The following is a 57,241-nucleotide window of genomic DNA, read 5'->3' on the forward strand; positions in this document are numbered from 1 at the left end:
GCTCGCGAACGGCGCGACGGGCGTTGTTGAGATCGGCGATGGTGTAAGGAGTGGCCATATCAGCGCCTCCCCGCCAGCAGCCGACGTGCATCGGCCAGGACGCTCTCAGCATGATCATCCTGGAGAGAGTCGCAGGCGATCTCGATCTTGACGAGCAGCGCCGCCGTGTGCGGCGCCGGAACCTGCATCAGCTCAGATCGTGCCGCCAGGAAGCTCGGCGCGGCCTCGTAGATCGCCGCCGATATCTCCGCTGCCCGGTACTTCTTTTGGATCCGCGCGACCTCGTCGCGATCGATGATGAACTGATCAGCCTCGACCTCGATGTTGATCGCGTCACCCGTGCGATCGACATAGGCGCGCAGCTTTTCGATCGCCTTCGCTCGATCGTCATCGGTTCGCAGCCGATAGACATCGTAATGAGTGGCGTTTCGATCCGGCGTTTCAGCCGTGATCCGTGCGTCCGAAATGGTCTGCTGATCGTAAAGCGCGCTGAACGCGTCGTTGATCGGCTTGAACTTCGCGCAGGCGGTATCCCATTGGCTGGTGTCCGCCGCCGCAATCGCGGGCGCGGCAATTGCGATCGGCGCCAGCGCGATTGCGCCAAGAACGGTGCGTCGGTTGGAATTAATGGTTAGCGCGCTTTGATCGGACGCGCGCAAGGGTGTAGTGCCAGCCATAGCTGTGCCCTCCTCAACAGGGTTGCAGTCAGACCGGCTGTGGGAAGGTAGTAGCTCCCCGGCCGGTCGCCCGATCATCGATCGAACTGGCGCAACTTGTGCCACATTAACCACGGTGTCAACTCAAGTTGTGCCAGTGGCGCAATTGGGTTAACGTGCCCATATGGCAGACAGCAAGAGCCCTAAGGACCAGCGTATTCCCGTCATGATGACCGCGGATGAGGTAAAGGCGATCGACGACTGGCGATTTGCGAACAGGGTTAGTTCGCGAGGTGAGGCAATCAGGCAGTTGATCCGGGCGGGGCTTTCTAAGGCATAACGAAAGGCCGTCTAATGAGCGTTTCCGACGAGAGGGGTGAAGTTTCCGACGAAGGCGATATGCTGATCGCCTTGCAGGGGCGCATCGTCGCACTGGAGCGGATCATAGTCGGGCTGATGGCCCAAGCAGGCGCGCAAATGGCCGAAGATCCAGAAGAAGGTGTGGAGATGATGCGGCGGGCGCTCTTCGCCAGCCAGCAGAACGCAACGCGCGACATTGGCGACTATGTCGACGCTGTGTGGTCGGAGGCCGTCAAGGCCATGGAGAACAATTTCGCCAATGCTGCGAAACGCGCGCGTCGGGGGGCGTAGCGTCGAGAAATGCCCCCGGGGCAGCATGTCTTTCGACCCGCGACCGCTCCACGTCCAAGACACCGGGGCGCTGTCGGGCGATATAGCGGCTTTCCGACAAAGCACCAATAGCCCACCCTTCCCCGTCAGCCACCGACCGTGCTAGCCTCCCTATAAATGGGGGGTAGCCATGAAAACAATCGGTTGGCTTATGTGGAGCGCAGGGTTCTTGTTGGCCCTGTGGGCGATGTTCGCCTTCGACCCGTCTGTGCCGAGCTATTCGACCGCCAGCGGACTTCCCGAGCGGATCGTCAATCTTCAACTCCAACAACTCCAGTTGCTGATCGCTCAGGCCGGAATGGCGATGTTCATCGCCGGCGTGATTGCGCACTGTGCAGGAAACCTTGCGGAGACGCTTGGCGCCCCCTCACCCGCCGAAATCGCCAGCGCGATCTATTCCAGCCAGGTTACGGAGGATGCGCCGCCAGCGGAAGCGAGCGTTGCCGAACCGGCTGGGTCCGGCGAGGACGATGATACCCTTATGGTGCGCCACGGCATTTCGCGGGATGGCGAAGAATACGTCTATGCCGGTCATCGCTACAGCAGGCTTTCCGATGCCGTCGCCCATGCGCAGAAGCAGCGAGATGGGTGGTCACAATAGTGGGAAAAGATATGTGTGAAACGCGTATGCCCTCTGAAATCCGCCACTGATCGCCCATCATCGGCGGATGTTATGTCCGTCATCGCGGTCATGATGCATCGGTATCGGGCCGGATCAGTTCGCCAACGCGATCCTCCGGCCATGTGTGCAAGGTCTTGATCGAATATCCGCGCTTGCCCACGCGCAGTAGCTGGACGCCCCCGCCGGAGCGGTGCGCAACTGCCGCGCCTTCCACCGGAGACCATCTGAGCCGCGCGCGCTGCAAGGCAACCATATCGACGCCATCGCGTTCGACGTCGAATTGCGCCGGGTCGTTGAGGTTGGGCCACCGCTCGCGAACCTCCTCCGGCGATATGCCCCCCGGGCCCCCGCCTGAGACGTGCGAATTGATGGTGGCCACGGACATCGGGGGAATGAACGCCCCGAATATCGAGCCATCCGAATCTATGATCGCAAGCACGGGCTCGGCATCCTGCTTGGACCACATCGCCATGAAAATAGCGCAGACGAAGCTGTTGAAGCCGGTTGCGGCCGCCTCGGCGACGAGTGCGGCCATTACCCGGGGCAGGCATGCAAGCATCGCGCGCGCATTGCGCGGCGCGTGCAACGATATCTGATAGAGGATCGCGTGCGGATCGGCATTCCCCATCGCCGCCATGCCCCACGGGAAATCATGACCGACGACAAACTTGCTATCGACGGCGAGCAATTCGCCGGTCGCCTGATCGGTCGCCGCCATATCGGTTATCAGGTACGCGCATCGGCCCTGCCGAACGGCGTTTATGACTGTCATGGCGAACTCCCCGTCGGATGAGTTTTCGTCAGATCAAGTGTGGCGGCGGGGGTCGGAGCCCACGCCATGATCTTCATACCGAGCGCCGTGATGGTGGGCTGCATTGTGACAGCGCCGAAAACTGCGACCGCGATTCCCACGACCGTCCCGACGGTGCGAATTGCTTTTGCCATCAGGTACCCTTTCGCGCGCGAAAATAGCTTGTCGTATTTTGCATTCTCAGTCTCCTACCGGGGGATGCGGCACCCCGCCCTCCTAATCTGCCTCCACGATCCTGAGGTGGCTGCGTCCGACACTCTTCCCGGATGCGAGCGCTTCGGAGCCGCCCCGCAGGCACGAGGCCATGTCCCGGAGCTTGCTGCGGACTTGCGGATCGGAGGGGATGTTCTCCAGACCGGCTGCCATCTCCTCGAAGCTCATGATATCCGAGCCGTGGATTATCCCCGCCAGGTACATGGCCAGCATGCGCTGAGCCACCAACTCCGAGTGGATGTTCAGCAACACCTCTTCCATCGATAATTGACCGCTCACCCTGGAAGTCTCCTACTTGCCCTCTTGAATATCTGGCGCTGCGCTTCTCCGACACTGGCGACGCCGGACGCCGTGGTTGCCTGCATGATGGTATTGTTCACTTGAGCGAGAAGCTGCGGCGTGGTGATTCCTCCGCGGGCGTCGAGGGTGAAGTTCTGGATGATCGTCGTGGAGCGCCCCTGCGCAGCAATCTGATGGTTCGGGATTACGACGCCCGCCTGGTTCCCCATGCGCAGGATCTCAGGCCCGTTCTCGCCGACGAGATACGATCCACCGGCAGAGACAGGGCCGCCGAAGGCGCGCGCGCCGTCCGAGCCCGAACCCCCGGACGATGCGGCCTTCGTGCCGAGCCCCAGCAGTCCAAAGAGCGCATCGATCACATGCTTCTTCAGTGCCAGTTTGATCAATTCCTGAACGATTGATCCGATGGCGCCCTTGAGGCCAAGGGCCTTCGTGGCGGCGCGGGCAAAGCCGTCTTCAACGCTGCGGAGGCCGCCAACGGCGATTTCTTCCAACTCGCGGTTGATGTCGGCGGCCGTCTTCGGAATGGAACGAAGATAGCTTTGGAGCGGGCCCTCGTATTCGCGGTCCAGCCGTTCGTTATCGCGCGCCTTCAACTCGTCGAGCCGCTTTAGCCGAATGGTCGCCTCGTCGCGCTTTGCCTTGTCGATCGTGCGATCAGCTTCCTGAGCCTGGAGTGCGCGGCGCTCGGCCTCGTAGGCATTGTCCAGCAATTTACGCTCGATCTCATGCCTTTCCTCCCGGCTGTCGGCTAGATCCAGCGACGACCGCAGAATGTCACGTTCGATGCTGGCCGTTGCGTCCGCGCGGACACGATCCTCTTCGGCCGATTGCTTGTCGAATTCGCGAGTGGCGGCCTTCTGGATCGGGCTATCGGTTCGGATGTCACCGTTATCGTCGCGTCCGTAGAGCCGATTAAGCTCGGCCTGGCGGGCCTTTCTTTGCTCGGCGGAATAGTGTTTCTCGGCCTGGATTTCGGCTGAGCGCTGGCGATACTCCTCGTCAAGAAGCTCACCGGTGATCTTCAATCGATCGGCTGCGTTGTCCGCAAGCCCAAGCTCGGCCTGTAGCCGTTCGGTGTGGAGGCGCGACAATTCGCTTTTGAAGCGCTCCTCGATCTCCGCCGCGCTCGGCCCGCTGGCGGGCTTGCTCTTGCTGGGTGGCCTGTCGGTCTTTGGACCGTCCTCGTCTTCTTTGGGCCCATTAAGCCCTTCGGTGACGGCGCCGGCTGCTGCGAGCGTCGCCGCAGTGGCATCGCGCAAATGGTCTTCGGCGGCGGCCCGCTCATTGCGCGCATACTTTCGCGCCGCAAAGCCAAATGGAAGGCTGAAGGGCATAGTCTCAGCCCAACGCTCATTTTCGCGGGCCGTGATGAACCGATCGCGCGCCTGGTTGAGATTGGCGCGCGCCGCCTGAAGCGTGGCCCACTGAGCGGTAAGGCCCATGGTCTTGAGCGCGGCGGCCAAGCGGTTCGTTCGTTCCTCAAGGTTCTTCGAACGCTCCGCGCCCTTGTCCTGAGACTTGGCCAGCGCCTCATGGGCGATGCGGGCCTTTTTCGCCTCGTCATAGAGGCGTTCGAATCCCCCGGCCATATCACCGGCTGCCTCGCTCAACTCCCTCATCTTATCGCGGGTGTTCTCGGCCTCGGATCCGGCCAGCGCGATTGCAGCGATAATCGCGGTGATCGCGAGGCCCACCGGGCCACCGAAGGCTGCCAGCATTGCCCGACCCGCACCTGCGCTCGCGAAAGAAAGCGCTTCCATCGACGTAGCTGCGCCACCCGCGCGCGCCTGGAGTGCGAAAAGCGCATTGCGCGCTATCGTGCTCGACCCTGCCGCCGCCAGCATGCTCGCGGTGAAACGACCCGCCAGCAATGTCGCGACAACCGCCAGCGCCGTGGCCACGGTATCGATGTTGTCCGCGAGCACCATGATGCCCTGCGAAATTCGCTCGGTCGCACTGAGCGACTGATCGGTCTCGCCGATGTACCGGCCAAGCGCATTGTTCAGGATCGTGAACGAACCGGAAAGCGTGAGCGTCGCTTTGTCGGCCTTTACGATCGCGCTGTCCGCGCCCTTAAGCAATGCCTGCACAAACTCTGTGACCTGGACCTTGCCGGCCTTCACGTCCCGAGTCAGCTTCGCGACCGAGCCGCCCCATTTATCGCTGCCGGCCGCGACAGCCTGCAATAGCGGCCGCGCACCGTCGATCAGGCTGTTATATTCTTCGGCCTGAACGGTCGTGCCGCCGAGCACCTGGGAAAGCTGCAGAAGTGCTCCAGCGGCCTCCGTGGCGGTCTGACCGGAAATCTTCAGGGAAGCTGATACCGCCTCCACGATCTTATACTGCTGTGCCTGGCTCAGGTTCAGTTCTTTGGCGGAGGAGGCGGTGCGTCCGTACAATGTGCCGATCGATTCGAGCTGCACGCCATACTTCTGGGCGATCGCGAATAGATCATTTTGAACGCCGGCGAGGTTGGCGCCCTCAACGCCGGCCACCTTCAGTTGGTTGGTGAAGCGAGTATAGCCATCGGCAAGTTCCATGATCCGGGTGGCGCCGAGATAGGTGCCGAACGCTCCGGCCATCTGCTTGAGCGAACTCGTAATCTGGGAGCTGTTAGCTGCGATAGAGCGCTCTAGGCGATCAGTCTGCCGCTCGATCGCAGTAAGGTTCCTGCCGGCCTCGCGCTGAAGCCTGCTTAGATTGCGCTCGACCTCATCGAACTTGCCCCGAATGACGATATCCAGCTCATCCACGGTCAACGCCATGTCAGCTTCCTCTTGCTTTGAGTGCGCGGCGGATGCCGGCGCTAAGACTGCGGCGGAAGGTCACGACCGCCTTCTTTCGATTGCGCTGGAGCGCTGGGCGCATGAACGGGCGTGCGGCCATTTTCGATGTCCCCAGCTCCAGTTCCAACGAATAAGGCGCAGCCGAAACCACGCGCACTTCACTCCGTGAGGCTTGGATCGTGTTGATGTTGCGCGAGAGAAGGCTTGTGTCTTCGTTTGGCGCTTCACCCGGCCGCGAGGGGACGTGCTGCTTGCCGCTGACGGCGCCCTCTGTGATCGAAAGCGCGGCATCCACTTCGACAAGATGCCCGGCCGCGAACAGGCCCTGGGAAACGGCGCGATCCGCCTCAAGCCTGCTGAGACTGCGAAGGCGCTTGAGTAGCCGCTGAGTGCCCTTAACGGTCATGACGCGCGGATTGCCGCCCGCTGTGGGCGGGATGGTGGGGATGGCGCGAGCGGCTTTGATCGCCACGGCGGAAATGCTTGGGAATGGCTCCACAATCGGAGGACAGGATCTCCGCCATCCTCTTAACCGGACGCCGTGACATCTGGGTTCGCGAGATGGAAGGCGACGACATTCATGCACGCCCGCTGGAGCACAGTGCATCGCTCCTCGTTCACGGTGCCATCACCATTCAAGGGCAGAGCGGCCAGCGCATCGATTTCCACTCGGTTAAACCCGGCCTTGAGCATGGCATAGTGCGTCGCAGACCGAAGCTCGCCTTCCGATTTCAGAAGTTCAGTCACGACGGCACCAAGGGGACCGCAAACTTTGGTGCCGTCGCGACTGCTGCAGGCATCGCCCGCAGGCCCCCCCGGCCCATGACTGCCGGGGCAACGCTCGGATTCTTGATCTTCGGCCATTAGAAATTGACTTGGAAGGCAACCGGCAACCCCGGCTCGTCAGAAGATGGCTCAACCGTAAGGCCGCGCGCGCGAAGAGCCTCCACCTGGTCATCGAACAAGTGGAAAGTGTCGATTTCCTTCGCAAGCCATGAGCTGCCAGTGGCGTGTTCGATCAGGATGCCATTCGGGATGAAGGCGGCGCCGGTTTCGGCGGCTCGCACCTGATAGCGTTTCCGCGAGGCAAGCCTGTCCTGCATCGCCTTTAGCTTCCGCTGCTTTTCGTCGTCGTAAGCTACGGCGCGCTGGCGCTCCGCATCGTCCAAGGCCTTGAGCTGTGCTGAGCGGAGATCGACCGGCCAAGCCATGTTCGGGCCATCCATACTCGGCAGCTTCAGCTTCGTGATGCGGAGAACCGGAGTGCAATTATTCCAAAGTCCATTGCCGCCGTATCCGCGGGCGATCATCTCCGGACTTTGGAGCGCGGCGCCGCCGCCTGGTCGATTGGCGTTGATATGTGGAAGGCGAGCTTCGTGGGCTTCGATCCTGCCAAGAAGGCAGACCAGTTCGGCCAACACGCGAGGGTAAACCTCTGCGATCTCAGCGGCAAGTTCGCTATTCTCCTGCGCGAACGACCGATATTCCGCCGCGCGAGATTGTGCCTGCGCGGTTTCCGTCAGCTCCTTGAATCGATCGCGCAATCGAGCGATCTGACCGTCTAGGCGCTCGATCGTGAAAGATAGGCTGTCAGCAGTAGACCTTGCCTCGCGCGCCTCTGCGGCCAGCGTCATGGGATCGGTGGCTTGTTCGAGTGCCGCCACGCGGAAAGCCTCTGCCTGGCTCCGCTGCTGAACCGCTTCTTCGATAAGCGCTTCGACATCAGCGGCCCTAGGCGTTGACCCCATCATCGCGCGAAAACGTTCATCGAAAGGCTTTGCCATGATCATTCCTTTGTCGGCTCCGAGTGCGGGAGCGTTGAAAACGGTCAGTATCGGTGGTCGCGGGCGTAGTTCCGCATCTCTTCGTTTGAAGTTGTGCCGGATCTCTCCGGCTGCCGCACGGTTGCGGACGTTGATCGCTGCGGCACATGCTGATCCGCGCGCGCGGCGTCGCGGGCGCCAGCGTTGACGGATGCTGCGTGCTCACGCGCCGCCGCTCGGAACGCGTCAGATCGCATCCGTAGCGCTGATATGTGCGCGTCCGCGCGAAACTGGAATGTGGCGTCCTGCCCACTAAGAGCTGCGCTCACGCCCTGTCCGGCAACCGTTTGTATGAACTCGGCTGCGACTTCGGCGGCGGCTTTCTCGATATCGGCTTGAGACATGCTTTTCAGCAGCTCATCAACCCCGATACCTTGCGTCTTCGCTAGTGACGCAAAGCGCGCGCGCAAGGCTTCGTCGATCGTTTTCGGTTCGGGGCCATGCCGCCCCCTATTATCTCCAATGCGGCATTCAGTTCCCGCACGGCCGGCGGCGACAAGGGCGATGTGATTTCCGCGGATTTGGCGCTGTACTGCCTGATAGCGGGTGCCGTCGGGCGCCACGCCATCTTGCCAGAGAAGATCACAGGTATAGCCGGCGCTCAGTTCACGTGCCTGTCCGCTCTCGTATGCAGACACGGCGGACCCATCGGCTAGCATCAGAGGAATTTCGATGTACTCACCATCACGGGCAACGCGCCCTTCGGTGTAGCCTACCGACAACTTGGACCAGTTCTGCGCCGAAACAGGCTGGCTCGGATGATCGAGCGTGATAGCCTTGTGGGCGAAGCTGGCCATGGCAGCCTCGTCAAACACCTGGCCTGGATCTCGATAGACATTGACGGTTTTGAGGTCAGGCCGCCCGACCTCATATCCCGCGTAGGTGTAGATGCCAGATCGGGCAAAGCGGGCGGTGGCGGCAAGTCGACCATCAGCGAGGCGGCGGACCTTTGTAAGCGGGGCTCGGTCCTGAAGCGTGATTTTCATTGCCTGCCTCTTGGTCGGCTCCGAGTGCGGGAGCGGATTGGGCAATGATTATTCGCCATCGGCCGGTTCAGTTACCGCCATCAGTTCCAGGTCAACGGCCTAAGTTTAACTTAGCCAGTGCCGGCGATCTGCGCGCCTGCGCGCAGCAACCTACGCCGCTCGCTCTCCTGAACCGATACAACGCCCTGATAGGGTCGGACGGGGCGAGCCCTTTCAAGCATTTCCCCCCGCTCTTGGAGCGCGGGCAGAACGTCAACCCAGCCTTGGAGGATCGCCAAAGCCACAAGTCGCGCCTGGGATGGGTTGCCCGCGATGTGCCTGGCAATGAACGCCTCTCGATCATCGGTGAGAAGCCTCCGGGCGCCGTCCCAAGAATCAACGATGCCGGCTAGAAATGCTCTGCGGACGATATCAACCGGATCTATGCCCGGCATTTCCGAATGATCGTCATTGAATTGGGCCAAGCCGATCGCCCTGAAGATCTCACTCAGCGTCCGGCCGGTTCCGAACTCCAGCGCCGCAATCCACTCCGGTCTGAGATAAAACTGATATTGCCCCTCGGGAAACTCGATTGCCGGATGTAGGCTGGGAGCCTCGCGGCGGAGGGTACGTCCGCCAGTAGGCTTTGATTTCTGCTGATTATTAGCCATTGCTTCGCCTTCCTTTGATCGCATCCCCACTGTTAGGCCCACCAGGCGATGCCATGCGTTCCCTGGGTGGTGTCACGATCTGCCTGTTGGTGTACCGACGCGAACGCCGTTGCGGGCGGGGTTGGAATCCCGAAATTTCGGAACGGGCATGACGCAACTCATCACCGCCTGCCTCTTCGATCCAGCGCGCGATCGTCCGTGCATGGGCATGATAGTGCCACTCTATCCCCTCCCATCCGAGTTCAATGAACCTTTCCCGAAAATCCAACGGTAGGGGCCGAATGGGCTTGAGCATGCCGTAACTGGGGTTCCGCTTAGGCATAAGCGCCCCACGTGCTGAATGTTGAGAACAATGCACCGCGACTGACGATGTGCGTGCGTAGCGATATCGCTACGCCTCGCGCACGCGCGCGATGTGTTGCGCAAACACGCCGCCCCGGAACTCCATGATGGGCGCGCGGGCGCGCGCGTACTGCTCCCGAAATAGGATCATTCACCGTACAGCTCCGCGAATAGGAGACTGGCGCGCGCCAAAAGGGGCTGGTCAGTGCGGCTGCCGGAATTGCTGCTGCAACTGTCGGCGCCACGATCAGCGTTGTCCTCGATCGGAACCCCATGACTTACGGGTGCGTGCACGTGCGCGGGCGATGCGTCCGGTGTTAGGATTTGTTGGGGCCGCATGGGGTTCCAACGACGCGCAAGGTTCGCGCGCGATTTCGCTCGGCCCTCTTCGCTCTTGGGCCCTGTGCTCAGGCCGCCATGCATCTTGCAACGACCGTTCGCGTAGATGCTGAGCATGGCACACGGCGTCCCGGCTCGTGTCCTGGCGCCGCATTGGAGTGACGCTAGATGCTTCGGGAGCGTCGGAAGCGGGATGAGGCGCGCCCGAGCTGGCGGCAAGCCTTGGCTAACCCGGCCGGCGGCGAAAGCCTCAATCGCCGCGTTCGCCGTCCTGACATCGCTGCACCGTTGATAGAATTCCCTCAACTCTTTTCGAAGCGCGGGCGTTGACGCCGTTGACGGCCTGCGTCGGGAGCCCATGACAGGCGCGCGCGCGTCACTGGCCAACTCACCTTCGCTATCAGGCGCCAACATTTACCAGTCTCCCATGGGGTTCCGATTGGTCCGCATCCTGGCGTTCATCGCGTGAAGGCCCGTCAATCAGGCTCGCCAGGAATTGGCGTTCGTGATCGATCACGGGCAAAAGATCCGCCGCATCAATGTGGCGTTGCAATGTCAGCAAGACAGCGCGCAGCACTTCCTGCGCCATGTGCGAGGACATCAGCTCCCCCTCCCCGACATGCTGGATGTGGACAGGGACGCGTAGGGACGCATTGGACACGTTTTCCCGTTACCGCTCACGCGCGCGGGCGAGTGTTCAGCAGAATAATGCGCCCTACGTGACCCTACGTGACCCTGCTTAGGCATCTCGCCCTCCCGTCGAGCGCAGGCTGATCCCGCGATAGGTTCTGAGGCCGTTCGACTTTTTGCGCTGAAACCCGCGCTTTTCGAGACTTGAGCCGAAGGCCTTGGCCGTGCTCGGATCCTCGCCATTCGCTCGGGCATATTCCGACCAATCGCGGAACAGAGCTGCCGGCAGCTCGAACTTGTCGCGCGCCAGTTCACAGCGCTCGGCGATCCATTGGCCAAGCACATCTTGATCGTTGAAGTACGCATCGGTCGCTGCCGTGACGGCACTGGGGCGAACTAGGCCATTGCGCTGCCAGTCCATGCAGCCCTCAATCATCCACGTAAGGATCTGCGGCCATTCTGCGCGCAGCTTGTCCTCCAAGAGCATGTCAGGCTTCGGTGGGACGTGCTCAAACGGAATGATGTTGATCCGGCGCCTGGTCGCAACGTCCACATTGTTGAGGGCTGGATGGTGATTGCCGACGATCAGCAGTTTGAACTTCGGAACAAATTCAAAGAAATCCTGCCGCATATACCGTGCGGCAATCGGATCGCCGCCGGTCAGTTGCTTGATCCTCGCTTCCGCCCATTTACGTCCATCTTCGGTCTCTGACGCGGACACGAGGCGTGCACCTTGGAGCCGCGCAAGTTCAGTAGGATGGCGATCCCCCTTCGATGCGGTGAAGGTTTCCATCGCCGCGGTCGTGGCATAGTCACCAAGGATATGGCTCGCGGTATTCAAGAAGACGGATTTGCCGTTCTTGCCGACGCCATAGATAAAAAACAGCGCGTGTTCGCGGGTGTCGCCCGTCAGCGCGTACCCAAGAATCTGCTGGAGAAACCGGATCAATTCGGCATCGCCACCCGTGGCCTCGTCCATGAATTGGAGCCAGCGAGCGGGCTTGCCTGGCGCCGGCGCTATTGCGGCCTGCCGGGTGATAAAATCGTTCGGCAAAGGTTCACGCATTCCACCGGTTCGGAGATCGACCGTTCCGCCCGGCGTGCCCAACAGGAAGTTGTCAGCATCCCATATCTCGGATGTGACGGCATGTGTCGGATCGGCCCGCGCGAACCTCTCCGCCCCGGCGGCGAACGCGGAGCGGACGCTAGCCTTGGGAGTCAGCTCGGCGGCGATTTCCCGTGCATAATGGAATGCGCGCGCGGTCTCGTCGCGGCGCCAATGGGTGCCGACGAATTCGAACCACTTACCGACATGGTGATCGTACCGGAGACGGTCGCAGAACTTCCGCGAAAATGCGAGCGCTGCCGTGTTCTCCGATAAGTCGAACTCCGGCGATCGGAACGGCAGTATATTGGGATCGCGGGGCGCGTGAGCGCCGCCCAGCGGGACAGTCGGCCACGGATCGCGGGCGCTATCCATGTTCCCACCCAAGACGATTGAGGGTGCCCGCGACGATGCCGAGACGCCGGCAGGTTATTGCAGCTTCAGCGATACAGCCTCGCTCATCGGGTCCGTTCGGCCATGCGAAGCACCAGCGCGCGGCATGGCTGTGCAACACCCTGTAGACGTCGAGGGCATCCGGGTGGACGGCGCGCGGATTCGATATCTTGCGCGCGGCCCAATCCCGAGCCCTCAAGATCGATATGCGGTGATTGCGCGTCTCGATCGGCTCGGCCACCCCAACGAACGTGTCGAGGGCATTTTCATAACGAGCATGATCGACTGGTTGAGTGGTCACGGCGCAACCCTCCGAACCACGATCGGAAGTCCCTGCCGGATTGCCGGATCCTGCACCGCGCGCATGACCTGCTTGAAGGGTCCAGCTTCAGTCCTAGCGGATGGCAGGGGCACGCGGCCGCTAGTCCGTCCAAACCACGAGCCGTCGGCGAGTCGCTCCACAAGCCAGCAGCGAATGGGAATTTTTTGCACGGGAGCGGTCATTCGGCACCCCCTGTAAGATCGAGAATGCGCCAGCCATGACAGAGGCGGAGTCCGCCGGCCCAGCCGCGAGCTTCATTGTGATTTGGGAAATGCGCGTCGAGACTTTCGCCTTCCGGCTCCGGCCGTACCGTCACGTCGAAGCCATCCCCGAACGGGCCGGAATCAATTTTGATCACCGTCTCGCCATTTGCAGGCAGCGGGTCTTTGGGGTATGAAATCCGGGTCAGGGCTTTGGTCGGCGCTGATTTCGGGGCGGTCTGCCAGGGCCGCCCCTTTCGCTTTCCGGGCAACCTCATGCCGCTTCGCCAACGAGGCGGCGGATGCTGTCGATCTTGACGAGGCGGCGACCGCCGACGCGGACGGTCTCAATTCGCTCGTCTCTCATCCAGTTATAAATGGTAGCAGGGCAGACGCCGAGCGCTGCCGCAGCATTTTTAACCGTGGTTGTTACGGGCTCCATCGATCACTCCATCGTTGCGGCCAGAGCCGCGTTGATGGAATGTTGATGGCCTTCACCGGGGTTAGAAGTCGTCCGGGATTGCCGTTAATGCCGCGAAGTCAATTAGCGGATTTTGTGGACTGGTATTCCGCCTCCGCTTCCGCCAATCGCTCTTGAACCCAAGTCCGTTCCGGTATCTTCGGCCAGCGCTGATCCGAGCACCACTGCAACAACTCATTCTCAAGATCCGTACGGCTGAAATCCGCTGGCATGATGCCGCCGTGGTAATCCAGACGGTCGATAGCATGGGCGACGAAGCTGTCACGATCATAGACCCGCCGGCGACCGCGAGGTCTCGAAGGTTGAGGCGCTGGTACTGCTCCCCCGGATCGCGGCACCCAGGCTTCACGCAGGATTTCAAAGTCGCCAAATTGGAATTCAATGCCTATCAGATAGATGCCGAATTTCCCATCTGATTGCTTTTTGACCCACGAGGCATCGTCCCAGATCGTCGGATCTTGTTCGATGAGAAACCAAGTCGAAGGCTCAATGGGATGATTGGCATATTCGAAACGGGTGGTCGGAGCGGCCGCAATAAATGCCTCAAGATCCTTCGCCTGGTCAGGGCTGGGCAGGATGCTCCCTTGCGCGTGATATGCACGGATATGCTCGGCGGTGATCTGGGCAATCACCTCCGCGCTGTAGCGATCCTCCAAGTATTTTCGCGCCCGAGCGAAGAGAAGGCCGTCACGGAGCATCCTAATGAGCTTTGGGCGCGCGAACGGCTCCACGCTGGCAATCGAAAACCACGGATCGTTCATGCCGCCGCCCCCCTCAATTGGAGGACGTCGGCACCTTTCCCCGCGCAGTAATTCGACCACGCCTCCATCATCTCCCGGCGTTTCGCAAGCAGCTTGCCGCGCCGATACGCCGCTTCCACTTTGTTCTTTACGACATGGGCAAGGGCGGCCTCGGCAACATCGCTGGGGAAATGGGTTTCCTCGCTGACCCAATCGCGGAAAGCGCTGCGCATGCCATGAACGGTGCCATCCTCGGCCTTTACACCAGAGACCGCCAGCGCCTTAGCCATCGTGGCATCGGACATCGGCTTGTCTTTTAGACCGGGGAATACCAGCGTCTCATGGGCGGCGATTTCCTTTGCTCGCTCGATCACAGCGACAGCGGCATCGCTGAGCGGCACGACGTGCTCTTTCCCTGCTTTCATTCGATCTCCTGGGATGGTCCAGAGCTTTGCCTTGAGGTCGAATTCCGTCCATGCAGCACCTCTAACCTCTCCCGATCGCGAGGCAGTCAGGATGAGGAAGTGAAGCGCCATCCGGCCAATTGAGTCCGCCGCCGCCAATTGCTGGGTCAGGGCGGGCACCTTGACGTAAGGCAGGGCAGCGAAATTCCCCTTGCTCTTTGGCTGGGCACCTAGCGTATCGGTGATGCTCTTGGCGTTGAGCTGAGTTCCGCGGTACTTCATGCCGTGCGCCCAATCGACTACCTTGAGAATGCGCTGACGTACGCGGCGTGCCGTTTCGGGCTTTGCCTTCCAGATCGGCTCTAATGCCTCGATCACGTGCGTCTCATTGATCATATCCACTGGCATGCTACCGAGCTTGGGGAAGGCATAGGTCCGCAAGGTGTTGATCCATTGGTCCGCGTGCTTCGGGTTCCGCCAGTCGCCCTCATCCCGCTTATGAATGCGATCGGCTGCATCCTTGAAGGATGGTATCGTGCGCATCGCCTGTCGCCGCTCAGATCGGGTAAGGATGGCCTCTCCATCCCTGCCGGCGTTGCGTAGCTTTCGAGCTTTCTCGCGCGCTTCCGCGAGCGGCACATCCGCATACGGGCCAAGTCCGATGTCCCGACGCCTTCCAGACGCATCACGGATCCGGGCCAACCAAGAGCGCGCGCCGCTTGGCGACACGTTCAGGATAAGGCTCTCACCGACCGAATGGCGGCCAGGCGAGCGCATTGCATTGACTTCCGCCACCGTCGCAGGCTTCGCGCGCCGCCGTCCCATCGCGATATTACTCCAACCGTTTTCCCCACATAGATTGTTAGATACGGTTAGACAGCACTAGTCAACATTAGAGAACAAAAAGGGATAATCGGCAGATTATCGTGAGTGAATTTTATGCCCTTAGACAAATTTGGATGGCGGAGCAGCGGACACCCCGTCCGCCAGTTCCCGTCTTTGGGGGAAGGCCGCTCAAGCTCTCAGGTTGTCGCGAACGTCCATCAGGGCAAAACCGAGCAGATTTTCCCCGCGCCATTCCAGCGGATTACGCGCTTTCTCATCATCGGCTGCCAGTCCGATGCCCCAGATCTTGTCCACCGGGCTTGCTTCCACCAATATCCTGTCTCCGGTGGAAAACAGGAAATTCCGCAATCTGCCATTCTGCGCGAATTTCGCCAGATTGCCTTCGGTGACGATCCGGCGCTTTGCTCGGTCCCAGTCCGCTTCAACAAAGCCCTTCACCTGCCTGCCGAGATCTTTCACCTACTTCGGGCTGGGCGTGGCAATGACCTGGCGTGCGGTTTGATCATCGCCAAACAGCCGGGCTTTCCCGGCCATCATCCAGTATTCGGCAGTCGGATAGGTTAGGCCGTCGATCGTGAAATCGGCAGGCCACCATTGGCTGAAGCAGGATGCGGCTATATCCCCGTCCTTGGCAGGCCGATGCCCCCAGAAGAAGAGATAGTCGACGTCTGGATTCGCCAGGTACTTGGCCTCAAGCCATGTTCGATCGTAGGTCATCAAGCAGCCATACGGAAAACAGCCCTGCTACCGTCAAGAACCGGTCCAGCAGAATCGATGAGAGATCGCCAGGGTGGGCGGCCCCACCCTGGCTCTGGCATCTGGCGCCCCGGACCTAGACGCGATCGAGCGCCGCCGCCACGTCGTTGCGCAGATCCTCGAATGCCTCGATACCACAGGAATAGCGGACCAGGGTTTCGGGTATCCCAAGCTGGGCACGTTCCTCCGCGCTGCATTCGACATGGCTCGTCGTACAGGGCGGGCCGGCAAGCGTGTTGACCGACCCCAGGCTTGCGGCGCGATGCACGAGCTTCAGGGCATTGAGGAAGCGTTTCGTCGCGTCGAAATCATCGCCGACCGAAAAGCTTAATACGCCGCCAAAGCCCCGCATCTGACGCGCCGCGATGTCATGCGCCGGATGGCTTTCGAGACCAGGGTAAAAGACCTGCTCCACCTTCGGGTGCTCGTCCAGAAAGCGCGCCATGGCGAGCGCTGTCTCGTTCTGCCGCGCCACGCGCAATTCCAGCGTCTTCATGCCGCGCAACAGCAAATAGGCCTGGAACGCGCCAAGATTGCCGCCGGTGATCTCGCGGTAATGATAGACCTGACGGACCAATTCGGCGCCGCCGACAAGCGCTCCGCCCATCGCATCGTCATGGCCGCCCAGGAATTTGGTGGCGCTGTGCACAACCAGATCGGCACCCAGAAGGATCGGGTTCTGGTTGATCGGCGTCGCGAAAGTGTTGTCGACGATCGAGATCGCCCCTGCCCGCTTGGCCGAGGCGATGGCGCGTTCCAGATCGATGATCTTGAGCGTCGGGTTGGTCGGAGTCTCAAGATAGACGATCTTGCACCCGCGCGCGATCGCAGCGTCGAGCGCATCACCATCGCCGGTTTCGACCAGCTCCACCTCGACGCCCATCTGCGGCAGGAATTCCAGGAAAAGCTTCGATGTGCCGCCATAGCTGTCAGAGATCGAAACGATCCGATCCCCTGGCCGCGCGAAGGTGAACAGCGTGTTTGAAATCGCAGCCATGCCGCTGGCGAAGGAGGTTGCCGCCTCCCCCAATTCGAGCAGCCGGATCTTTTCCTCGAACACGTCAACCGTGGGATTGGTGTTGCGGCTATAGATATGGCCGTCGGCGCGCAGCAGGGCCACGTCGAGCCAGCTATCGATATCGGGATACGCGAAGGGGGCACTCTGGACGATCGGTACCTGCGCCGCTCCAAAGGCCAGCGGCATTTCTTCCCCACCCCAGGCCGCGATCGTTCCCGGCTTGCACGTCTCCAGACTCATTCCAACCTCCAATTGCGCGCTTGGCATCAGTGAGAAATAAGCGGCGAGCCACGCCGGATGCGGTCAAAATTGATCACCCCCTGGCTTTTTTGGTCTATCTTGAGCCATAATTCGGCTAATTTGGTCGAGGCAGGAGGCCGCCTTGAAAGCTCTTGATCGTATCGATCGAAAGATTCTCGATATTCTTCAACAGAATAACCAGCTTACTTATGCGGAGATCGCCGATCTAGCGACGGTCTCACCTTCATCATGCCGGCGCCGTATCGAAGCATTGCGCCGCGACGGCGTGATCATCGCCGATGTCTCGGTGATCAATCCAGAAATCCTGGGGCCGCGCCTGAAGGTGATCGCACTGGTCACGTTGGAGCGCGACACGCCCGATGGCCATGATGCCTTCCGCCGGGCGATGACTGCGCTACCTCAGGTAGCCCATTGCCATTTCGTTGCGGGCGGCTGCGACTATTTCGTCCAGTTCAATCTGGAATCCATGGATCAATACGACCGCCTGCTCGAACGTCATTTCACCGCGATGCCGATCGTCAAACGCGTCGAATCGATGGTTGTGCTGAAGGAAGTGAAGAATGACGGCAGCGGTCGCATCGATTTCCTGAGCGATCGATAAGCATGGTTACAGAGCGGTTTGTCCTCATTTCGGGCTGCTCGGGCGGCGGCAAATCGACGCTGCTCGCCGAATTGCACCAGCGCGGCCATGCCGTGGTCGAGGAACCAGGCCGACGCATCGTCCATCAGGAACAGGCTGGCGATGGTGCCGCGCTTCCGTGGGTGGATATGGTGGCCTTCGCACGGTGCGCGATAGAGATGGCGCTTGCGGATAGAAAGGCGGCCATCGCCACGAAAGGATGGGTCTTCTTCGATCGCGGCTTGGTCGATGCGGCGGCCGCACTCCAACATGCCGTCGGCGAGCCTGTACTGGAAGCGCTCTGCCGCGCGCATCCCTATCATCGGTGCGTGTTCATGGCGCCGCCCTGGCCGGAAATCTATGAGACCGATCCCGAACGACAACACCGGCTGTCGGCCGCCATCGATGAATATGAGCGGCTATGCGTGGCCTATGCGCTGCTCGGTTATGACGTCATGACGCTACCCAAGGTAAGCGTGAAAGATCGCGCCGATCATATCCTGGAAGTCCTGCGCCGCTGAATGCGGGAAAATATCACGATGCTGTGCGACAGATCACAGCTTTCGTAACAATTGCGTGCCAAGCGGTCCCGGCCGGAGATGCGTCTCATGCTCCGGCTGTGAGGATGTAGAAATGAAGCATACCGCCGTGGGCTGGCCCAGGCCCGAACGAACCGCCGGCAAGACGATGATCGGTTTGCGCGTCGATGACACGCTGCTCGACGCACTCGACGACTGGATCATGCGCCAGCCCGGAGGCCTGACCCGCCAGGAAGCCATCAGGAAGATCGTGATCGACCATATCGCCGATTGAGCCAACCGGCCCGGCATATGGATCGTGCCGTTCGGGCCGGGAGCGTCGAAGGATCGACAGCACTTCGCCGTTTCCGGCCCGAACGCATTCAGCTCAAGCGGCGCACCGATCAGCGCCGCCCGCCAAAGCGGAAACTGGCGCTGATGCCATAGAAGCGCGGCTCCCCGGCGATGAAGGTCGGCAGACCCAGCGCATCGCCGGTGTTGCCGGCATCCTTGATATATTTCCTGTCGAACGCGTTCTCGACAAACGCCTCGACACGCCACGCACCGTCGGCGGCCTCATAGCCGATCCGCGCGTTGACCAGCGCGTAGCCCTTCTGAAACTCGTCCTGGATATTGTCGGCAACGAGCGCGGCAGGTGGCTGCTGGAGCGCCGGCCGATCATTGTCATCATCGAAGAAGACTCTGGACTGCCAGCTCAGGCTGGGCGTGAGCATGATTCGGCCCGGCCCGGCAGGTAGGGACAGAACCGCACCGATTGACGCCGAATGATCCGGGGACAGGCGGAAGCGATTGCCATCGCGTACGCCCGTCTTGAAGCGGCTATGGTTGTACGCATAGTTCGCGAACACGCTGATCGCGTCGTCGGGGACCCAACGCAGTTGGCCTTCGAAGCCGTAGCTTTCGGCCTTGCCGGCATTGGTCGTGATGAACTGGGTGCCCTGCTGCACCGTGGTCTGGAAGTTGTCATATTGATAATAGAAGATCGCGCCGTCGAGGAAGATCGTGCGATCGGCCAGTGCGGTTTTTGCGCCCAGTTCGAAGCTGTCGACGGTCTCCGATTCGAGCAGGTCGAAGCGCGTGGCGGCGAAAGGTGCGGACGGGGCGCTCGCCGAAAGCACCTCGGGGCGGCGGCCGCGCGCGTAAGTCGCGTAGATGCTGGTATCCGCATTGGGAATGTAGCGCGCCGTGAGGCGCCATGTCAGGCCGCCGTCGTTTAGATCCGCTGCCTCGACCGCACCGTTGCCCGTTGTGGGCTGTAGTCCCAGACCGAACAGCGGCACCGGATAAGCTGTCGACGGCGGGATATTGGCCGCGCCGGGCACCGCCAGCGCCTGGAGCAGCGCGGTCCGCACGGCTGCCGGCTGGCCGAGCGCACCGATAAAACCGCCCAGGATAGATCGGCCATTCAGTGCCGACGCTGCCAGGCGACTTCGCTTGTCGTCGTGGCTGTAACGCGCGCCGGCGCCGAGCTCGAAACTGTCGGAAAGCCGGATCGTCACGTCGCCGAACAGATCGAAGGCATTGGTACGCGAGAAATTGGTGACTGTTTCACCGTGCGCGGCCTTCAGGTTCGCCGCGATCGCCTGGGCCTGCGGTGCCGCAAGCGCGACGCCATAGCTCTGCGCGACGCCCTGGAGCAGCGCGCCGGTGAATGCGGTGTTCGCGAGCAGGCTCGCCGGCATCGGATCGGTCACCGGACGCCCCGGGATCGGTCCTGCGAGTTGGCCGGTCAGGCGCGCGAGCACGGCGCGCTCGTCGAACTGGCTGGGCGTGCGCTGCGATCCGGATTCATGAAAATAATTGGCGCCGACAAAGGCGGTGATCGGGCCATCCTCGAAGGTCAGACGCAATTCCTGGCTGGTCTGTCGGCCGCGCGCATCCTCCGCAGCGGTCAGCACCGGCAGTGAGATGCCGTCCGCATCGAAGATCTCCAAAGCAGAAAAGCGGCGATAGGCGGTGATGGAGGTCAGCTTGAAACGGTCGCTCAGCTTCCAGTTGAGGATGCCCGTCACGCCCCAGACCTTGCGATCGAGGCCGAGCGGCGAGCCGCCCTCGAAACCCGCGCCCGGCGCCAGCGCCGCACCGCTGTTGCGGCCCGCATCGCCGATCACCGCCCCCGTCACCGGATCGGTCGGGCGATAGGCGATTGATTTGAACGCGGTGCCGGCTGGGTTGTCCTTCTGGTAATTGCCGATCACATCGACCGAAACATCGCCGAGATCGGCATGGAAGGCACCGCGCACCGCCCATGTGTCGGCGGAGTTGAAATCGCGGCCCCCCAACAAATTCTCTATATAGCCGTCGCGCTGGCGAATGCGGCCGGAGACGCGGAACGCGGCACTGTCGCCGAGCGGCATATTGGCCATGCCGTCGAGCATCCATGCGTCGTAATTGCCATAAGAGGCCTTGCCGGCAACCTCCCAGGCGCGCGGATCGGCCTTGTTCTGGATCAAATTAACCGCACCGATCAGTGCGCCTCGTCCGTAAAGCGTCGATTGAGGACCCTTGGCCACTTCGATCCGCTCCATATCGAAGAGTTCGACATAGGATCCACGCGACTTGGAGATCGAGACACCATCCTGAAAGACTGACACGCGCGGTTCATTGAATGCGCTGCCGCTGTCCGACGTGATGCCGCGCATCACGAAGCCGGGATTGTTGGGCGACTGGTTCTGCACTTCGAAACCGGGAACGAAACGCGAGAACTCGTCAAATTCCTCGATACCCATGCGATCAAGCTGCTCGCCCCCGAAGACGCTGAGCGCGATCGGCACGTCGATCGGATCCTGTTCGCGAAGCTGCGCGGTCACCACGATCTCATCGCGCTCCGCCGATTCGGAGGCGTTCTGCGCATGGGCGGCGGGCGTCGCCAGGGCGATCAGGCTGGTCGCGGCAAGCGCGAAGGAGCGGACGGACATACGCATTTCCCCTTTTGGAACCTCGCACCGCCGCTAAGGCCCAACTGTGAAAGAGACGTGACGCCGATACGCGATAACGGATAAGAGGCGCGACCCGCTGCCCATCCAACCATCAGGAGCCCATATGCAGTCCACCGCGCAGGACGCCGCCACACTGCTTGATGCCCTCGGCGTGACGCGTTCGAATGAGGGCCGCCCCGTCCGATCGCCGATCGATGGCGCGATCATTGGACATGTGCCTGATTCGAGCGTCGCGGATGCTGAAGCCCGGGTCGCGGAGGCAGAGACGGCTTTCGGTATCTGGCGCGAGATTCCCGGCCCCCGCCGCGGCGAGCTGGTCCGGCTGCTCGGCGAGGAATTGCGGTCCCACAAGGATGCGCTCGGCCGGCTGGTCACGCTCGAATGCGGCAAGCCGCTGTCCGAAGGGCTCGGCGAGGTCCAGGAGATGATCGATATCTGTGATTTCGCGGTCGGTCTGTCACGCCAACTATACGGACTCACCATCGCCAGCGAGCGGCCCGGGCACCGGATGAGCGAAACCTGGCATCCGCTGGGGCCTGTCGCGATCATCACGGCCTTCAACTTCCCGGTCGCGGTTTGGGCCTGGAATACGGCGCTGGCGCTCGTCTGCGGCGACCCAGTGATCTGGAAGCCCTCCGAGAAGACCCCGCTCACCGCGCTCGCGACAATGGCGCTTGCGGCACGGGCGCTGGAGCGGTTCGGCGATGCGCCCGCAGGACTGATCGGGATCGTCACCGGCGGTGCGGAAATCGGCGCGGCATTGGTCGATCATCCGGGGATTGCGCTGGTCTCAGCCACTGGTAGCACACGCATGGGCCGGATCGTGGCGGAGCGCGCCGCGAAACGCTTTGCCCGCACGTTGCTCGAACTGGGCGGCAACAACGCATCGATCGTAACGCCCGCCGCCGATCAAGATCTCGCGCTACGCGCCTCCGCCTTCGGTTTCATGGGGACGGCTGGGCAGCGTTGCACCTCGCTGCGCAGGCTGTTCCTGCATCGTTCGATCCACGACGCCTTCCTGGAGCGAATGCGTGCGGCGGCGTTGTCGATCACGATCGGCGATCCGCGTGAGCCCGCCAATCTGGTCGGGCCGCTGATCGACGATGCCGCGCTGCAGGGCATGCAGGCCGCGCTTCAGGCCGCGCGCGCAATCGGTAGCGTGGTGAGCGGCGGCGACGTGATCGACGGGCTTTATGTGCGCCCGGCTGTGGTCGCCATGCCTGATCACGCCGGGCCGGCGCTGGAAGAAACCTTCGCGCCGATCCTCTATGTATTCGCGTATGACACGCTGGAGGAGGCGATCGCGCTGCAAAACGCGGTGCCCCAGGGACTTTCGTCGAGCATCTTCACTACGGACATGCGCGAGGCCGAACGGTTCGTTTCAGCCGCCGGCAGCGATTGCGGCATCGCCAATGTCAATATCGGCACCTCGGGTGCGGAGATCGGCGGCGCGTTCGGCGGAGAGAAGGAAACGGGCGGTGGCCGGGAGTCGGGCTCGGATAGCTGGAAAGCCTATATGCGCCGCCAGACAAGCACGGTGAACTGGTCCGGCGCGCTTCCCCTCGCTCAGGGCGTCAAATTCGATATCTGAAGCATCATTTGGGCGCGGCGCTCAGCGCTGCGCCTCCGCAACCGCCAGTAGGGCCAACAAGCCGACAGCCAGCCCCTTGACGCTCTCCCCCTTCTCGACGTCGATATATTCGTCGGGAGCATGGGCGCGACCGCCCTTCCCGCCCGAGCCGATCGTCAGAGCCGGAATGCCCAGGCTGATCGGGATGTTCGCATCGGTGGAGGAGGCGTTGAACTCAGGTGTGAAGCCTTGCGACTTGATCGCCGCCGCGGTCAGCAGCGCGATCTGGGCGTCGGCGGGCGTCGTGCCGGCCGGCCGGTCGCCGATCTTCTTCTTGTCGGCGCTGACCACACCTTCACGTGTGGAACGTGCCGCATTCTCGCCCGCCACGGCCTTGTCGATGATCGTGAGCAACTTCTTTTCCAGCCCATCGAGTTCGACCGGGCTTTCGGAGCGCATGTCGAATTCCATGAATACCGAATCCGGGATGGAATTGACCGAGGTGCCACCGCCCGTGACCGCTGCGGCATACGTCGTCTTGGGATGCGCAGGGGACACGATCTCATACAGATCGGTCACCGTCTTCGCCATGGCGGCCATCGGATTGACCAGGCCGAACGCACCGAAACTATGGCCGCCAGGCCCCTTGAACGTAACCCGATAGCGCTTCGATCCGACCGCACCGTTGACGATGCGCGCGGGGTTGAGGCCATCGAGCGAGAAGAAGGCGGCGGCGCGATCCTTGTAGGATCCCTTGGTGAAGAAATGTCGGACGCCGCGCAGATCGCCAGGGCCCTCCTCACCCACCGAAGCCAGGAAGACGATATCGTGCTTCGTCCGAACCTTGGCCGCATCGAGCACGCGCGCATAAGCGAGCAGCGCCGCGACGCCGCGCGTATCGTCGCCGATCCCCGGCGCCGAAAGCTTGGTGCCTTCGCGCTTCACCGTCACGTCCGTGCCGCCGGGAAAGACAGTATCGAGGTGCGCGGAGATGACGACGACCTTGCCGCCCGCCGGGCCAGTGCCGCGCCGCACCGCGATGACGTTGCCGACGGTATCGGTTTCGATCTCGCTCAGGCCAATCGCCGCGAACTTCTCGCGGACGACCTCACCACGTTTGGCTTCGCCGAAGGGCGGCGCCGGGATCTGCGTCAGCTCGATGATCTCTTCGACGAAACGATCATGATCGCGATCCAGCGTTGCCATGGCCTGCTTCCAGGCCGGCATCGCGCGCAGCGAGGCGATAGTGCGGTCCGCCGGCACACGCGACTGCGCGCCCGCCGCCACGGGGGCGACGAGCGCGAAGATTGATGCGATGCGGAGCGCGGCTCGAAAAGTCCGGCCGCGCACCCCGATCACTTCTTGCCGAGCGTGAGGCCGCCGAAACGCTTGTTGAAGCGTGCTACCTGGCCACCGGTGTCGAGCATCTGGCCGCGACCACCGGTCCAAGCCGGGTGCGCCAGCGGATCGATGTCCAACTGCATCGTGTCGCCTTCCTTGCCCCAGGTGGAGCGGGTTTCGAACACGGTGCCGTCGGTCATCTGCACCTTGATCATGTGATAGTCGGGATGGACGTCTTTTTTCACGTTTAAGCTCCGAAATTGGCTGGTTTCCGACCAGCCGGGGATGCGAAGGCGCGGCCTTAGGCCAGAATGCCCCTGCATTCAACCTTCAATGATATCCGGTACGAATCGCCTTGCCCTGCGGCGGGTCGCCGATCAATCCTGCGGCGGATCCGCGATCATCGCGGTGAATTCGCATTCCGCCGCCAGCTCACCGTCGATCAGCGCCTTGCCCGCGAATTTGCAGACGCGCGAACGCTTCTGGATGAATTCGACCTGGAGGCTCAGCAATATGCCGGGTTCGACCGGCTTGCGGAACTTCACCCCGTCTATGCTCATGAAATACACAAGCTTGCCCGAACCGCTGAGCCCCAGCGATTCCACGGCGAGCACGCCGGCAGCTTGCGCCAGCGCCTCGACCACGAGCACGCCGGGCATGATCGGCCGGCCGGGGAAATGGCCCTGGAAGAACTGCTCGTTGATCGTCACCGCCTTGATCGCACGGATCGACCGGTCGGGAATGATCTCCTCGACGCGGTCGACCAGTAACAGCGGATAACGATGCGGCAGCGCCGCCATCACCCGCCGGACGTCCAGCGGGCCGATGGCGGGCCTTTGCGTTGTGTCCTCGCTCATCGAGCCGGGATCAACGGCCCTGGGGCTGCTGCGGCTGCGCGGGCGGCGGCGGCGCGGTGACGTTGACCGAAGGCAGCGCGGTGTTGAGCTGCGCAAGCACGTCATTGGTGACGTCCACGCCAGGCCCGATCGCGAGCGTCGCCTGCACGTCGATCGCGAAATTCGCGCCGCGTGCCGACATCACCTTCTGGATGATCGGGTTCAGCGCGGTCTGGATCTGCTGGCCGACATAGGCGCGGTTGCGCTGGATCGTCTGCTCGCTGTTGGCGAGTTCCTGCTGCGCCTGCGTCTGCTTGGTCTGCAGCGCGGTGATCCGGATCTTGAGCGCGGCGTCGGGCTCCTTGCCGCCGGCGGCGGTGCGGATCGCGTCAGCTTCGGTCTGGAGCGGCGCCCCAAGCTGCTGAGCGCGCGTCTGAAGCGCCGTGATCTGCGACTGAAGCTGCGTGTTCGCCGCCTTGCACGCGTTGCATTCGCCGAACACGCGCTCGCTGTTGATCACCACGACAACAGCAGCAGGCGCCTTCTGGCCAGCAGGTGCGTTCTGAGCAAGCGCGGGCGAAGCGAAGGCGAGACCGCAGGCGGCAAGCAGCGCCTTCTTCGAATATTTGATCATTAGAATTGGGTTCCTACGTTGAAAGTGAACAACTTGGTGTCGTCGCCGCGCTCCTTGATCAGCGCGCGGGCGATGTCGATGCGGAACGGGCCGAACGGCGAGTTCCAGTTGACGCCAAAGCCGACCGAAACGCGTGGCTTGGGCGAGTTACCCAGGAATTGTTCCTCGAAGGGAGCGATCGTGTTGCCGTAGAGCGAGGTGCCATCGCCACAGCCTGCGGTGGGCTTCGGCGTGAGCGCTCCCGTAGAGCCGTTGACACATTGCTGGCCACCACTCGAGTCGAGAATGGGAATGACGAGCGATGTCGGTTTGCCGTCAGTACCAACGGGGAAGTCCGCCAGCGTCGTGAGCTTAGGCCTGCGGACGCCGAACACCGAACCCACATCGACGAAGACCGACGGGCGCAAGCCCATTTCGCGTGCGCCCGATCCCAGCGGAATCTCAAGTTCGGCACGGCCCATATAATAGGTGCGGCCGCCAAGCGCGTCGTCGACGATCGAGTTCCTCTGAACGTTGAGTTCGCCGGTGGTCGAATCATATTGCAGGCGTTGCACGCGTGGGCCGACGCCGCGAATGTCGAAGCCGCGGATCTGCGGTTCACCGAGGAAGAAGCGGTCGGTCAGGCGAACCTTCTCGATCAGGTTGCCCACGGCATCGACACGCTGGTTCTCGAGCGGCAGGATGTGCCCGCCCTCAAGGCTCAACGAGAAGATGAAGTTGCCGAACACCTTCCAATATTTGGAGGCGTTGGCGACGGTGCGCAGATATTTCACGTCGCCACCCAGGCCCGCGAAATCCTGACTGATGCTCAGTCGGTTGCCCGCCGACGGGCGTAGACGGTTGTTGGTGTTGTCAAACGCCAGCGTATAGCCGAGCGAGCTGGTCAGTCGCGTGCCGATTGCATCGCACAGATATCGGCCAGCAAGCAGGGGTTCGCAGACACCATTGTTGAAAAAGGTGTTCTTGTTGAGCGTGACGTCGTCATGGACAAGCTGGTACCGGATCTGCGCCTGCCAGAATTCGGTGAGCGGCACGCCGGCCCTGATCGAGAAGCCGGTCGAGACCTGTTGATAGGTCGTGTTGCGCTCACTCCCGAGATAATTGAACGAGTTATAGTCGCGGCGGAAGATATCGCCGCCCAGCGCGATGTTGCGATCGAACAGATAGGGTTCGGTAAAGCCGAGTTCGACCGACTTGGAATAGCTGGAATAGTTGATGCTCGTGCGCAGCAACTGGCCCTTGCCGCGGAAGTTGCGCTGCGTGATCGAGGCGTTGATGATGAAGCGCTCAAGGCTGGAGAAGCCTGCCGAAAGCTGAAGCTCACCGGTCGATTTCTCCTGGACGTTGGTCTCCAGGATGATCTTGTCGGGCCCCGATCCTGGCTTCTGCTGGATTTCCAGATTTTCCTGGAAAAAGCCGAGCGAATTGATCCGGTCCTGCGAGCGCTTGACCTGGAAGCTGTTGAACGCGTCCCCTTCCGCCAGGCGGAATTCGCGCCGGATCACCTTATCCTGGGTCTGCGTATTGCCGTTGATATCGACCCGCTCGACATAGACGCGTGGCGCGTTCGCGATGCGGAAGGTCAGCGACATCGTCTTGTCTTCGGCGCTGCGCCGGAAGTTCGGGTTCACATCGGCGAAGGCATAGCCGAACAGACCAGCGGTCTCGGTGATGCCGTCGACCGTGTCCTCGACGCGCTTCGCGTTGTACCAGTCGCCCTTCTTGATCGTGACCAGCCGGTTGACCGTGTTGTTGTCGAAATCACGGAGTTCGCTTTCGACCGCGACGTCCCCGAACTTGTAGCGATCGCCTTCCTCCACCACGTAGGTGATGATGAAGTCGCGCTTGTCGGGCGTGAGTTCGGCGACCGCCGAAATCACGCGGAAATCGGCATAGCCCTCGGTCAAGTAGAACTGGCGCAGCTTCTGCTGGTCATAGGCCAGACGATCCGGATCGTAGCTGTCACGCGAGCTGAAAATGCGGAACAGGCGCGATTGCTTCGTCGCCATCTGCGAACGCAGGTCACCGTCGGAGAATTTCTCGTTGCCGAGGATATTGATCTGGCGGACCTTCGAGCGCGGCCCTTCATTGACCTCGAACACGATATCGACGCGGTTCTGATCGAGTTGAACCATCTTCGGTTCGACGGTCGCGGCGAACCGGCCCTGGCGGCGATACAGCTCGATGATACGGGCAACGTCGGCGCGTGCCTTGGATCGCGTGAAGATCTGGCGTGGAGCAAGGCGGATCTCGGGCCGGATCTTGTCTTCCTTGATCCGCTTGTTGCCCTCCAGGATGATACGGTTGATCACCGGATTCTCGCGAACCTCGATGGTCAGCGTGCCGTTGTCGTCGCGAATCTGGACATCCGCGAACAACTCGGTCGCGAACAGGTCCTTCAGCGCCTGGTCGACGCTCTCACGCGTATAGGTGCCGCCGGGACGAAGCGCTGTATAGGAACGCACCGTATCGGGTTCCAGTCGCTGCGATCCGACCACGTTCACCGCGCGAATCGTGCCCGAAACAGGCGCCGTCGGCGCGGGCGCCGGAGCAGGAGCCGCCGGCGCCGTCTGCGCGAAGACGGGAAATGCCTGGCCGGCGAGCATGGTGCCGACCAGCAGCACTGCCATATTTCGACTGCCGAAGCCGATGCTGTTTTTCGCCTTCACGCCCATCCTACCCTGAAATAACGCACCGCCCCGCCGGCGGCTGAACCTTGGTTTAGCGGATCGGCCCGCCATCGAAAGCAGATGCTTTTGATGGATACGACCCGCTAGCAGCGCACTGCCCTGCCCGATCACCGTCAACCGATCAAGCGCGACAGACTTTCCCAGACCCCGAAAGACGACAAATCGTTGAAGGTGACGAACATCATCAGCGCCAGCAACGCGAGCATGCCCGAGCGGAAAGCCCATTCCTGGGCCACCGCGCCGACGGGTTTCCGTCGAACCGCCTCGATCGCGTAGAAAAGCAAATGTCCGCCATCCAGCATGGGAACTGGCAATAGGTTGATGAATCCCAGATTAATCGAGATGAGCGCGACGAACCAGATGAAGGTCTCAGGCCCGATCGAAGCCATCTCGCCCGAAGCCTGGGCGATCTTCAACGGGCCGCCCAGTTCCTTCACAGACCGCCGGCCGGTGATGATCTGGCCGATCCCGTCGACCATCATCGTCAGGATGCTCTTGATGCGCACGATCGCGACGCCCGGCGCCTCGATCAGCGAGACCGGTTCGACCACTGGCCGCGCATTGATGATGCCGAGCTGGCCAAGCGCGTGGCGGTTGCCGAAACGGTCCTCCTCGAATCGCACACCGGCGACGATATCGAGCGTGCGGATGGCGCCTTCGCGCTCGACCTGGACCGCCATATGCTCGTTCGGCCGCATTCGTACATAGCCGGCGACATCGTCGAACACGGCCATCGATCGCCCGTCGATCGCGATCACCTTGTCGCCCGTTACCATGCCGCCCTTCTCGGCGGCGGATCCCGCGACGACCTGTTCCGCCACCGGCAAGGTGCGGCTCTCGCCATAAGCCAGCGCGAAACCCATCAGAATCAGGAATGCGAACAGGAAATTAATGGCGGGGCCGGCGAATACGATCAGCGCGCGCTGCCAGACCGGCTTGGCCTGGAAGGTGCGTGCACGTTCCTGCGGCGGCAGCGCCAGCCAATCGGGGGACGGCTGGCTGACGGCGTTCATGTCGCCCGCGAACCGCACATAACCGCCCAACGGCAGCCAGGCGAGCTTCCAGCGCGTACCGCGCTTGTCCGTCCACCCCTTGATCTCCCGGCCGAAACCGATCGAGAACGCCTCGATCTTCACACCGAACCAGCGGGCGACGAAATAATGGCCCAACTCGTGGACGAACACGAGCGGCCCGATGACCAGCAGAAAGGCCAGGATCGTCAGCGGAATTCCAGGGTTTTCAGTCACAGGCAATGTGTCTTGAGGCCCTCTTCGGCCAGAATGCGCGCTTCGCGGTCAATCGCGAACACCTCTTGGAGCGTCGCGGGGTCCGCCGGGTCATAGCGCTCCAGCGTGTCCACGACAACCGCCACGATATCGAGAAAACCGATCCGGCGATCCAGAAAGGCTCTGACGGCGACTTCGTTCGCCGCGTTAAGGATCGCCGGGCGCGCCGCGCTCCCTTCCAGGGCCTCGCGCGCGACCGTGAGGGCGGGGAAACGATCGGTATCGGGCTTTTCAAAATCCAGCCGTCCCAGCGCGGTCAGGTCCAGCGGTTCGCACGGCGTGGCCATGCGCGTCGGCCAGGCGAGCGCGTATGCGATCGGCGTCCGCATATCGGGCGTACCGAGCTGCGCCAGCACCGAACCGTCGACATAGTCGACCATCGAATGGATCACCGATTGAGGATGGACGACGATTTCGATGCGATCGGAACCCACGGGGAAAAGATGGTGAGCCTCCACCAATTCCAGCCCCTTGTTCATCATTGTTGCCGAATCGATCGAGATCTTCGCGCCCATCGACCAATTGGGATGTTTCACCGCCTGCTCGGGCGTGACCGACGCCATGTCCGCCCGACTCCATTCGCGGAATGGCCCCCCGCTCGCGGTCAGGATGATGCGGCGAACGCTGTCGAGGTCGCTCCCCTCCAGGCATTGGAAGATCGCGTTGTGCTCGGAATCGACGGGTAGCAATGTCGCGTTGTGACGGTGGACGGCGTCGATCATCAGGGCACCCGCCGAAACCAGTGCTTCCTTGTTGGCGAGTGCGATCGTCCCGCCCCGGCGGACGGCCTCCATCACCGGAGACAGGCCAGCACAGCCGACGATCGCCGCCATCGTCAGATCGGCGGGACGCGCAGCCGCTTCCGCGACGGCCGCAGCACCCGCTGCGGTTTCGATTCCAGTCCCCGCCAGCGCATCGCGCAACGCCTGATGGCAGGTTTCGTCCGCGACGACGGCAAGCCTGGCTTTTGTCCGCCGTGCCGCAGCCGCCAGTCGCTCGACGTCGCAATTGGCCGTAAGCGCCTCGACGCGAAAACGGTCGGGATTGCGTTCGATCAGGTCCAGTGTCGAACCGCCGACCGATCCGGTGGCGCCCAATATCGTGATGCTTTTCATAAGATGCCGTCCGCAAGGATGAGCAGCGCGACCATCGGCGCGACCGGTACCAGGCCATCAAGCCGGTCGAGCACACCGCCATGCCCAGGCAGCAACGTGCCGCTGTCCTTCACCCCGGCACGCCGCTTCAGCGCACTTTCGAAAAGATCACCGCCCTGTGCGACCACGGCAAGCACCAGGCTGGCGAGCGCAAGCCCCATCGGGATCCCGCCCCAGCGCGAGAACGCGAGTCCGGTAAGCAATGCGGCGATCATGCCGCCAGCCAAGCCGGACCAGGTCTTGCTGGGGCTCACCGCCGGCATCAGCTTGGGACCGCCAATGTTCCGGCCAGCGAAATAGGCGCCGATATCGGTCGCCCAGACGATTGCCAGTGTCCAGAATGCGAGGATCAGGCCGTTGGCCTCTCCACGGATGAACAGCAGAGCCATCGCCGGCAGGGAGACATAGACAACACCCGCCGCAAGCTGGGTGCGCTGGGTGACGATACCCGTGAAGAAGGTCGCTGCCGCGATCAGGCCAAGCGCGAAGAAACCGGGGCCGGCCGCCAGTGGCGAAATGATCGCGAGCGGGATCGACGCGGAAAACATCGCGATCCGCTTCTGCGATTGCTCGACACCCGCGAGATCCGCCCATTCCGAGAGCATGAGCAGCGATGCGACGCTGATCAGGATCCAGAATGTCGTGCCGCCCAGATACAGCGCCGTGACCGCGATCGCGATCAGGATCACCCCGACGAGCGCGCGTCGCGGAAGGTCGGAACCCTTGCCCGGTTGAGGCCCTGGTTCAGGCGAGGTCATAAACCTCCGAAACGCCGCTCGCGCTGGCCGAATTGCCCGATCGCCGCGGCAAGCGCGTCGCGGTCGAAATCGGGCCATAGCGTATCCACGAACATGAGCTCGGCATAAGCGGCCTGCCACAGGAGAAAGTTCGAAAGGCGCTTTTCACCGGATGTACGGATCAGCAGATCGAGCGGTGGCAGATCGCTGGTATCAAGCCGCGCCTCGACATCCGCATCGTTGATCGTCTGCGGATCGATGCGTCCAGCGACGGCATCGACCGCGAAGCTGCGGATTGCGCGTACCAACTCGTCCTGTGCGCCATAATTGAGCGCGATCACGAGCGTCGTTCGCGTATTTTCGGCCGTGCGGGCGATCGCCGAGTCGATCAGCGAAACGATATCGGGGGCCAATGCGCGATAGTCTCCAATCACGCGCAGCCGCACGCCCGCCTCGGCCAGTTCCTCGATATCATCGACGATGAAGCGACGGAGCAGCCCCATCAGATCGCCGATCTCGCTGGCCGGGCGACGCCAGTTCTCCGAGGAGAAGGCGTAGAGCGTCAGCACTTCGATGCCGAGATCGCCTGCTGCGCGAACCGTGCGTCGCGCCGCCTCCACGCCCTGCCTATGACCGGCGACGCGCGGCAGCAGCCGCTTCTTCGCCCAGCGCCCATTGCCATCCATGATGATGGCGACATGGCGCGGGGCGCCGCCTTTACCCGCCGCCGAGGCTGGATCGGCTTTGGCGACCGCCTGATTCACTGACCGAGGATTTCCTTTTCCTTGGCCTGGGCTGCGGCGTCGATCTCGCCGATCGTGCTATCGGTAAGCTTCTGCACTTCGGTTTCGAGGCGCTTGCGCTCGTCCTCGCTGATCTCGTGCTTCTTCTCATCGGTCTTCAGGCTGTCCATGCCGTCGCGGCGCACGTTGCGTGCAGCAATGCGTGCTTTTTCAGCATATTGCCCGGCAAGCTTCGCAAGCTCCTTCCGCCGCTCCTCGGTCAGATCGGGGATCGGCAGGCGCAGCGTCTGCCCGTCGACGATCGGATTGAGGCCAAGGCCCGCGGACCGGATCGCCTTGTCGGTGGGGCCGACATTGCTGCGATCCCATACCTGGACCGAGATCATCCGCGGTTCGGGCACCGAGACCGTCGCGACCTGATTAAGCGGCATATGCGCGCCATACACCTCCACGGTCACTGGATCGAGCAGCGAAGCGGACGCGCGACCGGTCCGCAAACCGCCCAGATCGTGCTTCAGCGATTCGACAGCACCGTGCATGCGGCGCTCCAGATCGGCCTTGTCATAGGCGGGCATCGGTCATCCTTTCTCGTTCTGAACGATCGTGGCGGTTCCATCACCGGCAAGCACGCGGGCCAGGTTGCCCTCGTCGCGAATGTTGAAGACCACGATCGGGATATTGTTGTCGCGGCACAGCGCCACCGCGCTGGCATCCATCACCTTCAGATCGTCCGACAGGACCTTGTTGAAAGTAACTGTTTCATAACGGGTCGCGGTTGCGACCTTCTTGGGATCCGCATCATAGACGCCGTCGACCGACGTGCCCTTGAACAGCGCGTCGCACTTCATTTCGGCGGCACGCAGCGCCGCCGCGCTGTCGGTCGTGAAATATGGATTGCCGGTGCCGGCCGCGAAGATGACCACGCGGCCCTTCTCCAGATGCCGCTCGGCGCGCCTGCGGATGAAGGGCTCGCATACCGTGCTCATCGGAATGGCGGACTGGACGCGGGTGTCCACGCCGATCTGCTCAAGCGCGTTCTGAACCGCCAGCGCGTTCATCACCGTCGCGAGCATGCCCATATAATCGGCGCTGGTACGCTCGAAACCGGCATCGGCCGCGGCAAGGCCACGAAAGATGTTGCCGCCGCCGACGACGATGCAGAGTTCGAATCCGTCTTCCCGCGCCGCCTTGATCTCGCCCGCGACGCGGGCGACGGTGCCGGGGTCTATACCGAATTGCCCCTGCCCCATCAGCACCTCGCCCGAGAGCTTGAGCAGGATGCGATTGAAGCGTTGCCGGGTCATCAGCGCCAAATATTCCGATCAGGACAGGAAAGTGGCGCGGACCTTAGTCAGCCCGCGCCCCAAAGCCAAGTGTGGCCATTGGTGGATTTTTCGTGCAGCCAGGCTGCGACCGCGCGCCAATCCCGAACCAACAGGAATGGCGCGCGGGAATTGCAGGATTCAGGCGACGCCTGCAGCCGCAGCGACTTCGGCGGCGAAGTCGCTGGTTTCCTTCTCGATGCCTTCGCCGAGCTGGAAACGGACATAATCCTTGAGGACGATCTCGCTACCGGCTTCCTTGCCGGCGGCGGCGACGACGTCCGAGATCTTCGTCTTGTTATCCATGACGAAGAGCTGGCTGAGCAGCGCGTTTTCCTTGCGGAACTTCGCGATCGAACCCTCGACCATCTTGGCGACGATCTCGGCGGGCTTGCCCGATTCGGCGGCCTTTTCGGTGGCGATCGCGCGCTCGCGCTCGACCATCGCCGAATCCAGGCCATCCTCGTTCAGCGCCTGCGGGAAAGCAGCGGCGATATGCATCGCGAGCTGCTTGCCCAGCGCCTCGAGCTTATCGGCCGGCGCGGCGCTCTCGAGCGCGACGAGTACGCCGATCTTGCCCATGCCCGGCGCTGCGGCGTTGTGGACATAGGAAACAACGGCGCCCTGATCGACCGAAAGCATACGCGTGCGGCGCAGATTCTGGTTCTCGCCGATCGTGGCGATATTGCTGGTCAGCTTCTCGGCGACGGTCTCGCCATTGCCGAAGGCGGCCGCCGCCAGCGCGTCGATGTCGCCATTGGCGTCGAGCGCCAGCTTCGCGACGGTGCCGACGAATTCCTGGAACTGCTCGTTCTTGGCGACAAAGTCGGTCTCGGAATTGACCTCGACGGCGGCGCCCTTGGTGCCGGCGACGGCGACGCCCACCAGACCCTCAGCGGCGGTCCGGCCGGCCTTCTTGGCGGCGGCGGCGAGTCCCTTGGTACGCAGCCAGTCGATCGCGGCCTCGATGTCGCCGTTGGTTTCGGCGAGCGCCTTCTTGCAATCCATCATGCCCGCGCCGCTGCGGTCACGCAGCTCCTTCACGAGTGCGGCAGTGATTTCCGCCATGATCTCTTCCTTTTTCAGATCGGTTGAATGGAGGCGGGCACCGTGAAGCGCCCTTACCTCGTCAATATTTCAGTTAGACGACGCTCAGGCGTCGCTCTGAACCTCGGTTTCCGCAGCGGCGGGAGCCGGAACCTGCTCATCCTCGGTCAGCGCGGGCTCAACCGGCGGAACGGCGAAGGCGCCGATGTCCTGGCCACGCGCCTGGGCAGCACCCTGATTGCCGCGGGTCGCGGCGGCGGCGACAGCGTCGCAGTAGAGGCGGATGGCGCGGCTGGCGTCGTCGTTCGCCGGAACCGGGAACGCGATGCCGTCGGGCGACACGTTCGAATCGAGGATCGCGACGACCGGGATGCCGAGCGTGTTGGCTTCCTTGATCGCCAGTTCTTCCTTGTTGGCGTCGATCACGAACATCACGTCGGGAATACCGCCCATGTCGCGGATGCCGCCGAGCGACAGCTCGAACTTGTCGCGCTCACGGGTGAGCTGCAGCACTTCCTTCTTCGTCAGACCGTGCGTGTCGCCCGAAAGCTGCTCTTCGAGCGCCTTGAAACGCTTGATCGAGTTGCTGATCGTCTTCCAGTTGGTGAGCATGCCGCCCAGCCAGCGATGGTTGACGAAGTGCTGGCCCGCGCGGCGGGCTGCCTCGGCGATGGGCTCCTGCGCCTGGCGCTTGGTGCCGACGAACAGCACCTTGCCGCCGCGCGCCACGGTCTGGTCGATGAAGTCGAGCGCGCGCGCGAACAGCGGCACGGTCTGCGACAGGTCGATGATGTGCACCCCGTTGCGGTCGCCGAAGATGTACGGCTTCATCTTGGGGTTCCAGCGGTGGGTCTGGTGGCCGAAATGCGCGCCGGCCTCGATCAATTGCTGAATGGTGACGACAGGTGCCGCCATGGTCTTTCTCCTTCCGGTTGGTCCGCTGGGAAGCAAGAACCGTGAACAGGCCACGGCACCGGTATGTGCGCTTCCCATGTGGGATGGGCGGGGCGCTTAGCGCTGTACCGAGTGGAAATCAAGCCCGGGCAGATCGCTTGACATCGGAACAAAAGAAGAACATAAATCGCCAAGTCGGAACAAATCGGCACGCGATCGCGTTTTCCGCAGCAGTTCCGGCCCCGTATCCGCCAGGCGGATCGGAGATGCAGGAGGATCGCAATGATTGGGTTCGCGTCTTATTTGCTGTTCGTTGCCACGCTGATGGTCGGTCTTGGCGTCATCGTTTTCACACTGGTCGAGCGATGGGATGCGATCTTGGCGGCGCTTGCCGGCGAACAAATCCCGCACCGTACCCAGGTGGTTTCACGCCATGTCGTGCGCATGCGGCCAAAGGTCCGCAGCTATCGCCCCGTCCCTACCCGGCAGCAGATCCGGCGCGCAGCCGCCTGACCTTCGCATAGCTGCGCACGCCGAACGGGATCAATGCAACGTAAATCACGCTGATCACGGACAAGGTAGCCCAGGGCGCGGACAACAAGGCCGCGCCGAGCAGCCCGACAACCGCGATCGCCTCCAGCCGGATATTGCGGCGCAGGCGCAGTGACGACCAACTGAAGGTCGCGACGTTCGAAATCATCAGGAACGCGACGAAGACCAGCCAGGGCGCCACTACCCAGACTTCACGGGCGGTGGCCGCAGGTTCACCCAGCCACAGCCATACGAACATGGGCAACAGAGCCAGCCCCGCTCCAGCGGGCGCCGGCACGCCGGTGAGGAACCCCGCCGATTTATGCGGCTGCTCCTTGGCATCGATATTGGCGTTGAAGCGGGCAAGGCGAAGCGCGCAGCACACGGCATGGGCAAGCGCCAGCACCCAGCCGAACTGGGGCAAATATTGCAGCGACCAGAGATAGATGATGATCGCCGGCGAAACCCCAAAAGCGATCACGTCCGAGAGCGAATCGAGTTCGGCGCCGAAGCGGCTTTCCCCTTTGAGCAACCGGGCGATACGCCCGTCCATGCCATCCAGTATGCCTGCGACGATGATCGCTGCGGCCGCCCTTTCCCAATCCCCGGCGATGCCGAAGCGGATCCCGGTCAGCCCGCAACATAGTGCAAGCGCGGTGACCGCGTTGGGGGCCAGCGCACGAAGCGGGATGCCACGGCGCGGCGGCGCGATACGCTCCTCACTCATTGCGGAATGGCGTCCTGCGGTTCTCCGCGGCCCACCACACCCAATACCGTCTCACCGGCGACACAGCGTTGGCCGAGCGTCACGCGCGGAGCGGTCCCTTCAGGCAGATAGACATCAACGCGGCTGCCGAATCGGATCAGGCCGATACGTTGGCCGGCCGCAACGATATCGCCGGGCTTCACGAACGGCATGATCCGGCGCGCGACAAGGCCAGCGATCTGGGTGAAGCCGATCCGCATTCCATCGCGATCCTCCACCAATATGTGTTGACGCTCATTGTCCTCGCTCGCCTTGTCGAGATCGGCATTGAGGAATTTACCGGAGATATAGACGACCTGCTTGATCGTGCCGCCGATCGGCGCGCGATTGATGTGGACGTCGAACACACTCATGAAGATCGAGATCCGGGTGAGTGGCGCATCGCCCAACCCGGCGCCCCCCGCCAACTCACGCGGCGGAAGAACGGTCTGGATCAGGGTGACCATGCCGTCGGCAGGCGCGATGACAAGACCTTCACCACGTGGAACCGAGCGAACGGGATCGCGGAAAAAGGCGGCAATCCAAAGCGTGATACCGGCCATCGGCCAGGCCAGCGTCTCCCACGCCATGAAGGCGAAGAAGGCGGTGACGGCACCCGAGATGAGGATGAATTTGCGACCCTCCGGGTGAACGCTTGGCCAGCGCCATTTGACGCCGGTGGCCATCGCCGTGCTTTCCGGCTGTTTGATTTCCTTCATCCACCCTCTTTAAGGGCGCATCCGACGAGTGACAACGCCGCTGTACGGCGCATGCGCTCGCCGTCTTCCGCACGTGGACCGGTTGATTGCCGCTGCCCGCGCCTATAGGGGGCTTGCAAACTCCCTGGGAAAGAAAGCGAGCAACGCATGGCGAAGATCAAGGTGAAAACTCCCGTCGTCGAGATCGACGGCGACGAAATGACCCGAATCATCTGGCAATGGATCCGGGAACGCCTGATCCTCCCCTATCTCGATATCGACCTGGAATATTACGACCTCGGCATCGAGAAGCGCGACGAGACCAACGACCAGATCACCGTCGACGCGGCGAAGGCCATCCAGAAATACGGCGTCGGCGTGAAGTGCGCCACCATCACCCCCGATGAGGCGCGCGTCGAGGAATTCGGCCTGAAGAAGATGTGGAAGTCGCCCAACGGCACGATCCGCAACATCCTGGGCGGCGTCGTCTTCCGTGAACCCATCGTGATCCAGAATGTGCCCCGCCTCATTCCCGGCTGGACCGACCCGATCGTCGTCGGCCGCCACGCCTTCGGCGACCAGTATCGCGCCACCGATTTCCGCGTGCCGGGGCCCGGCAAGCTCAAGATGGTTTGGACCGGCGAAGACGGTCAGCAGATCGAGGAGGAAGTGTTCGACTTCCCGTCGTCGGGCGTCGCCATGGGCATGTACAATCTCGACGATTCGATCCGCGATTTCGCGCGCGCCAGCATGAACTACGCACTCGACCGCAAATGGCCGCTCTACCTCTCCACCAAGAACACGATCCTCAAGGCCTATGACGGCCGCTTCAAGGATCTGTTCCAGGAAGTGTTCGACGCCGAGTTCAAGGACAAGTTCCGCGACGCCAATATCGTCTATGAGCACCGCCTGATCGACGACATGGTCGCCTCCGCGCTCAAGTGGAACGGCCGCTTCGTCTGGGCCTGCAAGAACTACGACGGCGACGTCCAGTCCGATCAGGTCGCGCAGGGCTTCGGCTCGCTGGGCCTGATGACCTCTGTGCTGATGACGCCCGACGGCAAGACGATCGAAGCGGAAGCCGCGCACGGCACGGTTACCCGCCATTATCGCATGCACGAACAGGGCAAGGCGACATCGACCAATCCGATCGCGTCGATCTTCGCCTGGACCGGCGGCCTGAAATTCCGCGGCAAGTTCGACGATACGCCCGATGTGGTGCGCTTCGCCGAAACACTCGAGGAAATCTGCATCAAGACCGTCGAGGACGGCGGCATGACCAAGGATCTCGCGATCCTGATCGGCCCAGACCAGGCCTGGATGACGACCGAACAATTCTTCGAGGCGATCCGCGTGAACCTCGAAAAGGCGATGGCTGACTGGAAATAAATCCGGGCGAAATTCACGAAAACGGGGGCCTCGGCGAAAGTCGGGGCCCTTTTTTTGTTCCGGCTGCGATCCCTTGGCCTTATTGCGCGTTCTCCGCACGATGGCTCCGCCCCTCAAACAGAAAGGCAACCCCGATCCATGGCGCGCACCGGCAAGACCCGTCTCGAAGTCCGCAATGCGGCGCCATCGGATGTGGTGGGTATCCAACGACTGATCGCGCGCGCCTATCCCGAGCTTCCCGGCTACACGCAGGGCGTGCTTCGCGGCCAGATCAACAATTACCGCGAGGGCGTATTCGTGGCGCTCTATGACGGCAAGGTCGTCGGCTATTGCGCGTCGATGCGCGTGCCGGGCGCGCTTGCGCTGGGTCCGCATGACTGGGACGAGATCACGGGCAACGGTTTCGGATCGCGCCACGACCCGACCGGCGACTGGCTCTACGGCTATGAGATGTGCGTCGATCCCAAGCAGCGCGGTTTCAGGATCGGCCAGCGTCTTTACGACGCACGCAAGGAACTCGCCGAACGGCTCGATCTTTCCGGCATCGCCTTCGGCGGCCGCATGCCCAATTATTCGCGGCTGAAGCGGCGGCTGGACGGCCCCGACGATTATGTCCGCAAGGTGATCGAGGGAAAGGTCGCCGATCCAGTGATCGGATTTCAGCTCAAGAACGGTTATGAATATATTGGAATATTGAAGAATTATCTGCCGGAAGACAAGAAATCCGCCGGCAACGCCGCGCATATGGTGTGGCGCAATCCCTATGTTGAGGCGGATGCGCCCAAGGAATTCAGGGTGCCGCGCGGCGTGGAAAGCGTGCGGCTGGCGACCGTCCAGTTCCAGGCGCGCGCCGTGGCCAGTTTCGAGGAATTCGTACGTAGCGTCGAATATTTCGTCGATGTCGCATCCGAATATCGCTCTGATTTCGTTGTCTTTCCCGAACTCTTCACGCTGCCGCTATTGAGCTTCGAAACGCGCAAGCTGTCGCCGATGGAGGCGATCGACGCGCTGACCGCCTATACGCCCCGGATCACCGCCGAACTCAATCGCATGGCGCTGGAGTACAACATCAACATCATCGGCGGATCGCACCCAACGCGCGCCGAGGACGGCGACATCCAGAATGTCGCCTATGTGGCGCTGCGCGATGGATCTACCCATGCGCAGGAGAAGATTCATCCCACGCCCAATGAGCGTTACTGGTGGAACATCAAGGGCGGCGATTCTATCGACACGATTCAGACCGATTGCGGGCCGATCGGCGTGCTGATCTGCTACGACAGCGAATTCCCCGAACTTGCGCGGCGGCTGGTCGATCAGGGCGCGCGGATCATCTTCGTGCCCTTCTGCACCGACAGCCGCCAGGGCTATCTGCGCGTGCGTTACTGCAGCCAGGCGCGCGCGATCGAGAACCAGTGTTTCATGGTGCTTTCAGGCAATGTCGGCAACCTGCCGGGCGTCGACAATATGGACATCCAATATGCGCAGAGCTGCATCCTGACGCCCTGCGATTTCCCCTTCGCCCGTGATGGCATCGCGGCGGAAGCGACCGAGAATGTCGAGACGCTGACCATCTCCGACGTCAATCTGGCGGACCTCACCTGGGCGCGCGCCGAAGGCACCGTCCGCAACCTCAACGACCGGCGCTTCGACCTTTATCATATCGAGTGGGACACCGCCCATGCGCATCCCGATACGCTTCCGGTCGGCCCCGCCCCCGCCGAAAAACACAGTCCCGGCGGCGGCTGACGGCCGCGCCCTCAGCGGCCGATCAGCGCCTGATCGATCATCTTGCGGGCGATTTCGCGCTCGCCCATGATCGTCAGGTCGGCGCCCAGCTTCTGGAGATGCGCGATCTCGTCATCCGAATGCGCACGCGCGACGATGCGGATCTTCGGGTTGAGCTTGCGCGCCTGCGCAACGATCTGCCCGGCCTCGAAGCTCTGGGGGATCGCGACGAACAACAGCCGTGCATCCCCGATCTCGGCCCTTTTGAGCAGATCGACATTGGCGGCGTTGCCGCAGAGCACGGTCGCCTTTTCGTCGTTGGGGAGTGCCAGCACATCATCCTCCATCTCGACGATCGTGACCTTCTCTCCGGCCTCCAGCAGGCTCTCGCCGACCGTCCTGCCCACCCGGCCATAGCCGACGAGCACGACATGGCCGGCGATCGCGGGCCTGGGTGGCCCGCCGATCGCATGCCCCCCTTCGCCCACGACCTTTCCGATCACCCTGTCGATGATCACGAACAACAGGGGATTGAACATGATCGATATGATCGCGCCCGCCAGGATCAGGTCACGCGCATCGGCCGGGATCAGCTTGAGTGTCGATCCCAATGTGGCGAGAATGAACGAGAATTCGCCGATCTGCGCGAGGCTGGCCGAGATGGTCAGCGCGGTCTTGTCCGAGCGACCAAAGGCGCGGACGATCGCATAGGCCGCGACGGACTTGCCCAGGATGATGATCGCGACGGTCGCGACCAGAGAGAGCGGATCGGTGATCAGGATATAGGGATTGAACAGCATCCCGACCGATACGAAGAACAATACCGCGAATGCGTCGCGCAGCGGCAGGGTTTCCTCACCCGCGCGCTGACTGAGCGGCGATTCGGCAAGGATCATGCCCGCGAAAAAGGCACCGAGCGCGAACGATACGCCGAACAGCATCGCCGCGCCGAACGCCACGCCCAGCCCGATCGCCAGCACCGCCAGCCGGAACAATTCGCGCGAACCGGTATGCGCGACATGATGCAATGCCCAAGGGATGACGCGTCGGCCGACGATCATCATGAAGGCGACAAAGGCGACAACCTTGCCGATCGTGATCGCCAGCGTCATGCCGATCGGATGGTCGCCGCTGCTGCCGCCGGCCAGTGCCGGCAGCAAGACGAGAGCGAGGACCATCACAAGGTCCTCGACGATCAACCAGCCGATCGCGATCTTCCCTCGCTCGGTATCGAGGATCCGACGCTCCTGAAGCGCGCGCAACAGCACCACGGTACTGGCGACCGACAGGGCCAGACCGAACACGAAGCCGGCGGTCGTGTCCCAGCCGAGGAGATAGGCGAGCCCCATGCCGAGCAGTACCGCGACCGCGATCTGCACCAGCGCACCGGGAATCGCGATATTCTTGACCGACAGCAGATCGCGGACCGAGAAATGCAGCCCCACCCCGAACATCAGCAGGATCACGCCGAGTTCGGCCAGTTCGTTGGCGATCGCCTGATTGGCGACATAGCCCGGCGTGAAGGGGCCGACGACGACGCCGGCGAGCAGGTAGCCGACCAGCGGCGAAATCCGGAGGCGGAAGGCCAGCGCTCCGAAGATGAAGGCGAGTGTAAGGCCCGCGACGATGGTTGCAATCAGCGGCGTTGCGTGAGGCATCAGTTCTCCCGGAATGTTCCCCTTTGCTAACGACTGGATTCGCAGATTGCGACCCCATCCGAATGCTTTTTCTACCCAAAAGCTGGAAATCGACGATCGCAGCCGCAATGATGCCTCATGGCAATTCCAGTTGAATCACACGCCCTGAGCGATTCGCTCGTCATTCTGGGCGCGGCCGGGCTGGTGATCCCGGCCTTTGCGCGCTTCCGCATCAATCCGGTGATCGGGTTCATCTTGGTCGGTATGCTCGTCGGTCCGTCTGGCCTGGGATCACTCGTCGGCCAGGCGCCCTGGCTTTATCATTTCACGATCACCGACGCGCATTCGATCGAGCCCTTCGCCGAACTCGGCATCATCCTGCTGCTGTTCTCGATCGGGCTCGAGCTCTCGTTCAAGCGCCTGTGGAACATGCGCCGGCTGGTGTTCGGGCTGGGCGCCGCCGAACTGGCGCTATCAGGCCTGGTGATCGCGCTGGCACTCGCGATGATCGGACAGAGCTGGGCTGGCGCCATCGGACTGGGCCTTGCCTTGGCCTTGTCCTCGACCGCGCTGGTGCTGCCGATGACGGGCACCACCAGTCCGGTCGGGCGATCCGCTTTCTCCATGTTGTTGTTCGAGGATCTGGCGCTTGTCCCGATCATCTTCGCCTTGGGCGCGCTCGCCCCCTATGCGCAGAGCGATGGCGTCGACAATCTGGTGAGGACGCTGTGGCTGGGCGGTCTGACCGTCGCGGCGATGATGGTGCTTGGTCGGCTACTGCTCCCCCGCCTCTTCGCGCAGGCGGCACGCACCAAGAGCCCCGAACTGTTCCTGTCCGCCAGCCTTCTCGTCGTCATCCTCGCCAGCATCGCCACCACCGCCGTCGGCCTGTCACCGATCGTCGGCGCGCTGCTCGCGGGCCTGCTGATCGCCGAGACCGAATATCACACCGAAGTCGAGGTGATGACCGCGCCGTTCAAGGGCCTGGCGCTTGGCGTGTTCCTGATCACCGTGGGCATGAGCCTGGATGTTCGCGTGATCGCGGAAAACTGGCTGCCGCTGCTGACCGCCGTCGTCGGCGTGGTGATCGCGAAGACCGTGATCACCACGCTGATCCTGCGCTTCAGCGGCGAACGGTCGGCGGTTGCCGCCGAAACCGGGCTGTTGATGTCGTCGCCTTCGGAAACCACGCTGATCGTGCTCGCCGCCGCGGTGAAGGCGCAGCTCATCACGCAACAGACCGCAGCCTTCTGGCAAATCGTCACCGCGCTGGGGCTGACCATCACGCCGCTGCTCGCGCGTGTCGGCCGCGATGTCGCTCGCCGCGTCGAACTGCGCGATGCGCCAGCGGAGGAAGCGCATGACGAAAGCACGCCGCGCGCGATCGTCATCGGCTTCGGCCGTGTCGGATCGCTGGTGTCGGACATGCTGAAGGCACATGGCAAACCGATGGTTGCAGTAGATGCCGATATCGATGCCGTCGCGCGGGCGCGGAAAGCGGGCTATCCCGTCATCTTCGGCGATATCGGCAGACCGGGCATGCTCGACCGGCTGGATCTGGGTAATGCCGGCGCGGTGATCCTGACGATGGACGATCCCGTGCAAGTCGTGCGCATCACCACCCAGGTCCGCAAACGCTATCCCGACCTCACCATCGTCGCGCGCGCACGCGACACCGATCATGCCGCCGAGCTTTATCGCGCGGGCGCCACCGATGCGGTGCCCGAGACGCTGGAAAGCTCGCTCCAGCTATCCGAAGCGGTCCTCGTCGATCTGGGCGTCGCAATGGGCCCGGTGATCGCCTCGATCCACGAAAAGCGCGACGAGTTTCGCAAGCTCATCAAGGATCATGGCGAACTCGATCGCGAACCGCGATTGCGGCGCACCAGGCTCAGTGAAGTAAAAGGCTGAGACCGCGCCGGCCTCAGGCCGGCACGGACTCCAGGACGCTCCGCACCGCCGACAGGGCGTCAGCCGCCTTGTCGCCGTCGGGACCGCCGCCTTGCGCCATGTCCGGACGGCCACCGCCGCCCTGGCCACCCAGCGCCGCGACCGCCGCCTTGACGAGATCCACCGCGCTGACCGCACCGGTCAGATCATCGGTAACGCCGACCGCGACCGAGGCGCGACCGTCATTCACAGCGACCAGTGTCGCGATTCCCGAGCCGAGCCGCGTCTTCATCTCATCGACCGCGCCGCGCAGCCCTTTAGGGTCGAGCCCCTCGACGACCTGCCCGAGGAACGCATGACCACCAACCCGTTCCGGGCCGGCCGCATCGACCCCAGCGGCACCGCCGCCCCCCAGCGCGAGCGCCTTTTTCGCATCGGCCAGTTCGCGTTCGAGCCGCTTCCGCTCGTCGAGTAGCGCGGCGACACGGGCCGGCACTTCATCGGGCGAGGATTTGAGCGTTGCCGCCGCCTCTTTAAGGCGATCGTCGCGGGCGACCAGCCAGGTACGGGCGCCCTCACCCGTCAGCGCCTCGATCCGACGGACACCGCTCGACACCGCGCTTTCGGAGACGATCTTGAAGATCGCGATATCGCCCAGCGCATTGACATGGGTGCCACCGCACAGCTCGACTGAATAGGTCTTGTCCGTGCCGCGCCCCATCGAAAGCACGCGCACCTCATCGCCATATTTCTCGCCGAACAATGCCAGCGCACCGGCCGCAACCGCATCGTCGGGCGTCATCAGTCGCGTCGAAACGCTCTGGTTGCCGCGGATCTGCGCGTTCACATCAGCTTCGATCTCAGCGATCTGCTGTGGCGTCAGAGCCGAGGGATGCGAGAAATCGAAACGCAGACGATCAGGCGCGACGAGGCTGCCCTTCTGCGTCACATGGCCGCCCAGCCGCTCGCGCAACGCCGCGTGCAACAAGTGGGTGGCCGAGTGGTTGGCGCGCAGCGCGTCGCGGCGCGCGACGTTGATCCCAAGGCGAACTGTATCGCCCACCGCGACGCTGCCCGCATCGATCCGCGTCTTGTGCGCATGCAGCCGGCCAAGCGGCTTCGACGTGTCCTCAACCACGGCCTGCAGACCGCGATCGCTGGAGATCGTGCCGGCATCACCCATCTGACCGCCGCTTTCACCATAGAAAGGGGTCTGGTTGGTCAGGATGGTGACGGCATCGCCCGCCTCAGCGCTGTCGACGCGTGCACCGTCCCTGACGATGGCGACGACCTGCCCTTCACCATCGCTGGCGGTGTAGCCGGTAAATTCGGTGCCGCCGAGTTCCTCCGCGATATCGTACCAGACCTCGTCCGACGCCTTGTCACCCGATCCCTTCCACGCCGCACGCGCCGCCGCCTTCTGCGCCGCCATAGCGGAATCGAAGCCGGCACGATCGACGGTCAGGCCGCCGGCGCGCAACGCGTCTTCGGTCAGATCATAGGGGAAACCAAAGGTGTCGTAGAGCTTGAACGCGGTCTCGCCGGGCAGCACATCGCCCTCGTTCATTCCTGCCGTCGCCTCGTCGAGCAGGCGCAACCCGTTCGACAGCGTCTGGCGGAACCGCGTCTCCTCCTGCAGCAGCGTCGCCTCGATCAGCGGCTGCGCGCGCACCAGTTCGGGGAAGGCGCCACCCATTTCGGCCACCAATGACGAAACCAACCGATACATCAGCGGTTCCTTGGCACCGATCAGATGCGCATGGCGCATCGCGCGGCGCATGATGCGGCGCAGCACATAACCACGCCCTTCATTGGCCGGCAGAACCCCGTCCGCAACCAGGAAGCCCGCCGAACGCAGGTGATCGGCTATCACACGGTGACTGGCCTTGAACTCCCCGTCCGTGGCGGTGTGGGTCAGCGCACCGCTCTCGGCGATCAGCGCCTTGAACGTATCGGTATCGTAATTGTCGTGGACGCCCTGAAGCACGGCGGCGATACGCTCCAGCCCCATGCCAGTATCGATGCTCGGCCGGGGCAGATCGCCGATGATCTGGTCCGCTTCCTGCACAAACTGCATGAAGACGAGATTCCAGATCTCGACGAAACGATCGCCATCCTCGTCGGGCGAACCCGGAGGGCCGCCGGGAATGTGATCGCCATGATCGTAGAAGATCTCCGAGCACGGCCCGCAAGGGCCATCCGATCCCATCGCCCAGAAATTGTCCTTGGTCGGGATGCGGATGATACGGTGGTCTGGAAGGCCCGTGATCTTCTTCCACAGGTCGAACGCCTGATCGTCGGTATGATAGACGGTAGCGGTCAGCCTTTCGGCGGGAATCCCCCATTCGCGGGTTAGCAGGGTCCAGGCATGGATGATCGCCTGTTCCTTGAAATAATCGCCGAAGCTGAAATTCCCCAGCATCTCGAAGAAGGTGTGATGCCGCGCGGTATAGCCGACATTGTCCAGATCATTGTGCTTGCCGCCGGCGCGCACGCATTTCTGGCTCGACGTCGCCAGCGAATAAGGCCGCTTCTCAAGCCCGGTGAACACATTCTTGAACGGCACCATGCCCGCGTTCACGAACATGAGCGTCGGATCATTGTGCGGCACCAGCGGCGCGGAAGGGACGCGCGCATGACCGGTGCTCTCGAAATAGTCGAGGAATGAGCGGCGGATGTCGTTGGTCGATGTCATGAGCGCGACTTAGAGCAGATCGGGAAAAAGTGGGAACCGGTTTTTGTATCGGCAGGCGCTGCGCTCGAAAATTCTCGATTTTCCGGAGAAAACGGCGCCCCCATTGCGGAAAGTGACCGCGATCCATGGACATGTAGCCGCCCCTTGCATTCCAACGCGCACAGGCAGAGCATGATTCGCGCGCGGGGAAGAGGAGAAACAATCCCACGAGATAGGAGAGGTCATATGGAGCATCAGGCAGGCGCTAGAGCCGTCGCGCTGGTCGGTCCGGCCGGCGCGGGCAAGACCAGTCTTGCGGAGGCATTGCTGTTCGCATCGGGCGCGATTCCGAGGCAGGGCGCGGTATCGGCAGGGACCAGTGTTGGCGATGCGAGCGCGGAAGCGCGATCCCGGGGCGGATCGACCGAACTTAACCTGATGCGTTTCGATTATCTCGGCGACAGCTTCACCTTGCTCGATACGCCTGGCGCGATCGGTTTTCAGGCGGACGGCGACGCCGCGGTGATGGCGGCGGACCTGGCGGTGATCGTGATCGATCCAGACGAGGCGCGCGCCGGCCTTGCCGAACCATCGCTGCGCAGGCTGGAAGCACTCGGCGTGCCCCATGCGATCTTCGTCAACAAGATCGATCAGGGGCGAGGCTCGATCCGCGCGTTGCTCTATTCACTACAGCCGCTGAGCCGTGCGCCGCTGATCGCACGCCAGATTCCGATACGGGAGGGAGAGAAAGTCACGGGCTGCGTCGACCTCGCACTCGAGCGTGCCTATCATTATCGCCAGGGCAAGGAAGCCGAACGTATAGAGATTCCGGGCGCGTTGAAGGAGCGAGAGGCATCCGACCGCTTCCGCATGCTCGAACAATTGTCCGATCACGACGATTATCTGCTCGAACAATTGCTCTCTGACGAAACGCCCGAACTGGAGACGGTGATATCCGATCTGGCGCGCGAGGCGCGCGACGGACTGGTCGTGCCGGTGGTGTTCGGATCCGCGCTCAACGGCTTCGGCGTGCACCGCTTGCTCAAGATGCTGCGCCATGAGACCGCGACCGCCGGGGCGGCGGCCGAACGCCTGGGCCTTTCGGGCAACGGCGCGTTCGTCTTCAAGGTTTCACACGGCAGTGCGGTGGGTCGGCTGGCCTATGCGCGCATCTTCGGGGGCAGACTGCCCGAAGGCGCCGAATTGCACGATGCGGCGGGCGATAGCTTTCGCGTCGGCGGGCTTTTCTCGGTCCAGGGCGCAACGACCGCGAAACTTGGCGCAGCGGAACCCGGCGCGGTGGTCGCATTGGCCAAGCTCGATGAGGCACGCGCCGGCCGCTGGCTGGGTATAGGAGCCCGCCCCAAGGGCGAGCCCCCCACCCTCGCCCGTCCTGCTGCCAATGCCGCCGTCGCGATCGTGACGAAGGATCGGAAGGACGATGTCCGCTTGTCGACCGCGTTGCAGAAGCTGATCGAGGAAGATCCGTCTTTAACTTGGGAACAGGACGAGACGGCCCATGAGACGCTGTTGCGCGGGGTAAATGACGAGCATCTGAACACCACACTCGCCAAGCTGAGGCGGCGTTACGGCGTCGCGGTGGATACCCACAGGCCGAGCATCGCCTATCGTGAATCGATCCGGAAAACCGCCACCCAGCGCGGCCGCCACAAGAAACAATCGGGCGGCCACGGCCAATTCGGCGATGTTGTCATCGAAATTCGCCCGCAATCGCGTGGCGAAGGCTTCGCATTCGCAGATCGCATCACAGGGGGCGCCATTCCCAAACAATGGATACCGGCCGTCGAAGACGGCGTACAGGACGCGATGGCCAGGGGCCCGCTGGGTTTTCCCGTGGTCGATGTGGCCGTGATGCTGACCGACGGGTCGTTCCATTCGGTCGACAGTTCGGAACTGGCCTTCCGTACCGCCGGACGCATCGCGATGGCGGATGCGTTGCCGCAATGCGCGCCCTATCTGCTCGAACCCGTATGCCGCGTGACGGTCTCTACCCCAGGCGGCGCCACGTCGAAGGTCAGTTCCACCGTCTCCAGCCGGCGGGGCCAGGTGCTCGGGATCGATACACGCGACGGATGGTCGCGCTGGGACGTGGTGGAGGCGCTGGTCCCCGAGGCGGAGCTTCACGGACTGGACGCCGAACTGCGCTCGCTCAGTCAGGGGCTGGCCAGTTTCGAGGCCCGTTTCGATCATCTCGCGGAGTTGAGCGGCAAGCATGCCGAGGATGTCGTGAGACAGGTGAAAGCGGCAACTTGAACCATAAGCGCTTGACCAGCGCGCCATGATGCCCTTCCTAGGGCCCTTCGTTGGACCTTGATCGTGCCGGGCCATTGCCCGATGCGGTCAAGGTCCGATCATATCGAGCAGGATCCGGTTCGATTGGAGGCGAAGGCGCGCGGCGCCATTGCCCGAGTGGCCGGAATCACCTTGGGGGAGAACATCGTGGCCAAGCGCCTGACGACCTATATTCTGATCGGGCTGGCGCTCGGCCTCGTGATCGGCTGGGCAATCAATGCCGGTATCGCCGACGGCAGCGAGGCGGCCAATGTGCGGCTCAAGGAAATCGCCGGCTATTTCTCCATCGTAACCACCCTGTTCCTGCGGCTGATCAAGATGATCATCGCACCGCTGGTCTTCTCGACGCTTGTCGTCGGCATCGCGCATATGGGCGATACTGCGGCGCTTGGACGTGTGGGCCTGCGCTCACTGACCTGGTTCATCGGCGCCAGCCTGGTATCGCTGACCCTCGGCCTCGTGCTGGTCAACCTGCTCCAGCCTGGCGTCGGGCTCAACCTGCCGCTGCCGCCCGTCACCGAATCGGCCGGACTGGCGAAGGCCGGCTTCAGCCTGAAGGATTTCATCACCCATCTGGTGCCGGCATCGATGATCGAGGCGATGGCGACCAACGAGATCCTGCAGATCGTCGTCTTCTCGGTGTTCGTCGGCGTCGCCATCACGGCGGTGGGCGAAAAGGCCGCACCGCTCGTCAAGGCGACCGAAGCGCTCGTCCATGTTATGCTGCAGATCACAGATTATGTGATGCGCTTCGCGCCGATCGCGGTGTTCGCGGCGGTCGCCGGCACGCTCACCGAGCGGGGCCCGGGCGTGATCGGCGATCTCGCCTATTTCATGGGCAGCTTCTATCTTGGCCTGATCATCCTCTGGGCCTTGCTGCTGGGTGTCGCCTTCCTCGTCGTCGGCAAGCGCACCGGCCTGCTTGTCCGTTATCTGCGCGAACCGATCTTGCTCGGCTTCTCCACCGCATCGTCCGAAGCCGCATTCCCGCGCACGCTGGAAGCGCTTGATCGATTCGGCGTGCCGCCACGCATCGCCAGCTTCGTCCTGCCGCTGGGCTATTCGTTCAATCTCGACGGCTCGATGATGTATATGACCTTCGCGGCGATCTTCATCGCCCAGGCCTATGGCATCGATCTGACGCTCAGCCAGGAAATCACGCTGCTGCTGGTGCTGATGGTGACCAGTAAGGGCATTGCCGGCGTGCCCCGCGCCAGCCTGGTCGTGATCGCGGCGACGCTGCCGCTATTCAAGATCCCCGAGGCAGGCTTGCTGCTGATCCTGGCGGTCGACCATTTCCTCGACATGGGCCGCACTGCGACCAACGTGATCGGCAATGCCGTGGCGAGCACGGTGATCGCGAAATGGGAAGGTGGGCTCGATCCGATCGAACCTGCGGAATCCGATCCGCCAAAGGCGCCGAGCAATGTGCCCGGCGCGGCGGAGAACGCGCCGGACAGTTTCCGCGACGTTTGATCGTCGTTTCCGGGCGGAGGTATCAAATCGTCATTCCAGCGAAAGCCGGAATGACGATTTGGCTCTTTCAGGCGTAAGCGTAAGGCCCGCCCCGCTCCAGCGCAGCGGCATAGGCGGGCCGGGCATGGATGGCATCGAGCCATGCGATCGTCGCCGGGCGCGATGCATCAAGCCCCGCGCGCTGTCGTGCCGCTTCGAGCGGAAAACTCATCATGACATCGGCGGCGGTGAAGACATCGCCCGCGAACCATGGGCGTGATGCGAGTTCCGCCTCGACGAAATCGAGATGCTGATCGACCATCGATTGAATGCGGCCACGGGCGGGGCGCCCCAGCAGGCCGAGCCTGTTGATGACGAGCATCACCAGCAGCGGCGGCATCATCGAGCCTTCGGCATAATGAAGGAAATGGCGATAGCGCAGCGCGGCTTCGCGATGCGCAGGCGGGCCAAGCCGCCCATCGCCGATCTCGACGAGATATTCCAGGATCGCGGCGGTTTCAGCGACGACGCGGCCATCATGTTCGATGACGGGTGATTTTCCGAGCGGATGAACCGCCTTGAGCTCCGGCGGTGCCAGCATGGTCTTCGGATTTCGTTCGTAGCGCTTGACCGTATAGGGCAGGCCAAGTTCCTCGAGCATCCAGAGAACGCGCTGCGACCGCGAATTTTCGAGATGATGGACGGTGATCGTCATCGGCGTCTCCCATCCGCCCCTTCATCCGCCTGTGCGGAAACAATGGGGCGCTGGGCGTCAGTCTCGCATCTTTCGGGAAAATGACGAAAAGGATTTCATGAAACACGAAAGGCCCGCCGGCATGCGACGGGCCCTCCCTGTGCTTGAAGCGTAAGCCGATCAGATATCGTCGTCCGCTTCGGGTCCGGTCATCATTTCCTCGGATACCTTCTCGGTGCGCGCGCGGATCGCGCCCTCGAGCTTGGCCGTGAGCTCGGGGTTTTCCTTGAGGAAGGTCTTGGCGTTCTCGCGTCCCTGCCCGATCCGGACCGAGTCGTAGGAGAACCAGGCACCCGACTTCTCGACAAGCCCGGCCTTCACGCCGAGATCGAGGATTTCGCCGATCTTCGAGACGCCTTCACCATACATGATGTCGAATTCGACCTGCTTGAACGGCGGCGCGACCTTGTTCTTCACCACCTTCACGCGCGTGGTGTTGCCGACGATATCGTCACGATCCTTGATCTGGCCGGTGCGGCGGATGTCGAGACGGACCGACGCGTAGAATTTCAGCGCGTTGCCGCCCGTCGTCGTCTCCGGATTGCCGTACATCACACCGATCTTCATGCGGAGCTGGTTGATGAAGATCACGATGCAGCGCGAACGGCTGATCGAGCCGGTCAACTTGCGCAGCGACTGCGACATCAATCGCGCCTGCAGACCGACATGGCTGTCGCCCATCTCGCCTTCGATTTCCGCCTTCGGCACCAGCGCGGCGACCGAGTCGACGACGAGGACGTCGATCGCGTTGGAGCGCACCAGCGTGTCCGTGATCTCCAGCGCCTGCTCGCCCGTATCGGGCTGCGAGACGATCAGTTCGTCGATATCGACGCCCAGTTTCTTCGCATAGACCGGATCGAGCGCATGTTCCGCGTCGACGAACGCCGCGGTGCCGCCCATCTTCTGCGCTTCGGCGATGACATGCAGCGCCAGCGTGGTCTTGCCCGAACTTTCCGGACCGTAAATCTCGATGACCCGGCCGCGCGGCAAACCGCCGATGCCGAGCGCGATGTCGAGCCCGAGCGATCCGGTGGAGATCGCCTCGACCTCCATCGCCTCGCGCGAGCCGAGCTTCATCGCCGATCCCTTGCCGAATGCGCGATCAATCTGGGCGAGCGCCGCCTCCAGTGCTTTCTGCCTGTCCATATTTCCCTTGTCGGATTCGATGAGCTTGAGTTGTGCCGCCATGGCCCGCCCTTTCCGTAGATCGATCGCGTGATCCGTTCAACGCATGATGGCGGTGTATATGATTTGTTCCATGAGAACAAGAGTGGAACATAATTTTGTTCCATCAATGTTCCCAAGCAAAAGGGCGAGACGTTTCCGTCCCGCCCTTTCCGGCTGAAACACGAGAAGGCGCCGACTTCCAACGGGCGCCCGCTCTTCAGAAATTCGCGCCCAGGCTGATCAGCTTGAACACGAAGGCCACCCACAGCAGCACGAAGGCGGCAAGCGCCAACAATATGCTCCAGGTCTTGGAGAACCAGCCACGCCGGGCCTTGAAGATCCGCACCGCATTCCAGACCGCCAGGCCGAACAGGCCGGGGATGACGAGAATGCCCAGGATCTGCAGCAACCAGATGCCGGTGGCGGGCGTCGTTCCTTCGAAAGCGACCGATATCAGGAACATCCAGCCGAGCGGCACCGCCAGCGCAAGCCAGCAGAACAGCCTGATCACCCGATAGGTGGAGAGGTCGCGTCCGGTGAGCGCCAGGGCGGCGCCATAACGACGGCGGTTGATCGCTCCGATCGGCCACGACAAGGCCGTCAACGCGATTACGATCAAACTGGCGATCAGCAGCGGCATCAGCCAGGCTGTATCCTTGTGCCAGGGCGCCCGGTCGAACACCATGATCGGCGCGATCGGGCCATAGGCGACGCGGACGACCTTGCCATTCTCCACCTTCGCCCCAAACAGTTCGCCATCCTCGACCGAACGCCAGATGAAGGGCGCGACCTCCACCCATTTGCGCGGCGCATCCCCCAGCGTGGTGAATGCATCGACCGAAAGCTTGCCATCCTTGTCGGTGGTCACCTTGAGCTGGCCGAGCAGGCCCAGCATCGCTCCGAAATTCTCGACCGCCGCACGGCTGTTCTCATAGGTGCCGGCGACCATCGCCGCATGTTCCTTCGCGGTCGCCAGTTCCTTGGGCTGTGCCGTGTCCTTGGCAGGGAAATAGCGATCGGCGAACTGACGGAAAAAGGCGGTGCGGATCGGGCTGATCGCCCCATCTTTGCCCGCGCTGTTCGCCGAAATATAGATGCCTACCTTTTCCTGCGGGAACAGGATCAGTTCGGAATGGAACCATTTGGTGTCGCCGCCATGTGCGATCGCGCTCTGGCCATTCACCTTCTGCTCGTAGAAACCGAGCATCATCCGATCGAGCCCCGGGACCGGATCATTGGCCGGCGAATGCATCAGTTTCGCGGTTTCGGGCTTCAGCAGCGGCCCGCCATCGGCGAGATGCGCGATCATGAACTTCGCCATGTCGCCGCCGCTGATCGCCGAGCTGCCGGCCGGCGCCATCGCGATCAGCTCATAAGGCTTGGGCTCGGTCGAGGCGGCCTGATAGCCTTTCGCCATGAAGGGCTGGAGATTGGCCGGAAGCGGCTGGCGGAAACTCGCATGGGTCATGCCCAGCCGCTGGAAGATGTTGCGTTCGATATAATCGTCGAACGGCATGCCGGACAGGCGCTGGACGATATAGCCGGCCAGCGCGGTCGCATAGTTCGAATAGGCCGGCGTCGATCCCGGCGCATAGACGCGCTGCGGCGTCCAGCGCTTCAGCGCGGCCTCCAGCGAAGCGACCGGCCCCTTGTCGACGATCAGATCGCGCCCCGCTTCTTCGAAGCCCGGGGTATGGGTCATGATGTTCCGCATCGTCAGGGGCTTGCCCTGATAGGCGGGGATCTTGAAATCGAGATAGGTGTTCACATCGGCGTCGAGATCGATCTTGCCCTGCTCGACGAGCTGCATCACCGCCGTCCAGGTATAGAGCTTCGACACCGATCCCGGCCGGAACAGGGTGGTGGCGGGATCGACGGGCTTGCGCGCGGCGACATCGGAGAAACCGAAGCCGCGCTGCGTCAGTACCTGGCCGTCCTTCACGATCACGACGACCGCGCCGGGAATATCCCCACGCGCCAGCGCATAGGGCATGAAGCCGTCGAGCCAGGTGTCCGCATCTTCCTTGGTCAGCGCGCGACGGCCGTCGATCGGCGGCGCGGCGATCGCTCCGCCTGCGGCCGAAGTCGCGGCAGGCGCCGGAACAAGGGCTGGCGATGTCTGCTGCGCCTGCTGGGCAACGCCCATGCCGGCCGCAAGCGTCAGCGCCGCCCCGAATAATGACTTGATCAGTCTCATATCGCTTTGAACCCCCGCCCTTATTGTGATGCCGCCGGATCATCGCCGACGGCTTGGGGGTATGCTGCCTCTTTTCCAATCGAGATGCAACGATCCCGATTGGAAATCAGAGGCCGATATGACGAAGACCGATCCTATTCAGCGCGGCGGAATTCCAGGCCGTACATTTTGAGAACCGGTTTGCCGTCCGCCCCGGTCGTGAAACTGGCGGTCTGTCCATTCTCGCCATTGATCATGTCGGTAGGCGAGGTCGGCACGAATGTGAACGAGGCACCCATCGCTTCCAGGATCATGTTGCCGCCGTCCCGCCGGGCGGTGACGGTGACGCGATCTCCGCCGGCTTCACCGACCCACTGCCCCGCGCGCGCGGTCAGCACATCGGACGCAAGCGCAATGCTCTTATGCGCGACCGGCTTGAAATCGGGCCAGCCATAGGCCTTGGCCACGCTGCGGACGATCTCCATCATCACCTGACCACCGGAATCGCCATTGGTCATCACCGCAACGCCGTCCCCGGTGCCCGGATGGATGATCCAGAATGCCCGGAACCCTTCGTTCGCGCCGCCATGCGAGAAGGCGAATGCATCCCCTTCCCCTCTTACGCTCGGCCCCAGGCCATAATCGCCCATCACCGGCGTCGCCATCGCGGCTGCGGTCGCCGGGTTGAGCACCGCGCCGGCCTCCCCCCTCCAGGCTTTGGTCAGCGCAAGGCCGAATTTGGCGAGATCGGTCGGCGTGGTCCACAGTCCTGCGGCGGCCCCTTCAGGATAGGTATGCCAACCACCGGCGATCGGTTTGCCGTCTTCGCCATGCCCGTGCGCGAAGCTGCCCGTCGGCGGCAAGGCATAGCCGCTCAGCGTCATCCCCGCCGGCACCAGCACCCGATCGTGCACAACATCCGCGAAAACCCTGCCCGTCGCATCCTCGATCATCTGCTGCGCGATCTGATAGCCGCCGCCGGAATATCGCCAGCGCTCGCCAGGCTTCGCTTCGGAGACCACCGCCTTGGTGTTGGCGGGCGGTGTGCCGTTCAGTATCTGGATGTTGGTGGCGACCGGAACGCCCTGGGCATAGCCAGGAAATCCGTGAATGGTCGTGCCGCCGGTATGCGACAGCAGCGCGCGCAGCGTGACCGGCTTGTCCCTGGTGAAATCGCTGACCGGCAGCTTCCAGTTCTTCAGCGTCGAATTGACATCGGTATCGAGCGAAAGCGTGCCTTGCTGGACCAGTGAAAGCGCGGCGATCGCCGCCACCGGCTTGCTGATGGACGCAGCCTGGAACCGCGTATCGGGTGTGACCGGAGCCTTTCCATCGACTGAAACCACGCCATAGCCGCGCGACCAGACGATCTTGCCATTGTCGACCACCGCAACGCTGACGCCAGGCACTTTCCAGCGCGCCATGCGCTGCTCGATCGTCCAGCTTTCCGTCTTGCCGTCGATGATCGTGGCCGCAACCAAGCCCGTTTCGACCGCGCGTTGCTGAGCCGAGGGCGCAGTTTGCGCGACGACCGGAACCGCGAACAGCACGGCACCGAACGCCGCCGACACCAAAAGACTACGCATCATGCCTCCCCGACTCAAAGTCTTGTCGGGCGATTGGTCGGCGAGTCAGATCAGGGCGTCAAGAGCGGCCCTTACGCCGTCCATCGTATAGGGTTTCGCGAGCATCGGCGCGGTACGATGCACCTCGGGCGCGCCATCGGCATTACCGCCGCTGGCCAGCAGGAACGGTTTGCCCGCGGCTCTCAAAGCATCTGCAACCGGCCAGCAATGCTCGCCACCGCGCAGATTGACGTCGAGGATCGCGGCATCGAACGCGCCGGCCTCGACCAGCGGCATTGCCGCGGCGATACAGTCGGCCAATCCCGCGACTTGATGATCAAGCGCGTCGACGAAATCCTCGAGCATCATGGCGATCAAGGGCTCGTCTTCGACGATAAGGATGCGTAGCCCCGGCATTGGCGGCTTCATAGCAGCCAAAGCCTTCCGCGAAAGGACTTTATTTCGTTTCCATCACCGACCGGGCCGCTTCGGCGAGTTGCTGGACGGAGAATGGCTTGGGCAGGAAAGCCACGCGATCGAGATCGATCGATTTCCGCAACTGTTCCTCAGCATATCCAGACATGAAGAGAATCGGCAGGTCAGGCCAGGTCTTGCGCGCGATCCGGACCATGGTGGGCCCATCCATGGTGGGCATCACCACATCGGAAATCAGCATGTCGATCGCCGCCCCGCCGTTCAGCACCTCCAGTGCGTCTTCTCCGTTCGAGGCCGTGAGCACGGTATATCCGTGACGGGTGAGCGCGCGTTCGGCGACCGCACGGACCATATCC

The 57,241-nt window shown here is 62.6% G+C and carries 55 protein-coding genes and 1 pseudogene (2 of these 56 only partly in view); 12 read left to right on the forward strand and 44 right to left on the reverse strand.

Going from position 1 to position 57,241, the window contains the following annotated elements:
- Together ACODTA_RS02870 and ACODTA_RS02875 are read right to left on the reverse strand one after the other, a co-directional pair.
- On the reverse strand, nt 1-58 hold the beginning of the coding sequence (locus tag ACODTA_RS02870; RefSeq protein WP_489064297.1) for a hypothetical protein. 206 nt of this gene lie to the left of the window's left edge; the window shows 58 of its 264 coding nt (coding positions 1-58); the start codon lies at nt 56-58; its stop codon lies off the left edge, out of view.
- A gap of 1 nt (nt 59) precedes the next feature.
- Nucleotides 60-755 (reverse strand): hypothetical protein, encoded by a 696-nt coding sequence (locus ACODTA_RS02875; protein ID WP_489064298.1) that lies wholly within the window; start codon nt 753-755, stop codon nt 60-62.
- Between the two features lie 255 nt (nt 756-1,010).
- Here ACODTA_RS02875 and ACODTA_RS02880 point away from each other — a divergent pair, with 255 nt between their 5' ends.
- Entirely contained in the window at nt 1,011-1,307 is a 297-nt protein-coding gene (locus ACODTA_RS02880; RefSeq protein ID WP_489064299.1) for a hypothetical protein, read from the forward strand.
- 169 nt (nt 1,308-1,476) lie between these two features.
- Entirely contained in the window at nt 1,477-1,947 is a 471-nt protein-coding gene (locus ACODTA_RS02885) for a hypothetical protein (RefSeq protein WP_489064300.1), read from the forward strand.
- A gap of 88 nt (nt 1,948-2,035) precedes the next feature.
- Here the strand turns inward: ACODTA_RS02885 and ACODTA_RS02890 are convergent, their stop codons facing one another.
- The 4 genes from ACODTA_RS02890 to ACODTA_RS02905 form a co-directional block, all read right to left on the reverse strand.
- A complete protein-coding gene (locus ACODTA_RS02890) occupies nt 2,036-2,686 on the reverse strand; it encodes a hypothetical protein (RefSeq protein WP_489064301.1) in 651 nt (216 codons plus the stop codon).
- 309 nt (nt 2,687-2,995) lie between these two features.
- Nucleotides 2,996-3,271 carry a hypothetical protein gene (locus tag ACODTA_RS02895; RefSeq protein ID WP_489064302.1) on the reverse strand — a complete coding sequence of 92 codons (276 nt, stop codon included), beginning with the start codon at nt 3,269-3,271 and terminating at the stop codon, nt 2,996-2,998.
- Nucleotides 3,268-6,060 carry a tape measure protein gene (locus ACODTA_RS02900; protein ID WP_489064303.1) on the reverse strand — a complete coding sequence of 931 codons (2,793 nt, stop codon included), beginning with the start codon at nt 6,058-6,060 and terminating at the stop codon, nt 3,268-3,270. The genes ACODTA_RS02895 and ACODTA_RS02900 overlap by 4 nt, the downstream gene beginning before the upstream one ends.
- Before the next feature lies 1 nt (nt 6,061).
- On the reverse strand, nt 6,062-6,553 hold the full coding sequence (locus tag ACODTA_RS02905) for an HK97-gp10 family putative phage morphogenesis protein (RefSeq protein ID WP_489064304.1): 492 nt from the start codon (nt 6,551-6,553) through the stop codon (nt 6,062-6,064).
- Nucleotides 6,554-6,570: 17 nt separating this feature from the next.
- Between ACODTA_RS02905 and ACODTA_RS02910 the strand changes: the two genes are divergently transcribed.
- Nucleotides 6,571-6,948, forward strand: coding sequence for a hypothetical protein (locus tag ACODTA_RS02910; RefSeq protein ID WP_489064305.1), 378 nt, complete (start codon nt 6,571-6,573; stop codon nt 6,946-6,948).
- Here ACODTA_RS02910 and ACODTA_RS02915 read toward each other — a convergent pair.
- From ACODTA_RS02915 to ACODTA_RS02975, 13 genes and pseudogenes are all read right to left on the reverse strand, one after another.
- Nucleotides 6,945-7,865, reverse strand: coding sequence for a hypothetical protein (locus tag ACODTA_RS02915; protein WP_489064306.1), 921 nt, complete (start codon nt 7,863-7,865; stop codon nt 6,945-6,947). The genes ACODTA_RS02910 and ACODTA_RS02915 overlap by 4 nt on opposite strands.
- 44 nt (nt 7,866-7,909) lie before the next feature.
- Nucleotides 7,910-8,890, reverse strand: coding sequence for a DUF2213 domain-containing protein (locus tag ACODTA_RS02920; protein ID WP_489064307.1), 981 nt, complete (start codon nt 8,888-8,890; stop codon nt 7,910-7,912).
- A gap of 110 nt (nt 8,891-9,000) precedes the next feature.
- Nucleotides 9,001-9,540, reverse strand: coding sequence for a hypothetical protein (locus ACODTA_RS02925; RefSeq protein WP_489064308.1), 540 nt, complete (start codon nt 9,538-9,540; stop codon nt 9,001-9,003).
- A 489-nt stretch (nt 9,541-10,029) separates the two neighbouring features.
- On the reverse strand, nt 10,030-10,635 hold the full coding sequence (locus ACODTA_RS02930) for an HGGxSTG domain-containing protein (protein WP_489064309.1): 606 nt from the start codon (nt 10,633-10,635) through the stop codon (nt 10,030-10,032).
- Nucleotides 10,622-10,822: a hypothetical protein gene (locus ACODTA_RS02935; protein ID WP_489064310.1), complete on the reverse strand. Its 201-nt coding sequence runs from the start codon at nt 10,820-10,822 to the stop codon at nt 10,622-10,624. Before ACODTA_RS02935 ends, ACODTA_RS02930 begins: the two co-directional genes overlap by 14 nt.
- Before the next feature lie 138 nt (nt 10,823-10,960).
- A complete protein-coding gene (locus tag ACODTA_RS02940; RefSeq protein WP_489064311.1) occupies nt 10,961-12,331 on the reverse strand; it encodes a phage/plasmid primase, P4 family in 1,371 nt (456 codons plus the stop codon).
- Entirely contained in the window at nt 12,324-12,650 is a 327-nt protein-coding gene (locus ACODTA_RS02945) for a hypothetical protein (protein ID WP_489064312.1), read from the reverse strand. The genes ACODTA_RS02940 and ACODTA_RS02945 overlap by 8 nt, the downstream gene beginning before the upstream one ends.
- 199 nt (nt 12,651-12,849) lie before the next feature.
- Nucleotides 12,850-13,149 (reverse strand): hypothetical protein, encoded by a 300-nt coding sequence (locus ACODTA_RS02950; RefSeq protein WP_489064313.1) that lies wholly within the window; start codon nt 13,147-13,149, stop codon nt 12,850-12,852.
- Nucleotides 13,146-13,313, reverse strand: coding sequence for a helix-turn-helix domain-containing protein (locus ACODTA_RS02955; protein ID WP_489064314.1), 168 nt, complete (start codon nt 13,311-13,313; stop codon nt 13,146-13,148). Before ACODTA_RS02955 ends, ACODTA_RS02950 begins: the two co-directional genes overlap by 4 nt.
- Before the next feature lie 98 nt (nt 13,314-13,411).
- Entirely contained in the window at nt 13,412-14,113 is a 702-nt protein-coding gene (locus ACODTA_RS02960) for a hypothetical protein (protein ID WP_489064315.1), read from the reverse strand.
- Nucleotides 14,110-15,291, reverse strand: a complete 1,182-nt coding sequence (locus ACODTA_RS02965) for a tyrosine-type recombinase/integrase (protein WP_489064316.1) — start codon at nt 15,289-15,291, stop codon at nt 14,110-14,112. The genes ACODTA_RS02960 and ACODTA_RS02965 overlap by 4 nt, the downstream gene beginning before the upstream one ends.
- A gap of 219 nt (nt 15,292-15,510) precedes the next feature.
- Nucleotides 15,511-16,059: pseudogene (ybiA, locus tag ACODTA_RS02970) on the reverse strand (riboflavin biosynthesis intermediates N-glycosidase).
- A gap of 115 nt (nt 16,060-16,174) precedes the next feature.
- On the reverse strand, nt 16,175-17,356 hold the full coding sequence (locus tag ACODTA_RS02975; RefSeq protein WP_489064317.1) for a cystathionine gamma-synthase family protein: 1,182 nt from the start codon (nt 17,354-17,356) through the stop codon (nt 16,175-16,177).
- Between the two features lie 142 nt (nt 17,357-17,498).
- Between ACODTA_RS02975 and ACODTA_RS02980 the strand changes: the two genes are divergently transcribed.
- The 3 genes from ACODTA_RS02980 to ACODTA_RS02990 all read left to right on the forward strand — a co-directional run bounded on the left by ACODTA_RS02980 (nt 17,499) and on the right by ACODTA_RS02990 (nt 18,809).
- Nucleotides 17,499-17,978: an Lrp/AsnC family transcriptional regulator gene (locus tag ACODTA_RS02980; RefSeq protein ID WP_489064318.1), complete on the forward strand. Its 480-nt coding sequence runs from the start codon at nt 17,499-17,501 to the stop codon at nt 17,976-17,978.
- Between the two features lie 2 nt (nt 17,979-17,980).
- Nucleotides 17,981-18,517, forward strand: coding sequence for an AAA family ATPase (locus ACODTA_RS02985; RefSeq protein WP_489064319.1), 537 nt, complete (start codon nt 17,981-17,983; stop codon nt 18,515-18,517).
- A 112-nt stretch (nt 18,518-18,629) separates the two neighbouring features.
- Nucleotides 18,630-18,809 carry a hypothetical protein gene (locus ACODTA_RS02990; protein WP_489064320.1) on the forward strand — a complete coding sequence of 60 codons (180 nt, stop codon included), beginning with the start codon at nt 18,630-18,632 and terminating at the stop codon, nt 18,807-18,809.
- A 109-nt stretch (nt 18,810-18,918) separates the two neighbouring features.
- Here ACODTA_RS02990 and ACODTA_RS02995 read toward each other — a convergent pair whose 3' ends face one another.
- A complete protein-coding gene (locus tag ACODTA_RS02995; protein WP_489064321.1) occupies nt 18,919-21,453 on the reverse strand; it encodes a TonB-dependent receptor in 2,535 nt (844 codons plus the stop codon).
- A gap of 124 nt (nt 21,454-21,577) precedes the next feature.
- Here ACODTA_RS02995 and amaB point away from each other — a divergent pair, with 124 nt between their 5' ends.
- Nucleotides 21,578-23,065, forward strand: a complete 1,488-nt coding sequence (amaB, locus tag ACODTA_RS03000; RefSeq protein ID WP_489064322.1) for an L-piperidine-6-carboxylate dehydrogenase — start codon at nt 21,578-21,580, stop codon at nt 23,063-23,065.
- A 21-nt stretch (nt 23,066-23,086) separates the two neighbouring features.
- Here amaB and ACODTA_RS03005 read toward each other — a convergent pair whose 3' ends face one another.
- The 16 genes from ACODTA_RS03005 to ACODTA_RS03080 form a co-directional block, all read right to left on the reverse strand.
- The gene (locus ACODTA_RS03005; protein ID WP_489064323.1) at nt 23,087-24,394 is read right to left on the reverse strand and encodes a M20/M25/M40 family metallo-hydrolase; all 1,308 of its coding nucleotides are present in this window, start codon (nt 24,392-24,394) and stop codon (nt 23,087-23,089) included.
- A 5-nt stretch (nt 24,395-24,399) separates the two neighbouring features.
- The gene (rpmE, locus tag ACODTA_RS03010) at nt 24,400-24,630 is read right to left on the reverse strand and encodes a 50S ribosomal protein L31 (RefSeq protein ID WP_222988485.1); all 231 of its coding nucleotides are present in this window, start codon (nt 24,628-24,630) and stop codon (nt 24,400-24,402) included.
- A 132-nt stretch (nt 24,631-24,762) separates the two neighbouring features.
- Nucleotides 24,763-25,242 (reverse strand): 3-hydroxyacyl-ACP dehydratase FabZ, encoded by a 480-nt coding sequence (gene fabZ / locus ACODTA_RS03015; RefSeq protein WP_489064324.1) that lies wholly within the window; start codon nt 25,240-25,242, stop codon nt 24,763-24,765.
- A gap of 10 nt (nt 25,243-25,252) precedes the next feature.
- Entirely contained in the window at nt 25,253-25,855 is a 603-nt protein-coding gene (locus ACODTA_RS03020; protein WP_489064325.1) for an OmpH/Skp family outer membrane protein, read from the reverse strand.
- Nucleotides 25,855-28,530, reverse strand: a complete 2,676-nt coding sequence (bamA, locus tag ACODTA_RS03025; RefSeq protein WP_489064326.1) for an outer membrane protein assembly factor BamA — start codon at nt 28,528-28,530, stop codon at nt 25,855-25,857. Before bamA ends, ACODTA_RS03020 begins: the two co-directional genes overlap by 1 nt.
- A gap of 128 nt (nt 28,531-28,658) precedes the next feature.
- Nucleotides 28,659-29,792 (reverse strand): RIP metalloprotease RseP, encoded by a 1,134-nt coding sequence (gene rseP / locus ACODTA_RS03030; RefSeq protein ID WP_489064327.1) that lies wholly within the window; start codon nt 29,790-29,792, stop codon nt 28,659-28,661.
- Nucleotides 29,789-30,946 (reverse strand): 1-deoxy-D-xylulose-5-phosphate reductoisomerase, encoded by a 1,158-nt coding sequence (locus ACODTA_RS03035; RefSeq protein ID WP_489064328.1) that lies wholly within the window; start codon nt 30,944-30,946, stop codon nt 29,789-29,791. The genes rseP and ACODTA_RS03035 overlap by 4 nt, the downstream gene beginning before the upstream one ends.
- Nucleotides 30,943-31,743 carry a phosphatidate cytidylyltransferase gene (locus tag ACODTA_RS03040; protein WP_489064329.1) on the reverse strand — a complete coding sequence of 267 codons (801 nt, stop codon included), beginning with the start codon at nt 31,741-31,743 and terminating at the stop codon, nt 30,943-30,945. Before ACODTA_RS03040 ends, ACODTA_RS03035 begins: the two co-directional genes overlap by 4 nt.
- A complete protein-coding gene (locus tag ACODTA_RS03045) occupies nt 31,740-32,486 on the reverse strand; it encodes an isoprenyl transferase (RefSeq protein ID WP_489064330.1) in 747 nt (248 codons plus the stop codon). The genes ACODTA_RS03040 and ACODTA_RS03045 overlap by 4 nt, the downstream gene beginning before the upstream one ends.
- Nucleotides 32,483-33,040, reverse strand: a complete 558-nt coding sequence (frr, locus tag ACODTA_RS03050) for a ribosome recycling factor (RefSeq protein ID WP_222988477.1) — start codon at nt 33,038-33,040, stop codon at nt 32,483-32,485. Before frr ends, ACODTA_RS03045 begins: the two co-directional genes overlap by 4 nt.
- Before the next feature lie 3 nt (nt 33,041-33,043).
- The gene (gene pyrH, locus ACODTA_RS03055; RefSeq protein ID WP_222988476.1) at nt 33,044-33,769 is read right to left on the reverse strand and encodes a UMP kinase; all 726 of its coding nucleotides are present in this window, start codon (nt 33,767-33,769) and stop codon (nt 33,044-33,046) included.
- A gap of 159 nt (nt 33,770-33,928) precedes the next feature.
- Complete coding sequence (gene tsf, locus ACODTA_RS03060) at nt 33,929-34,855, reverse strand: translation elongation factor Ts (protein ID WP_489064331.1); 927 nt, start codon at nt 34,853-34,855, stop codon at nt 33,929-33,931.
- Between the two features lie 84 nt (nt 34,856-34,939).
- Nucleotides 34,940-35,749 carry a 30S ribosomal protein S2 gene (gene rpsB, locus ACODTA_RS03065; protein ID WP_489064332.1) on the reverse strand — a complete coding sequence of 270 codons (810 nt, stop codon included), beginning with the start codon at nt 35,747-35,749 and terminating at the stop codon, nt 34,940-34,942.
- A gap of 96 nt (nt 35,750-35,845) precedes the next feature.
- Nucleotides 35,846-36,139: a hypothetical protein gene (locus ACODTA_RS03070; RefSeq protein WP_489064333.1), complete on the reverse strand. Its 294-nt coding sequence runs from the start codon at nt 36,137-36,139 to the stop codon at nt 35,846-35,848.
- A 67-nt stretch (nt 36,140-36,206) separates the two neighbouring features.
- Nucleotides 36,207-36,986 carry a CDP-alcohol phosphatidyltransferase family protein gene (locus tag ACODTA_RS03075; protein WP_489064334.1) on the reverse strand — a complete coding sequence of 260 codons (780 nt, stop codon included), beginning with the start codon at nt 36,984-36,986 and terminating at the stop codon, nt 36,207-36,209.
- On the reverse strand, nt 36,983-37,723 hold the full coding sequence (locus tag ACODTA_RS03080) for a phosphatidylserine decarboxylase (protein WP_489064335.1): 741 nt from the start codon (nt 37,721-37,723) through the stop codon (nt 36,983-36,985). Before ACODTA_RS03080 ends, ACODTA_RS03075 begins: the two co-directional genes overlap by 4 nt.
- A gap of 147 nt (nt 37,724-37,870) precedes the next feature.
- Between ACODTA_RS03080 and ACODTA_RS03085 the strand changes: the two genes are divergently transcribed.
- A complete protein-coding gene (locus ACODTA_RS03085; RefSeq protein ID WP_489064336.1) occupies nt 37,871-39,091 on the forward strand; it encodes an NADP-dependent isocitrate dehydrogenase in 1,221 nt (406 codons plus the stop codon).
- A gap of 138 nt (nt 39,092-39,229) precedes the next feature.
- On the forward strand, nt 39,230-40,840 hold the full coding sequence (locus ACODTA_RS03090) for a GNAT family N-acetyltransferase (RefSeq protein ID WP_489064337.1): 1,611 nt from the start codon (nt 39,230-39,232) through the stop codon (nt 40,838-40,840).
- Nucleotides 40,841-40,851: 11 nt separating this feature from the next.
- Here the strand turns inward: ACODTA_RS03090 and ybaL are convergent, their stop codons facing one another.
- A complete protein-coding gene (gene ybaL / locus ACODTA_RS03095) occupies nt 40,852-42,477 on the reverse strand; it encodes a YbaL family putative K(+) efflux transporter (RefSeq protein WP_489064338.1) in 1,626 nt (541 codons plus the stop codon).
- Nucleotides 42,478-42,594: 117 nt separating this feature from the next.
- Here ybaL and ACODTA_RS03100 point away from each other — a divergent pair, with 117 nt between their 5' ends.
- Nucleotides 42,595-44,367, forward strand: coding sequence for a cation:proton antiporter domain-containing protein (locus ACODTA_RS03100; protein ID WP_222988467.1), 1,773 nt, complete (start codon nt 42,595-42,597; stop codon nt 44,365-44,367).
- 13 nt (nt 44,368-44,380) lie between these two features.
- Here ACODTA_RS03100 and alaS read toward each other — a convergent pair whose 3' ends face one another.
- Nucleotides 44,381-47,041, reverse strand: coding sequence for an alanine--tRNA ligase (alaS, locus tag ACODTA_RS03105; RefSeq protein ID WP_489064339.1), 2,661 nt, complete (start codon nt 47,039-47,041; stop codon nt 44,381-44,383).
- A gap of 225 nt (nt 47,042-47,266) precedes the next feature.
- On the opposite strand from alaS, the gene ACODTA_RS03110 reads away from it, so the two are divergent.
- A complete protein-coding gene (locus ACODTA_RS03110; RefSeq protein WP_489064340.1) occupies nt 47,267-49,294 on the forward strand; it encodes an elongation factor G in 2,028 nt (675 codons plus the stop codon).
- Nucleotides 49,295-49,480: 186 nt separating this feature from the next.
- Nucleotides 49,481-50,809, forward strand: coding sequence for a dicarboxylate/amino acid:cation symporter (locus tag ACODTA_RS03115; RefSeq protein WP_489064341.1), 1,329 nt, complete (start codon nt 49,481-49,483; stop codon nt 50,807-50,809).
- Nucleotides 50,810-50,876: 67 nt separating this feature from the next.
- Here ACODTA_RS03115 and ACODTA_RS03120 read toward each other — a convergent pair whose 3' ends face one another.
- From ACODTA_RS03120 to ACODTA_RS03145, 6 genes are all read right to left on the reverse strand, one after another.
- Nucleotides 50,877-51,503, reverse strand: coding sequence for a glutathione S-transferase family protein (locus ACODTA_RS03120; protein ID WP_489064342.1), 627 nt, complete (start codon nt 51,501-51,503; stop codon nt 50,877-50,879).
- Nucleotides 51,504-51,662: 159 nt separating this feature from the next.
- Nucleotides 51,663-52,730 carry a recombinase RecA gene (gene recA / locus ACODTA_RS03125; protein WP_222988462.1) on the reverse strand — a complete coding sequence of 356 codons (1,068 nt, stop codon included), beginning with the start codon at nt 52,728-52,730 and terminating at the stop codon, nt 51,663-51,665.
- A gap of 196 nt (nt 52,731-52,926) precedes the next feature.
- Nucleotides 52,927-54,906, reverse strand: a complete 1,980-nt coding sequence (locus tag ACODTA_RS03130) for a serine hydrolase domain-containing protein (protein ID WP_489064343.1) — start codon at nt 54,904-54,906, stop codon at nt 52,927-52,929.
- Between the two features lie 134 nt (nt 54,907-55,040).
- Nucleotides 55,041-56,471 (reverse strand): serine hydrolase domain-containing protein, encoded by a 1,431-nt coding sequence (locus ACODTA_RS03135; RefSeq protein ID WP_489064344.1) that lies wholly within the window; start codon nt 56,469-56,471, stop codon nt 55,041-55,043.
- A 45-nt stretch (nt 56,472-56,516) separates the two neighbouring features.
- Entirely contained in the window at nt 56,517-56,819 is a 303-nt protein-coding gene (locus ACODTA_RS03140; RefSeq protein ID WP_489064345.1) for a response regulator, read from the reverse strand.
- A gap of 88 nt (nt 56,820-56,907) precedes the next feature.
- Nucleotides 56,908-57,241, reverse strand: the 3' portion of a protein-coding gene (locus ACODTA_RS03145; protein WP_489064346.1) for a hybrid sensor histidine kinase/response regulator. It continues 2,072 nt past the right edge of the window; 334 of the gene's 2,406 nt are visible here — the last part of the coding sequence; its start codon lies off the right edge, out of view — the gene reads right to left on this strand; its stop codon occupies nt 56,908-56,910.

This window comes from Sphingomonas sp. FG14, from assembly GCF_057809675.1.

Bases quoted from the DNA above. Each gene is read 5' to 3' on its own strand.
- pyrH (WP_222988476.1), bottom strand. From the start codon at position 33,769: ATGACCCGGCAACGCTTCAATCGCATCCTGCTCAAGCTCTCGGGCGAG.
- ACODTA_RS02885 (WP_489064300.1), top strand. From the start codon at position 1,477: ATGAAAACAATCGGTTGGCTTATGTGGAGCGCAGGGTTCTTGTTGGCC.
- ACODTA_RS02960 (WP_489064315.1), bottom strand. From the start codon at position 14,113: ATGAACGATCCGTGGTTTTCGATTGCCAGCGTGGAGCCGTTCGCGCGC.
- bamA (WP_489064326.1), bottom strand. From the start codon at position 28,530: ATGGGCGTGAAGGCGAAAAACAGCATCGGCTTCGGCAGTCGAAATATG.
- ACODTA_RS02930 (WP_489064309.1), bottom strand. From the start codon at position 10,635: ATGTTGGCGCCTGATAGCGAAGGTGAGTTGGCCAGTGACGCGCGCGCG.
- ACODTA_RS02925 (WP_489064308.1), bottom strand. From the start codon at position 9,540: ATGGCTAATAATCAGCAGAAATCAAAGCCTACTGGCGGACGTACCCTC.
- ACODTA_RS03140 (WP_489064345.1), bottom strand. From the start codon at position 56,819: ATGATGCTCGAGGATTTCGTCGACGCGCTTGATCATCAAGTCGCGGGA.
- ACODTA_RS03130 (WP_489064343.1), bottom strand. From the start codon at position 54,906: ATGAGACTGATCAAGTCATTATTCGGGGCGGCGCTGACGCTTGCGGCC.
- ACODTA_RS02955 (WP_489064314.1), bottom strand. From the start codon at position 13,313: ATGGAGCCCGTAACAACCACGGTTAAAAATGCTGCGGCAGCGCTCGGC.
- ACODTA_RS02875 (WP_489064298.1), bottom strand. From the start codon at position 755: ATGATCGGGCGACCGGCCGGGGAGCTACTACCTTCCCACAGCCGGTCT.
- ACODTA_RS02950 (WP_489064313.1), bottom strand. From the start codon at position 13,149: ATGAGGTTGCCCGGAAAGCGAAAGGGGCGGCCCTGGCAGACCGCCCCG.
- ACODTA_RS02940 (WP_489064311.1), bottom strand. From the start codon at position 12,331: ATGGATAGCGCCCGCGATCCGTGGCCGACTGTCCCGCTGGGCGGCGCT.
- recA (WP_222988462.1), bottom strand. From the start codon at position 52,730: ATGGCGGCACAACTCAAGCTCATCGAATCCGACAAGGGAAATATGGAC.
- ACODTA_RS02995 (WP_489064321.1), bottom strand. From the start codon at position 21,453: ATGTCCGTCCGCTCCTTCGCGCTTGCCGCGACCAGCCTGATCGCCCTG.
- ACODTA_RS03075 (WP_489064334.1), bottom strand. From the start codon at position 36,986: ATGAGTGAGGAGCGTATCGCGCCGCCGCGCCGTGGCATCCCGCTTCGT.
- amaB (WP_489064322.1), top strand. From the start codon at position 21,578: ATGCAGTCCACCGCGCAGGACGCCGCCACACTGCTTGATGCCCTCGGC.
- ybaL (WP_489064338.1), bottom strand. From the start codon at position 42,477: ATGCCTCACGCAACGCCGCTGATTGCAACCATCGTCGCGGGCCTTACA.
- ACODTA_RS03040 (WP_489064329.1), bottom strand. From the start codon at position 31,743: ATGACCTCGCCTGAACCAGGGCCTCAACCGGGCAAGGGTTCCGACCTT.
- tsf (WP_489064331.1), bottom strand. From the start codon at position 34,855: ATGGCGGAAATCACTGCCGCACTCGTGAAGGAGCTGCGTGACCGCAGC.
- ACODTA_RS02910 (WP_489064305.1), top strand. From the start codon at position 6,571: ATGGCTCCACAATCGGAGGACAGGATCTCCGCCATCCTCTTAACCGGA.
- frr (WP_222988477.1), bottom strand. From the start codon at position 33,040: ATGCCCGCCTATGACAAGGCCGATCTGGAGCGCCGCATGCACGGTGCT.
- ACODTA_RS02975 (WP_489064317.1), bottom strand. From the start codon at position 17,356: ATGAGTCTGGAGACGTGCAAGCCGGGAACGATCGCGGCCTGGGGTGGG.
- ACODTA_RS03090 (WP_489064337.1), top strand. From the start codon at position 39,230: ATGGCGCGCACCGGCAAGACCCGTCTCGAAGTCCGCAATGCGGCGCCA.
- ACODTA_RS02900 (WP_489064303.1), bottom strand. From the start codon at position 6,060: ATGGCGTTGACCGTGGATGAGCTGGATATCGTCATTCGGGGCAAGTTC.
- ACODTA_RS02890 (WP_489064301.1), bottom strand. From the start codon at position 2,686: ATGGCGGCGACCGATCAGGCGACCGGCGAATTGCTCGCCGTCGATAGC.
- ACODTA_RS03110 (WP_489064340.1), top strand. From the start codon at position 47,267: ATGGAGCATCAGGCAGGCGCTAGAGCCGTCGCGCTGGTCGGTCCGGCC.
- ACODTA_RS02935 (WP_489064310.1), bottom strand. From the start codon at position 10,822: ATGTCCTCGCACATGGCGCAGGAAGTGCTGCGCGCTGTCTTGCTGACA.
- ACODTA_RS02880 (WP_489064299.1), top strand. From the start codon at position 1,011: ATGAGCGTTTCCGACGAGAGGGGTGAAGTTTCCGACGAAGGCGATATG.
- ACODTA_RS03100 (WP_222988467.1), top strand. From the start codon at position 42,595: ATGGCAATTCCAGTTGAATCACACGCCCTGAGCGATTCGCTCGTCATT.
- ACODTA_RS03020 (WP_489064325.1), bottom strand. From the start codon at position 25,855: ATGATCAAATATTCGAAGAAGGCGCTGCTTGCCGCCTGCGGTCTCGCC.
- alaS (WP_489064339.1), bottom strand. From the start codon at position 47,041: ATGACATCGACCAACGACATCCGCCGCTCATTCCTCGACTATTTCGAG.
- ACODTA_RS03135 (WP_489064344.1), bottom strand. From the start codon at position 56,471: ATGCGTAGTCTTTTGGTGTCGGCGGCGTTCGGTGCCGTGCTGTTCGCG.
- fabZ (WP_489064324.1), bottom strand. From the start codon at position 25,242: ATGAGCGAGGACACAACGCAAAGGCCCGCCATCGGCCCGCTGGACGTC.
- ACODTA_RS03080 (WP_489064335.1), bottom strand. From the start codon at position 37,723: ATGAAGGAAATCAAACAGCCGGAAAGCACGGCGATGGCCACCGGCGTC.
- ACODTA_RS03085 (WP_489064336.1), top strand. From the start codon at position 37,871: ATGGCGAAGATCAAGGTGAAAACTCCCGTCGTCGAGATCGACGGCGAC.
- ACODTA_RS02985 (WP_489064319.1), top strand. From the start codon at position 17,981: ATGGTTACAGAGCGGTTTGTCCTCATTTCGGGCTGCTCGGGCGGCGGC.
- ACODTA_RS02990 (WP_489064320.1), top strand. From the start codon at position 18,630: ATGAAGCATACCGCCGTGGGCTGGCCCAGGCCCGAACGAACCGCCGGC.
- ACODTA_RS03035 (WP_489064328.1), bottom strand. From the start codon at position 30,946: ATGAAAAGCATCACGATATTGGGCGCCACCGGATCGGTCGGCGGTTCG.
- rpsB (WP_489064332.1), bottom strand. From the start codon at position 35,749: ATGGCGGCACCTGTCGTCACCATTCAGCAATTGATCGAGGCCGGCGCG.
- ACODTA_RS02915 (WP_489064306.1), bottom strand. From the start codon at position 7,865: ATGGCAAAGCCTTTCGATGAACGTTTTCGCGCGATGATGGGGTCAACG.
- ACODTA_RS02920 (WP_489064307.1), bottom strand. From the start codon at position 8,890: ATGAAAATCACGCTTCAGGACCGAGCCCCGCTTACAAAGGTCCGCCGC.
- ACODTA_RS03120 (WP_489064342.1), bottom strand. From the start codon at position 51,503: ATGACGATCACCGTCCATCATCTCGAAAATTCGCGGTCGCAGCGCGTT.